Origin of the sequence: Ideonella alba, from assembly GCF_018069875.1 — a bacterium.
GTDB lineage: Bacteria > Pseudomonadota > Gammaproteobacteria > Burkholderiales > Burkholderiaceae_C > Ideonella > Ideonella alba.
Genome location: NZ_JAGQDF010000010.1, coordinates 57672 through 112933 on the forward strand (window position 1 = coordinate 57672; position 55262 = coordinate 112933).

54 protein-coding genes (2 of these 54 cut by a window edge) are annotated in these 55262 nt (G+C 71.0%); 22 read left to right on the forward strand and 32 right to left on the reverse strand.

Features of this window, described 5'->3' with window-relative positions:
• A protein-coding gene (locus KAK07_RS16735) for a hypothetical protein (RefSeq protein ID WP_210862014.1) crosses the window boundary here: on the forward strand, positions 1 to 34 show its end. 1442 nt of this gene lie to the left of the window's left edge; 34 of the gene's 1476 nt are visible here — the last part of the coding sequence; its start codon lies beyond the left edge, outside the window; its stop codon occupies positions 32 to 34.
• Positions 35 to 182: 148 nt separating this feature from the next.
• Positions 183 to 2807: an ATP-binding protein gene (locus KAK07_RS16740; protein WP_210862016.1), complete on the forward strand. Its 2625-nt coding sequence runs from the start codon at positions 183 to 185 to the stop codon at positions 2805 to 2807.
• Between the two features lie 7 nt (positions 2808 to 2814).
• Here the strand turns inward: KAK07_RS16740 and KAK07_RS16745 are convergent, their stop codons facing one another.
• The 3 genes from KAK07_RS16745 to KAK07_RS16755 all read right to left on the reverse strand — a co-directional run bounded on the left by KAK07_RS16745 (position 2815) and on the right by KAK07_RS16755 (position 5877).
• Entirely contained in the window at positions 2815 to 3831 is a 1017-nt protein-coding gene (locus KAK07_RS16745) for a hypothetical protein (protein ID WP_210854398.1), read from the reverse strand.
• An 81-nt stretch (positions 3832 to 3912) separates the two neighbouring features.
• A complete protein-coding gene (locus tag KAK07_RS16750) occupies positions 3913 to 5196 on the reverse strand; it encodes a PQQ-dependent sugar dehydrogenase (RefSeq protein WP_210862018.1) in 1284 nt (427 codons plus the stop codon).
• Between the two features lie 51 nt (positions 5197 to 5247).
• Entirely contained in the window at positions 5248 to 5877 is a 630-nt protein-coding gene (locus KAK07_RS16755; RefSeq protein ID WP_247661134.1) for a LysE family translocator, read from the reverse strand.
• 107 nt (positions 5878 to 5984) lie between these two features.
• Between KAK07_RS16755 and KAK07_RS16760 the strand changes: the two genes are divergently transcribed.
• The 3 genes from KAK07_RS16760 to KAK07_RS16770 are packed head-to-tail and all read left to right on the forward strand — an operon-like array spanning position 5985 to position 7160.
• The gene (locus KAK07_RS16760; protein WP_210854396.1) at positions 5985 to 6443 is read left to right on the forward strand and encodes an Lrp/AsnC family transcriptional regulator; all 459 of its coding nucleotides are present in this window, start codon (positions 5985 to 5987) and stop codon (positions 6441 to 6443) included.
• 10 nt (positions 6444 to 6453) lie between these two features.
• Positions 6454 to 6699, forward strand: coding sequence for a DUF3297 family protein (locus tag KAK07_RS16765; RefSeq protein ID WP_210854395.1), 246 nt, complete (start codon positions 6454 to 6456; stop codon positions 6697 to 6699).
• Positions 6700 to 6701: 2 nt separating this feature from the next.
• Positions 6702 to 7160, forward strand: a complete 459-nt coding sequence (locus KAK07_RS16770) for a hypothetical protein (RefSeq protein ID WP_210854394.1) — start codon at positions 6702 to 6704, stop codon at positions 7158 to 7160.
• Here KAK07_RS16770 and KAK07_RS16775 read toward each other — a convergent pair.
• The 4 genes from KAK07_RS16775 to KAK07_RS16790 all read right to left on the reverse strand — a co-directional run bounded on the left by KAK07_RS16775 (position 7126) and on the right by KAK07_RS16790 (position 12735).
• A complete protein-coding gene (locus KAK07_RS16775; protein WP_247661133.1) occupies positions 7126 to 7635 on the reverse strand; it encodes a nucleoside 2-deoxyribosyltransferase in 510 nt (169 codons plus the stop codon). The two genes, KAK07_RS16770 and KAK07_RS16775, sit on opposite strands and share 35 nt — an antisense overlap.
• Before the next feature lie 19 nt (positions 7636 to 7654).
• Complete coding sequence (locus tag KAK07_RS16780; RefSeq protein WP_210854392.1) at positions 7655 to 9682, reverse strand: NADPH-dependent 2,4-dienoyl-CoA reductase; 2028 nt, start codon at positions 9680 to 9682, stop codon at positions 7655 to 7657.
• Positions 9683 to 9839: 157 nt separating this feature from the next.
• Positions 9840 to 11480, reverse strand: coding sequence for a SulP family inorganic anion transporter (locus tag KAK07_RS16785; protein WP_210854391.1), 1641 nt, complete (start codon positions 11478 to 11480; stop codon positions 9840 to 9842).
• A gap of 4 nt (positions 11481 to 11484) precedes the next feature.
• A complete protein-coding gene (locus KAK07_RS16790; RefSeq protein ID WP_210854390.1) occupies positions 11485 to 12735 on the reverse strand; it encodes a nitronate monooxygenase in 1251 nt (416 codons plus the stop codon).
• Between the two features lie 109 nt (positions 12736 to 12844).
• Between KAK07_RS16790 and KAK07_RS16795 the strand changes: the two genes are divergently transcribed.
• The gene (locus tag KAK07_RS16795) at positions 12845 to 13060 is read left to right on the forward strand and encodes a SlyX family protein (protein ID WP_210854389.1); all 216 of its coding nucleotides are present in this window, start codon (positions 12845 to 12847) and stop codon (positions 13058 to 13060) included.
• A gap of 68 nt (positions 13061 to 13128) precedes the next feature.
• On the opposite strand, the gene KAK07_RS25425 is transcribed toward KAK07_RS16795, so the two are convergent.
• The 5 genes from KAK07_RS25425 to KAK07_RS16820 all read right to left on the reverse strand — a co-directional run bounded on the left by KAK07_RS25425 (position 13129) and on the right by KAK07_RS16820 (position 20513).
• Complete coding sequence (locus tag KAK07_RS25425; RefSeq protein ID WP_210854388.1) at positions 13129 to 14850, reverse strand: ATP-binding protein; 1722 nt, start codon at positions 14848 to 14850, stop codon at positions 13129 to 13131.
• 137 nt (positions 14851 to 14987) lie between these two features.
• A complete protein-coding gene (locus KAK07_RS16805) occupies positions 14988 to 16967 on the reverse strand; it encodes a peptidase U32 family protein (protein ID WP_210854387.1) in 1980 nt (659 codons plus the stop codon).
• 44 nt (positions 16968 to 17011) lie between these two features.
• Positions 17012 to 17632, reverse strand: a complete 621-nt coding sequence (gene thrH, locus KAK07_RS16810) for a bifunctional phosphoserine phosphatase/homoserine phosphotransferase ThrH (protein WP_210854386.1) — start codon at positions 17630 to 17632, stop codon at positions 17012 to 17014.
• 86 nt (positions 17633 to 17718) lie between these two features.
• Positions 17719 to 19932, reverse strand: coding sequence for a molybdopterin-dependent oxidoreductase (locus tag KAK07_RS16815; protein ID WP_210854385.1), 2214 nt, complete (start codon positions 19930 to 19932; stop codon positions 17719 to 17721).
• A gap of 92 nt (positions 19933 to 20024) precedes the next feature.
• Positions 20025 to 20513 carry a thioesterase family protein gene (locus tag KAK07_RS16820; RefSeq protein ID WP_210854384.1) on the reverse strand — a complete coding sequence of 163 codons (489 nt, stop codon included), beginning with the start codon at positions 20511 to 20513 and terminating at the stop codon, positions 20025 to 20027.
• A gap of 38 nt (positions 20514 to 20551) precedes the next feature.
• On the opposite strand from KAK07_RS16820, the gene KAK07_RS16825 reads away from it, so the two are divergent.
• The gene (locus tag KAK07_RS16825; protein ID WP_210854383.1) at positions 20552 to 21301 is read left to right on the forward strand and encodes an acetyltransferase domain-containing protein; all 750 of its coding nucleotides are present in this window, start codon (positions 20552 to 20554) and stop codon (positions 21299 to 21301) included.
• Between the two features lie 6 nt (positions 21302 to 21307).
• Here the strand turns inward: KAK07_RS16825 and KAK07_RS16830 are convergent, their stop codons facing one another.
• Genes KAK07_RS16830 through KAK07_RS16840 form a run of 3 tightly spaced genes read right to left on the reverse strand, consistent with a single transcriptional unit; the run spans position 21308 to position 23614 of the window.
• Positions 21308 to 22042 carry a site-2 protease family protein gene (locus tag KAK07_RS16830; RefSeq protein WP_210854382.1) on the reverse strand — a complete coding sequence of 245 codons (735 nt, stop codon included), beginning with the start codon at positions 22040 to 22042 and terminating at the stop codon, positions 21308 to 21310.
• An 8-nt stretch (positions 22043 to 22050) separates the two neighbouring features.
• Positions 22051 to 22962, reverse strand: coding sequence for a DUF2167 domain-containing protein (locus KAK07_RS16835; RefSeq protein ID WP_247661132.1), 912 nt, complete (start codon positions 22960 to 22962; stop codon positions 22051 to 22053).
• Positions 22963 to 23020: 58 nt separating this feature from the next.
• Positions 23021 to 23614 (reverse strand): hypothetical protein, encoded by a 594-nt coding sequence (locus KAK07_RS16840; protein WP_210854380.1) that lies wholly within the window; start codon positions 23612 to 23614, stop codon positions 23021 to 23023.
• A gap of 83 nt (positions 23615 to 23697) precedes the next feature.
• Here KAK07_RS16840 and rlmB point away from each other — a divergent pair, with 83 nt between their 5' ends.
• Positions 23698 to 24447 (forward strand): 23S rRNA (guanosine(2251)-2'-O)-methyltransferase RlmB, encoded by a 750-nt coding sequence (rlmB, locus tag KAK07_RS16845; RefSeq protein ID WP_210854379.1) that lies wholly within the window; start codon positions 23698 to 23700, stop codon positions 24445 to 24447.
• A 10-nt stretch (positions 24448 to 24457) separates the two neighbouring features.
• Here the strand turns inward: rlmB and KAK07_RS16850 are convergent, their stop codons facing one another.
• The 4 genes from KAK07_RS16850 to nosR are packed head-to-tail and all read right to left on the reverse strand — an operon-like array spanning position 24458 to position 31361.
• Entirely contained in the window at positions 24458 to 25297 is an 840-nt protein-coding gene (locus tag KAK07_RS16850) for an HDOD domain-containing protein (RefSeq protein WP_210854378.1), read from the reverse strand.
• 25 nt (positions 25298 to 25322) lie between these two features.
• Positions 25323 to 27860 carry an EAL domain-containing protein gene (locus KAK07_RS16855; RefSeq protein WP_210854377.1) on the reverse strand — a complete coding sequence of 846 codons (2538 nt, stop codon included), beginning with the start codon at positions 27858 to 27860 and terminating at the stop codon, positions 25323 to 25325.
• A gap of 4 nt (positions 27861 to 27864) precedes the next feature.
• Positions 27865 to 29997 carry a PAS domain-containing sensor histidine kinase gene (locus KAK07_RS16860; RefSeq protein ID WP_210854376.1) on the reverse strand — a complete coding sequence of 711 codons (2133 nt, stop codon included), beginning with the start codon at positions 29995 to 29997 and terminating at the stop codon, positions 27865 to 27867.
• Positions 29997 to 31361, reverse strand: a complete 1365-nt coding sequence (nosR, locus tag KAK07_RS16865; RefSeq protein WP_210854375.1) for a response regulator c-di-GMP phosphodiesterase, NosR family — start codon at positions 31359 to 31361, stop codon at positions 29997 to 29999. The genes KAK07_RS16860 and nosR overlap by 1 nt, the downstream gene beginning before the upstream one ends.
• Positions 31362 to 31477: 116 nt before the next feature.
• Between nosR and upp the strand changes: the two genes are divergently transcribed.
• Together upp and KAK07_RS16875 are read left to right on the forward strand one after the other, a co-directional pair.
• On the forward strand, positions 31478 to 32119 hold the full coding sequence (gene upp, locus KAK07_RS16870; protein WP_210854374.1) for a uracil phosphoribosyltransferase: 642 nt from the start codon (positions 31478 to 31480) through the stop codon (positions 32117 to 32119).
• Entirely contained in the window at positions 32116 to 32451 is a 336-nt protein-coding gene (locus KAK07_RS16875; protein ID WP_210854373.1) for a hypothetical protein, read from the forward strand. Before upp ends, KAK07_RS16875 begins: the two co-directional genes overlap by 4 nt.
• A 6-nt stretch (positions 32452 to 32457) precedes the next feature.
• On the opposite strand, the gene KAK07_RS16880 is transcribed toward KAK07_RS16875, so the two are convergent.
• From KAK07_RS16880 to KAK07_RS16925, 10 genes are all read right to left on the reverse strand, one after another.
• Positions 32458 to 32982: a chromate transporter gene (locus KAK07_RS16880; protein ID WP_310738589.1), complete on the reverse strand. Its 525-nt coding sequence runs from the start codon at positions 32980 to 32982 to the stop codon at positions 32458 to 32460.
• Positions 32979 to 33554 (reverse strand): chromate transporter, encoded by a 576-nt coding sequence (locus tag KAK07_RS16885; RefSeq protein WP_210854371.1) that lies wholly within the window; start codon positions 33552 to 33554, stop codon positions 32979 to 32981. The genes KAK07_RS16880 and KAK07_RS16885 overlap by 4 nt, the downstream gene beginning before the upstream one ends.
• The gene (locus KAK07_RS16890; protein ID WP_210854370.1) at positions 33547 to 34734 is read right to left on the reverse strand and encodes an MFS transporter; all 1188 of its coding nucleotides are present in this window, start codon (positions 34732 to 34734) and stop codon (positions 33547 to 33549) included. The genes KAK07_RS16885 and KAK07_RS16890 overlap by 8 nt, the downstream gene beginning before the upstream one ends.
• A complete protein-coding gene (locus KAK07_RS16895; RefSeq protein ID WP_210854369.1) occupies positions 34731 to 35738 on the reverse strand; it encodes a D-2-hydroxyacid dehydrogenase family protein in 1008 nt (335 codons plus the stop codon). Before KAK07_RS16895 ends, KAK07_RS16890 begins: the two co-directional genes overlap by 4 nt.
• A 36-nt stretch (positions 35739 to 35774) precedes the next feature.
• On the reverse strand, positions 35775 to 36197 hold the full coding sequence (locus tag KAK07_RS16900) for a hypothetical protein (RefSeq protein ID WP_210854368.1): 423 nt from the start codon (positions 36195 to 36197) through the stop codon (positions 35775 to 35777).
• On the reverse strand, positions 36175 to 36654 hold the full coding sequence (locus tag KAK07_RS16905) for a hypothetical protein (protein WP_210854367.1): 480 nt from the start codon (positions 36652 to 36654) through the stop codon (positions 36175 to 36177). The genes KAK07_RS16900 and KAK07_RS16905 overlap by 23 nt, the downstream gene beginning before the upstream one ends.
• A 109-nt stretch (positions 36655 to 36763) precedes the next feature.
• Positions 36764 to 37390, reverse strand: coding sequence for an endonuclease III (gene nth, locus KAK07_RS16910; RefSeq protein WP_210862123.1), 627 nt, complete (start codon positions 37388 to 37390; stop codon positions 36764 to 36766).
• A complete protein-coding gene (locus tag KAK07_RS16915; RefSeq protein ID WP_210862020.1) occupies positions 37390 to 38280 on the reverse strand; it encodes a DMT family transporter in 891 nt (296 codons plus the stop codon). The genes nth and KAK07_RS16915 overlap by 1 nt, the downstream gene beginning before the upstream one ends.
• Entirely contained in the window at positions 38277 to 38957 is a 681-nt protein-coding gene (gene rsxB / locus KAK07_RS16920; RefSeq protein ID WP_210862124.1) for an electron transport complex subunit RsxB, read from the reverse strand. The genes KAK07_RS16915 and rsxB overlap by 4 nt, the downstream gene beginning before the upstream one ends.
• A 133-nt stretch (positions 38958 to 39090) precedes the next feature.
• Complete coding sequence (locus KAK07_RS16925; RefSeq protein ID WP_210862022.1) at positions 39091 to 40569, reverse strand: polyhydroxyalkanoate depolymerase; 1479 nt, start codon at positions 40567 to 40569, stop codon at positions 39091 to 39093.
• Between the two features lie 363 nt (positions 40570 to 40932).
• Here KAK07_RS16925 and KAK07_RS16930 point away from each other — a divergent pair, with 363 nt between their 5' ends.
• Positions 40933 to 42438: a methyl-accepting chemotaxis protein gene (locus tag KAK07_RS16930; RefSeq protein WP_310738587.1), complete on the forward strand. Its 1506-nt coding sequence runs from the start codon at positions 40933 to 40935 to the stop codon at positions 42436 to 42438.
• Between the two features lie 64 nt (positions 42439 to 42502).
• Here KAK07_RS16930 and KAK07_RS16935 read toward each other — a convergent pair whose 3' ends face one another.
• Entirely contained in the window at positions 42503 to 43699 is a 1197-nt protein-coding gene (locus KAK07_RS16935; RefSeq protein WP_210862024.1) for an amino acid aminotransferase, read from the reverse strand.
• Between the two features lie 144 nt (positions 43700 to 43843).
• On the opposite strand from KAK07_RS16935, the gene uvrB reads away from it, so the two are divergent.
• The 9 genes from uvrB (at position 43844) to fdx (ending at position 52062) form a co-directional block, all read left to right on the forward strand.
• A complete protein-coding gene (gene uvrB / locus KAK07_RS16940) occupies positions 43844 to 45952 on the forward strand; it encodes an excinuclease ABC subunit UvrB (protein ID WP_210854363.1) in 2109 nt (702 codons plus the stop codon).
• Positions 45949 to 46425, forward strand: a complete 477-nt coding sequence (locus tag KAK07_RS16945) for a low molecular weight protein-tyrosine-phosphatase (RefSeq protein ID WP_247661130.1) — start codon at positions 45949 to 45951, stop codon at positions 46423 to 46425. The genes uvrB and KAK07_RS16945 overlap by 4 nt, the downstream gene beginning before the upstream one ends.
• 125 nt (positions 46426 to 46550) lie before the next feature.
• Complete coding sequence (gene iscR / locus KAK07_RS16950) at positions 46551 to 47084, forward strand: Fe-S cluster assembly transcriptional regulator IscR (RefSeq protein WP_210854362.1); 534 nt, start codon at positions 46551 to 46553, stop codon at positions 47082 to 47084.
• Positions 47085 to 47138: 54 nt separating this feature from the next.
• A complete protein-coding gene (locus KAK07_RS16955) occupies positions 47139 to 48362 on the forward strand; it encodes an IscS subfamily cysteine desulfurase (RefSeq protein ID WP_210854361.1) in 1224 nt (407 codons plus the stop codon).
• Positions 48363 to 48390: 28 nt separating this feature from the next.
• Positions 48391 to 48786: a Fe-S cluster assembly scaffold IscU gene (iscU, locus tag KAK07_RS16960; RefSeq protein WP_210854360.1), complete on the forward strand. Its 396-nt coding sequence runs from the start codon at positions 48391 to 48393 to the stop codon at positions 48784 to 48786.
• A gap of 4 nt (positions 48787 to 48790) precedes the next feature.
• Entirely contained in the window at positions 48791 to 49114 is a 324-nt protein-coding gene (gene iscA / locus KAK07_RS16965; protein WP_210854359.1) for an iron-sulfur cluster assembly protein IscA, read from the forward strand.
• Between the two features lie 200 nt (positions 49115 to 49314).
• Positions 49315 to 49833 carry a Fe-S protein assembly co-chaperone HscB gene (gene hscB / locus KAK07_RS16970; RefSeq protein WP_210862026.1) on the forward strand — a complete coding sequence of 173 codons (519 nt, stop codon included), beginning with the start codon at positions 49315 to 49317 and terminating at the stop codon, positions 49831 to 49833.
• 13 nt (positions 49834 to 49846) lie between these two features.
• A complete protein-coding gene (hscA, locus tag KAK07_RS16975) occupies positions 49847 to 51703 on the forward strand; it encodes a Fe-S protein assembly chaperone HscA (RefSeq protein ID WP_210862028.1) in 1857 nt (618 codons plus the stop codon).
• 20 nt (positions 51704 to 51723) lie between these two features.
• Entirely contained in the window at positions 51724 to 52062 is a 339-nt protein-coding gene (gene fdx, locus KAK07_RS16980; protein WP_210854356.1) for an ISC system 2Fe-2S type ferredoxin, read from the forward strand.
• A gap of 49 nt (positions 52063 to 52111) precedes the next feature.
• Here the strand turns inward: fdx and KAK07_RS16985 are convergent, their stop codons facing one another.
• Complete coding sequence (locus tag KAK07_RS16985; RefSeq protein ID WP_210854355.1) at positions 52112 to 52402, reverse strand: hypothetical protein; 291 nt, start codon at positions 52400 to 52402, stop codon at positions 52112 to 52114.
• Positions 52403 to 52537: 135 nt separating this feature from the next.
• Here KAK07_RS16985 and tsaD point away from each other — a divergent pair, with 135 nt between their 5' ends.
• On the forward strand, positions 52538 to 53614 hold the full coding sequence (gene tsaD / locus KAK07_RS16990) for a tRNA (adenosine(37)-N6)-threonylcarbamoyltransferase complex transferase subunit TsaD (protein ID WP_210854354.1): 1077 nt from the start codon (positions 52538 to 52540) through the stop codon (positions 53612 to 53614).
• A gap of 3 nt (positions 53615 to 53617) precedes the next feature.
• Here tsaD and KAK07_RS16995 read toward each other — a convergent pair whose 3' ends face one another.
• The gene (locus tag KAK07_RS16995) at positions 53618 to 54058 is read right to left on the reverse strand and encodes an Hsp20/alpha crystallin family protein (RefSeq protein ID WP_210854353.1); all 441 of its coding nucleotides are present in this window, start codon (positions 54056 to 54058) and stop codon (positions 53618 to 53620) included.
• Positions 54059 to 54188: 130 nt separating this feature from the next.
• Here KAK07_RS16995 and KAK07_RS17000 point away from each other — a divergent pair, with 130 nt between their 5' ends.
• Positions 54189 to 55262 carry the 5' portion of a branched-chain amino acid ABC transporter substrate-binding protein gene (locus tag KAK07_RS17000; RefSeq protein WP_210854352.1) on the forward strand. Its footprint extends 216 nt past the window's final position, so only the first 1074 of its 1290 coding nucleotides appear in the window; the start codon lies at positions 54189 to 54191; the stop codon falls past the right edge of the window.

The window sequence follows — 55262 nt, forward strand, 5'->3', positions numbered from 1 at the left end:
GGGGCGGGCCTCGCTGTTCGGCGCGCTGATCTGAAGCGCCGCCGAGCACCGGGCCGCGGCGGACCCAGCCTGCCGTGGACTCGGTGTTTTCCCGCACCTGTGTCGCACAGGCGGGTCCGGCGACGTCTGTACCAGCATCACGGCCACCCACGGTGGGTGGCTGCGCAGACCCCGCCCGGCCCATGAACCCACCTGTCCCCGTCAGCCCGCACCTGTCGACCGCCACGCGCGTGGTCTCGGGCGAGGAGCTGGTGATCGACCGCCGTGCGCGCCGCGTGTATCGGCAGGGGCAGCCGCTGACGGTGGGGGTGCGCGCCTTCGAGCTGCTCAGCGCGCTGATCGACGCCGACGGGCGGGTCCTCAGCGCCGAGGAGCTGCGCCGTCAGGTGTGGGAGGACAAGTCGGTGGGCGACAACAACCTGCGCGTGCAGCTGACGCTGCTGCGCCGGGTGCTGGGCGCCGACGCCATCGTCCATCACCGCGGCCGCGGCTACCAGCTGGTGCTCAGCACCCGGGCGCAGGAGGACGCGGCCGAACTCGCCGCCGAGGCCCTGTCGGTTGCCCCGAAGGACGACCTGCCGGAGTCGCCCTGGCCGCTGGTGGGGCGTGACCGCTGTCTGGCCGAGGTCTCGGCGCGCCTGCTGCAGCACCAGCGCGTCACGCTGCTGGGCCCGCCGGGGGTCGGCAAGAGCGGCCTGGCGCTGGCTGCGGCGCGGGCCGCCGCGGGCGATGCCGGCCGGCCGGTGTGGTGGATCCACCTGGCCCCGCTGCGTGATGGTCTGCAACTGGCCAGCGCGATCCGGTCGGTGCTGCAGCTCGACATCAGCGGTCCGCTGTCGCTGGAGCGGGTGGGCTCGGCCCTGGGTGACCGCGAGGGCCTGCTGGTGCTGGACGCCTGCGAACACCTGCTGTCGCTGGTCACCGCCTTCTGCGATCGTCTGCTGCGGGTGGCGCCCCACGTGCGCGTGCTGGCCACCACCCGCAAGAGCCTGCGCAGCGCCGGCGAGCAGGTGCTGGTCGTGCCGCCGCTGGAGCTGCCGGCCGAGGCGCCTGACACGCCGCTGGGCGCGGTGCGCGCCAGCAGCGCCTGCCAGCTGTTCGAGATGCGCGTGCGCTCGGCCGACCCGCGCTTCCGGCTGACCCCGGTGAACGCGCCGGTCGTGGCCGAGATCTGCCGCCGGCTCGACGGCAACCCCCTGGCCCTGGTGCTGGCCGCCAGCCGCGTGCCCTCGGTGGGTCTGCTGGACCTGCGCGATTCGCTGGACCAGCGCCTGACCTGGGTGCGACCGGCGGTCGATGACGACGAGCGCCACCAGAGCCTGCATGCCGCGCTGGCGTCCAGCCACGCCTTGCTCCGGGCCGCCGAGCAGCGCCTGCTGTGGGTGGTCAGCGTCTTCGATGGCCCCTTCGGTCTGGACGACGCGCGGGCCGTGGCCCATGCCGACCCGGCGCTGGACCGGGTGTCGCTGGTGGACGCGATGGCCACGCTGGTCGAGCACGGACTGGTCGAGGTGGACGGCGACAGCCTGCTGGGCGCCGATGCGGCGCGGGCGCGCTACACGCTGCACGAGTCGGTGCGCCTGTTTGCGCGCGACCTGTTGCAGGGCTCGGGTCGGCTCGACGATGTGCTGCGCGCCCATGGCCACCACCTGCTGACCCAGTTGAAGGACCGCCAGGCGACCGACCGTCCGGCCCTGGCGCAGCCCGACGCGGTGCGGCGTCAGCACGCCAGCGTGCAGCGGGTGATCGCCTGGGCCAGCGCGGCCGATCCGCTGCTGGCGCTGCGCCTGTGCGCGCTGTGCGCCACGCCCTGGCGCCGCATGGGCCTGCATGCGCTGGCGCGACAGTTGGCGCGGCCCCTGCTGGCCCTGCCGGTGGAGCCCGCCCAGGTCTCGGCCCGCATTGAGCTGCTGCTGGCGCTGTGTGCGGTGGATGCCGAATTGGAGGACGCCGCGGCCGTGCTGGCCGACGCCACCGAGGCCCTGGCGCTGCTGGACGGGCGTCCGGACACCTGGCAGCGCGCGCAGGCGCTGGGCTGGCGCGCCCAGGCCTGGGTGCTCGATGGCCGGCTGGGTCTGGCCTGCGAGGGGCTGGCCGAGGCCGTGCCGCTGTGGCGCGAAACCGGCGACGAGCGCGGTCTGAGCCAGGCCCTGCAGCAGCAGGGCGGCGCGCTGCTGATGGCCGGCCGCAGCGAGGAGGCGCGTGCCGCGCTGCAGGAGGCCCAGATGCTGTGCCGCGCCGCCCGCGAACGCAGCCTCGGTGAGGACGACTGGGGTCTGATGCAGATCCACGAGCAGCTGGGCGAGCTGGAACTGGGCGCGGGCCAGGTGTCGCTGGCGGCCGAGCACCTGGAGCGGGCGGCGCTGCTGGCCCGGCGCGCACCCAACCACTTCCGCCTGGCGCGCACCCTGGCCCTGCTGGGCCATGTGTACCTGCGCCTGGGCGAGCGCGAGCAGTCGGCGGTGTGCGTGGCCGAAGGCATCGACATCGCGCTGCGCCAGGGCTTCGCGCGGCTGCTGGCCGACAACGCCAGCGTGCTCTCCGGTGTGCTGATGGCCGCCAACCAGCCGGTGCGGGCCCTGGCGGCCAGCCGCTATGCCGAGCGCCAGCGCGAGCGCCTGGGCATGCTGTGCCCGCCGGTGATGCAGGACCTGATGGATGTGGTGGCCCTGCAGGTGGTGACGGCGATCCCGGCGCGCCAGCGGCGCGCTGCCGAAGCGCAGGCCGAACTGGTCACGCTGGAAGAGCTGCGCGACTGGGCCGGCGACGTGGCGGGCCTGCCGCCCGGCGGCCCGCTGGCGCACTGAGTCGGCTTCAGTCCGGCGTGGGTGCGGTGGGCGGGGCGGGGGTCGGCGCCGGCTTCATCGAGGCCCGCAGCGTCATGAAGCGGCCCAGCAGGTCGAACCAGAACGGCGCGCCCAGCATCACCGCGAAGGCGCTGACCAGCCAGCCCAGGGCCAGCATCATCAGCGCCAGCGGATCGGCGTTCTGCAGGCCGCCCTGCGGCGCCAGCTGGGGCAGGCTGCCGCCGGGCTGCCAGCCGATCGGCAGGCCGATCGCGCCCAGCCGGTGCTGCAGCGCATCGAGCCGCTGGGCCGGCGCCTGACCGGCCAGACCGGCCTGGGCGTCCTGCACCAGGCTGGCCTGCTGCACCGCCGCCTCGCGCAGCGCGCGGTCGGCCAGCAGGCGGTTCATCACGTGCAACGCATCGATGTTCAGCACCACCGCGGCCAGCAGACCCACCGTGAACAGCACGGCCTGGGTGCGGCGCTTGTACCAGCCGCTGGCCCGCTGCATGGTGCCGTCGAACCACTGGGCCAGGTGCTGCCGCGTCGCCGCCAGGTCGTCATTGCCGCGGTCCAGCGCCCACAGCAGCACGCGCCGCAGGTGCGGCGAGTCGTACTGCGCCACGCGTTCACGCAGCGCCTGGGGTGTCAGCGGGGCGTTGGCGGCGGCGCTGCCGTCGCCGCGCGCCACCAGGTCGATCAGCGCATCGGCAAAGCGCTCCGAGGGAATGTAGGAGGGCAGCTGGCGCCGCGCATGCAGCCGCATGTGCCTGGACCCCAGGCCCGGTGTGAAGGGGCTGCGCCAGAGCTTCTTCGGGTCGTAGCGGCCCTGGAACAGCGAGTAGATCAGCGGGTGCTCGTACAGGCGCTGGGCGACCGTGCCGTCGTCGTCGTTGAGCAGCACGCGCAGGCCGCGCTCCAGGTCCATCGCGCGCCACTTCATGATGCCCTCGATCCATTCCTGGATCGCGGTGCAGATCAGCGACATCGTGAGGAACAGGAAGGCCATGCCGATGGCGACTTCCAGGGTTTCCGAATTGAACATGGGCCTCTCGGGCGGTGGGGCCACCAGTCTCGTCGGACCCCGGGCCGGCGGGCACCCGGCAAGATAGGGATGCCGCAGCGATCAGGGCGCGCTGTAGCGGATGCGGTAGAGCGCGCCGGCGTGGTCGTCCGAGACCAGCAAGGAGCCATCCGGCAGCTCGGCCACATCCACCGGGCGGCCCCAGTAGCGGCCCTGGTCCAGCCAGCCCTCGGCGAACACGGTGGGCGCGCCGGCCTGGCCGTCGGGCTGCAGCGGCACGAAGTTCAGCAGCGCGCCGGTGGCCTGGCTGCGGTTCCAGGAGCCGTGCGAGGCGACGAAGATGCCGCCGCGGAAGCTGGCCGGGAACTGCCTGCCGCGGTAGAAGTGCATGCCCAGCTGCGCCTGGTGCGCGGGGAACTCGGCCTGCGGCGGGGTCCAGGCGGCGGGCGGCGGCAGGTCCTTCAGGTCCGGGGCCACGGCGGTGCCGGCCACCGGGGTGTTGCGGCCGTGGATGAAGGGGTAGCCAAAGTGCTCCCCGCCCGGGCGGGTGATGCGGTTGAGCTCGCCGGGCGGGATGTCGTCGCCCATGTGGTCGGTCTGGTTGTCGGTGAACCAGACGGTGCCGGTGCCGGGCTGCAGGTCCATGCCCACGCTGGCGCGCACGCCGCGTGCCAGCACCTCGCGGGCGCTGCCGTCGGCCACGCGCAGGCGCACCAGGCCGCCGATGCCCAGGCGCTCATAGAGCGCCACCTTCTCGCGCGGCTGCACGTTGTAGGGCTGGCCCAGGGTGATGTAGAGCCAGCCGTCGTCGGACACGCGGCAGGTGCGGTCGCCATGGTTGGGCCGGGCCTCTTCCGGCGGCACCAGCGTTCCCTGGGGCACCACGGTGACCAGCTCCAGCGAGGCATCGGTGCCCGCGCGCGACGCTCCCACCAGGCGCAGCACCCGGTTGCGCTCGGCCACCACCAGGTCACCAGCGGGCGTCAGGCACACCCCGTTGGGCGACACAAAGCCCTGGCCGGGCGCCAGGGCCCGCACCTCGTCGGCCTGGCGGTCACCGTCGCGGTCGGTCACGGCCCAGACCGTGTCGCGGCGGGTGCCGACGAAGACCCGGTCGCCCGCCGGCGACACCGCCAGGTGGCGCGCCCCGGGCACCAGCGCGTAGAGCTCGATCTGGAAACCCGCGGGCAGGCGCACGCGCCGCAGCTGTTCACGCAACTGCTGCGCCTTGGCATCCTGCTGCGGGACGGGCGGCTGCGCGGCATCGAAGGCGGGCACCCGCTGCGCAGCGGCCGGGGCGCCGGCCAGGGCCAGCACCAGCGTGACCAGACCGGACAAGACGGATGCGGCGGACAGGAGCGGCGGGGTGGGGCGGGCAATGGGCATGTGGCGATTCTCGGCGTCGTGCGGCGACCCGGCTGCTGGCGGGGGCTCTGCTCAGGCGCCCAGCTGCGCCCACTGCCACAGCGCAAAGGCGGCCAGCAGCAGCGCCGAGGCGGCATTGATGCGGCGTCGCCAGGCGTCGTCCAGCGCATGGCGCAGGCGGCTCACGCCCCAGCTCAGGCCCAGCCACCACAGCGCGGAGCCCAGCCACACACCCAGCACCATCAGCGTGGGCGACAGCGGCGGGCCGCCGGCGCCCGCCAGTGCGCCGAAGACGGCGATGAAGGACAGGATGGTCGCCGGGTTCGACAGGGTCAGCGCGAAGGTGCCGCCGAAATGGCGCAACAGGTCGCCGCCCGAGGGCAGCGGGGCCGCGCCAGTGGCCAGCGGTGCGCGCCAGGTCTGCCAGGCCAGCCACAGCAGCAGCGCACCGCCGCCCAGCGCCAGCGGCACCCGCGCGCCCACCAGCCAGGTGATCGCCGCCTGCACGCCCCAGGCGCCCAGCGCGCCATAGGCGGCGTCGGCGCAGGCGGCGCCCAGACCGGTGGCCAGTCCAGCGGCCATGCCGCCGTCCAGCGTGCGGCGGATCGTCAGCAGGCCGATCGGGCCGACCGGGGCGGCAATGCCCAGTCCGACCAGCACGGCCTGCAGGAAACGGGAATCAGTCAGTGCATCCGTCATCATGATCAGGATGCTAAGTGGGTCAATCGGTCATGACCAGTCGATTTGTCTGGTCTAGCGGCGGCATTGGCGTATGATTTTCTGGTCCGAAGCACTTGGTACCGAAAACCATGACCTTCGATGTCGATGCCCGTTCCTGGGCCCTGCTGCAGGCGCTGCAGCGCGATGGCCGGGCACCGCTGAAGGTCCTGGCTGAAGCCTGCGGCCTGAGCGTGGCCGCCACCGCTGAGCGGCTGCGACGTTTGCAGGACGCCGGCGTGGTGCGGGGCGTGCACGCCGAACTCGACCCGGTGCGGGCCGGCTACGGTGTGCAGGCCGTGGTGGCCATCCAGGCGCCGCAGCCCGGCAAACAGCCGCTGCTGGCCTGTCTTCAGGAGATGCCCGAAGTGCTGGAGTGTCACCACGTGACTGGGGCCGATTCCTACCTGGTGCAGGTGGTGGCGGTGGACCTGGCCCACCTGGAAACGCTGGTGTCCGCGATCAGCCGTTGGGGCGAGACGCGCACCTCGCTGGTCTTCTCGACGCCGATCCGCCGCCGGCCGCTGCAGCCGCCGCGCCGACCTGCCTAGAATCCCCACCATGACCGAAACCACCAAGCCTGCGCTGCCCGACCGCCTGAGCGTCGACCCCAAGAGCCCGCACCATGTGGCGGCGGTGTTCGAACACGAGATCGGCATCCGCTTCAACGGCAAGGACCGCTTCGACGTCGAGGAATACTGCCTCAGCGAAGGCTGGATCAAGGTGCCCGCCGGCAAGACGCTGGACCGCAAGGGCCGGCCGCTGTGCATCAAGCTCAAGGGGGCGGTGGAGGCCTTCTACCGCTGAAGGTGCAGCACGACTTCAGCACGCCGGCGGCGCTCTGGAGCGATTTCACGCTGCATGCCAGCGTGCTGGCCGTGGCGGCGGTGGGGGTGTCGCTGGCGGTGTGGGCCCTGGGTCGCCGAAGCCTGCCGCGCTGGGGGGTTGGCGAGTCGGCGCTGGTGGGCGCGCTGCTGCTGCTGATCGGCCTGTGGGTGATCCAGGCACAAACCCTGGACCGGTTCTGGCGCATCGAGGCCTCGGCGGGCCAGCTGCGGCTGTTCCCGCGTGAGGGGGAGCCGGTGATCTGGCGTGCGGCCGACATCGATGATGTCCGCTATGGCTTCCGGGGCAAGCTGGCCTACGGGCCGTGCCGGCTGGTCGTTGAGACGCGTGATGGCCAGCGCCTGCTCACCGCCAGCCAGCGCCTGACCCTGCAGGACTGCCAGGCGCTCAGGGCGCAGGTGCTGCGCGCTCTGGCACCTTGAGCGCCCTGGCATCCAGCGCGCGCAGCGCGGCGGCGGCGTCGCCCCGCACCAGCCTGGCCGCGCCGGCCAGCATCAGATTGCGCGGCAGCCCGAAATCCTCGACCAGCAGGCCTTGCGCATCATGGCTGCCGCCCAGCTGCGCCCGCAGCGGTCGGTCGTCGTCCAGGTAGCCCAGCACCGGCGTGCCCAGGGCCGCGGCAAAGCCCACCTCGAACGCGGTGCCCGAGTCGGGTTCATGGCCGCGGAAGTCGTTCAGGTTGGCCAGCACCAGGTCGGCGCGACGGATCAGCGCGCAGTTGGCCTCGTAGATCCAGCGCGCTGCGGCGGGCCCCTGCAGCCCCTCGGGCAGGGTGTTGTCCAGCGGGTACAGCCCGGTGTGGCCATGCGCTGCGCACAGCGCCTTCAGCCGCTCGCCCTGGGCCAGCGCATCCGGGCGAAAGACATCGAAGCCGGCCAGGTAGATCGTCAGCGCCATGGGCGCCAGTATCGCCCGCCTACAGCCGGGCCCCGAGGCGCACGCCCTGGTCGATGGCGCGTTTCGCATCGAGCTCGCCGGCCTCCTGGGCGCCGCCGATCACATGCACGGTCAGCCCGAGGGCTTGCAGCGGCGCCTGCAGCGCACGCAGCGGCTCCTGGCCGGCGCACAGCACCACGGTGTCGACCTCCAGCCAGCGCGGGTTCTCGCGCTGCTCGCCTTCGCTGATCTTCAGGCCGGCGTCGCTGATCTGCTCGTAGTTCACGCCGCCCAGCATGCGCACGCCGGCGCGCTTGAGCACGCTGCGGTGGATCCAGCCGGTGGTCTTGCCCAGGCCGGCACCGGGCTTGCTGGCCTTGCGCTGCAGCAGCCAGACCTGGCGGGCCGGCGGATGCGGCTCGGCCTCGGGGGCCAGGCCGCCGCGGGCCAGCGCCGGGTCGGTCACGCCCCACTCGGCCAGCCAGGCGGGCAGGTCCAGCGCGGTGCTGCGGCCCTGGTGGGTCAGGAACTCGGCCACGTCGAAGCCGATGCCGCCGGCACCCACCACCGCCACCCGCGGCCCGACCGGGGCGCCACGCAGCACGTCGATGTAGCTCAGCGCCTTGGGATGGGGCAGGCCCGGGATGGACGGCGTGCGCGGCAGCACGCCGGTGGCCAGCACCACCTCGCTGACGCCCAGCGCCTGCAGCGACTCTGCGGTGGCCCGCGTGTTCAGGTGCAGCCGCACGCCGGTGCGGTTCACGCGTTCGCCCCAGTAACGCAGCGTCTCGTGGAACTCCTCCTTGCCGGGCACCTGCTTGGCCAGGTTCAGCTGACCGCCGATCTCGGCGGCGGCGTCGACCAGGTGCACGGTGTGGCCGCGCTCGGCCAGCGTGGTGGCGGCGGCCAGCCCGGCCGGTCCGGCGCCGACCACGGCGACGGTCTTGCGGGCGCTGGTGGGGGTGATCAGGATCTCGGTCTCGCGGCAGGCCCGCGGATTGACCAGGCAGCTCGAGAGCTTGTTGTCGAACACATGGTCCAGGCAGGCCTGGTTGCAGGCGATGCAGGTGTTGATCTCGCGCGCGCGGCCCTCGCGCGCCTTCTTCACGAAGTGGGCGTCGGCCAGCAGCGGCCGCGCCATCGAGACCATGTCGGCATAGCCTTCGGCCAGCAGGGTGTCGGCCAGCTCGGGCGTGTTGATGCGGTTGCTGGTGATCAGCGGGATGCCCACCTCGGCCTTCATCTTCTTCGTCAGCCAGGCGAAGGCGGCGCGCGGCACGCTGGTGGCGATGGTGGGCACACGGGCCTCGTGCCAGCCGATGCCGGTGTTGATGATGGTGGCGCCGGCCGCCTCGATGGCCTTGGCCAGCTGCACCACCTCGTCCCAGCTGGAGCCGCCGGGCACCAGGTCGATCATCGACAGGCGGTAGATCAGGATGAAATCGGGGCCCACCGCCTCGCGGGTGCGGCGCACGATCTCCACCGGCAGGCGCATGCGGTTCTCGTACGAACCGCCCCAGCGGTCGTCGCGGTGGTTGGTGGCCGCCGCGATGAACTGGTTGATGAAGTAGCCCTCGCTGCCCATGATCTCGACGCCGTCGTAGCCGGCCTCGCGGGCCAGCGTGGCGCAGCGCACGAAGGCGCGGATCTGGCGCTCGATGCCGCCCTCGGACAGCTCGCGCGGGCGGAAGGGCGAGATCGGGCTCTTGATCGCCGAGGGCGCCACCGCCAGCGGCTGGTAGGCATAGCGGCCGGTGTGCAGGATCTGCAGCGCGATCCTGCCGCCGCGCTGGTGCACCGCCTCGGTGACCACCCGGTGGCGCCTGACCGCTCCGCGCGTGGCCAGCGTGCCGGCGAAGGGCTTGGCCCAGCCCTCGATGTTGGGCGCGAAGCCACCGGTGACGATCAGGCCGACCTCGCCCTCGGCGCGCTCGGCGAAGTAGGCGGCCAGCTTGGTGAGGTCGCGGCCTTCTTCCAGACCGGTGTGCATCGAGCCCATCAGCACGCGGTTCTTCAGCGTGGTGAAGCCCAGGTCCAGGGGTTGCAACAGGTGGGGGTAATGGCTCATGGTCGGGGCACGGGTGGACGGCTCGGCCGATTGTGGTGGCGCCGGGCCACCGGGCGACTGGAGGTTTCGCCCTAATCGATGTCGCGCAGGTGACGCGCGGTACGGGGGTCAGGGCCTGTCCACACCACCGCCACCCTTCCGGTCGTGTGAACAGGCCCTAGCGCGGGTCGGCGTCAGGCTGCAGGGCCTGGTGCATGCTCAGGAACACCCGGCCATGGGCGCGCGCGGCCCAGTCGGCGGTCTTCAGGCGGTCCATCAGGGGGCCCTTGACCTCGGCCAGATCCAGCCGCACGCCGCGGGCATGCAGCGCTTCGTCGAGCGCCAGCAGCGCCGTCAGGCCGCTGAAGTCGATCGCGTTGACCGGCGACATCTGCAGCACCACGCGGCGGGTGTCCTCGTCCAGCTGGTCCTGCACCAGGCTGCCCAGGTCGCGGGCGTTGGTGAACAGCAGGCTCTCGTCGATGCGCAGCGCCACCACGCCGGGCTGTTCCTCGGTGGCGTGGCGCTCGATGTTGCGGTAGTGCTCGGTGCCGGGCACGCGGCCGATGCGGGCCACGTGCGGGTCGGCGGTGCGCTGCAGCAGCAAGGCGGCCGACAGCGCCACGCCCACGCTCAGCGCCACCTCCATGCTGGCCAGCACGGTCAGCGCGGCCACGCCCAGCATCACCCAGAACTCCTCGCGGGCATAGCGCCAGGCCAGGCGGAACGGCTGGAGATCAAGCATCGACGAGGCCGCCAGCACGATCGTGGCCGCCAGCACCGCCCGCGGCAGCAGGGCCAGCGGGGCGGCCAGCAGCAGCGCACTGAGCGCCATCAGGCCGGCGACGATCACCCCCACCCGCAGGCTGCGGGCATTCGCCTCGAAGGCCACGGCGCTGCGCGACAGGCCACCGCCCACCGGCATGCCGCCACTCAGCGCCGCCAGCAGGTTGGCACCGCCCAGGCCGCACAGTTCGCGCCGCGGCACCAGGTGCTGGCGCCGCCGCGCGGCCAGCGAGCCGGCCACCGCCAGGTGCTCGACCGACACCAGCAGCGCCAGCAGCGCGGCGCTGGGCAGCATCAGCCGCCACAGCGCCGGGTCCAGTGCCGGCCAGGTGGGTCGGATGGCCAGCGCCGGCAACGCGCCCACCACCGCCACGCCGTGGCCGCTGGCATCGGCCAGCGCGGCCCCGGCGATCGCCAGGGCCATCACCGCCAGCGGCGCGGCGCGCCCCGCCTGGCCGCCGGCGCGACGGCCCAGCCACAGCAAGGTGATGGCGGCGACGGTGATGCCCAGCGTGAGCAGGTGGCCCGGACGCGCGGCGCCCAGCCAGCCGGCCGCGACATCCACCAGCCGCGTGCCCCCGGACGAGCTGCCCGCCAGCACCGGCAGCTGCGTGATGACGATGGTCAGCGCGGCGCCGGTCATGAAGCCGTGCAGCACCGGCACGCTCAGCAGCGCCACCAGCGCATCGAAGCGCAGGGCGGCACCCAGCAGCAGCACCGCGCCGGTCTCCAGCGCCAGCACGCCGGCCAGCGCGGCGGCGGAGGTGCCCTCGGGCGCCACGGCCAGCGCATGCTGCAGGGCCTGGGCCGTCATCAGCGACAGCACCGCGCCAGGACCCATCACGCTGACCGGGCTGGTGCCCACCGCGGCGTAGGCCAGCGCGGGCACGATGCTGGCCGCCAGGCCCAGCTCGGCCGGCAGACCGGCCAGCAGCGCATAGGCCAGGCTCTGCGGGATCAGCAGCAGCGTGATGATGCCGGCGGCGACGGCGTCGTCGCGCCAGGAGGGGGGCAGGGCCTGGGGGGCGGGCAAGTGTTCAGGCCGGCTCGGGCAGCGCGATGCTGTCGTCGGTGCTGAACTGGTAGTCGCGGAAGACGTGGGCGGCGCTGAGCAGCTGGTAGCTGCCGTCGGGCGCACGGTGGGTGGTGTCCTTCAGGCGCCAGGTGAGCTGGCCGCAGGTCCAGATCTCGAAGTTGCGCATGTGGGTGCACAGGCAGGTCTTGTCGGTCACCGAGATGCGCTTGGCATCGGGGTGGGCTTCGATCTCGCGGTTCCAGGCCTCGATGTAGGCGCACTTGCCGCTGGCATCGAGCAGGTAGCCGTAGGCCTCGCAGTTCGGGCGGATGCCGTCGCCAATGCCGGGGCTGGACTTGATCATGCGCATCGGGTAGCCGGTGGGCGAGATCTGGTTGACCTCGATGTCGTCCTCGCCGGCCTTGAAGTACTCCTGCTTGACCTCGTCGGGCAGGCCGCATTCCCGGGTCACGGTGAAGCGCGTGGCCACCTGCACGCCGGCGCCACCCATCTCCAGGAAGCGCACGGCGTCGGAGCCGGTGAAGATGCCGCCAGCGGGCAGCACCGGGATGTCCAGGTGCTCGTCCTTCAGGTACTTCAGCACCTCGCCGACGATGGTGGCCAGGTCATGTTCGGCCCAGTCCATGCCGAAGCCCAGGTGGCCGCCGGCCAGCGGACCTTCGACCACGATGTAGTCGGGCAGGCGGTTCAGGCGGGCGTTCTTCTTGAGGAACAGCTGCAGCGCGCGCACCGACGAGACGATGATGCCCAGCTTGGCATCGCGAAAGCGCGGATGGTCCTCGATCAGCGCGAAGGAGCCCAGGTGCAGGCCGGCCGCCAGCGTGATGCCGTCGATGCCGGCGTCCAGCGCGGTGCTCATGCGCACCTTCAGGGTTTCCTTCGGGGCGTTCATCGTCAGCTTTTCCATGCAGTTGATGAACACCATGCCGGGCCCGGTCTTGCGGGCCATCGTCGATTCCACGTGCAGCCGCGTGGCCTCGGCCAGGTGGTCGAGGTTGAACTTGACGTCGGACTTGTCGCGGTTCTCGGCGTTGTACTTGTACTGGGCCATCTTGGCCTTGACGTACTTGGTCTGGTAGCGCCGGTCCGACACGGTCTTGATCATCGCGTCGGAGATGTGGCCCACGCCGCCCAGGCGGGCCGCTTCGAGGGCCAGATCGGAGGTGGAGATGTCGACACCCATGCCGCCGATCATGATCGGCACCAGTTCGTGGCGGCCCAGGCGCAGGCGGAAATCGTCCAGTCTCTTCATGCGGTTCTCGTGTTCGGGGGAGCGTCCCCGGCGGCGTACGGCGGGAAAGCGCGTATGTTAAGTGCTGGGCCATCCTTGACGGCGTCGTGGGATCTGATAATCCCCGGCCATGAGCGATTCCCCTGACGCGGATCAGCGCCTGACGGCGCTGGAGATCAAGATCAGCTACCTGGAGGATCTGGCCGACACCCTGAACAGCCTGGTGGCGCGCCAGCAGCAGCAGATCGAATGGCTGGCCCGCGAGCTGCTGCAGCTGCGCCGCCAGGGCGCCGAGCCCGGCACGCCCGGCGGCGGCCTGCTTGACGAGCGCCCGCCGCACTACTGAGCGGCTCGCCGGCGAGCCCACCCACGGGACGATCCGGCGGTCGCCGGGCCGTCGTTCGGATGACCAGGTCAGTGGGCCGGTGCCGGCCCGACCGACAGCCAGGGGGTGACGCGGCTGAGCAGTTCGTCCATGCCGAAGGGCTTGGCGAGGTGGTCGTCCATGCCGGCATGCTGCGAGAGCCGTTCGTGTTCGGCCACCGCATTGGCGCTGATGCCGATGATCGGCACCCGCGGCGTGCCCAGGCGCTGCTCCCGCTCGCGCCAGCGGCGGGTGGCCTCGTAGCCATCGAGCGCGGGCATCTGGCCGTCCATCAGCACCAGGCCGATGCCGCCCTTGTGCAGCAGGTCCAGCGCCTGCAGACCGTCTTCGGCCTCCAGCACCGACAGGCCGCTGCGCGACAGCATCTCGACCGCGACCAGGCGGTTCTGCGCGTCGTCGTCGACCACCAGCACGGTGCCCTGCAGCGGCCGCTTGGCGTCCATGTCGGCAGGTTGATGCGGGCTGGGGCTGGCCTGGGTGGCGACCAGCGGCAGGCACACGGTGAAGCGGCTGCCGCGCCCCAGCACGCTGTCGACCAGGATGTCGCCGCCCATCTGGCGGGCCAGGCGCTGGGCGATCGTCAGCCCCAGGCCGGCCCCGGTGGCGGCGCGCTGCGGGCCATGGTCGACCTGGAAGAAGGGCTCGAAGACCATGGCCGCGTCCGAGGTGGACAGACCCTGGCCGCTGTCGGCCACCTCGATCAGCAGCCCCCGATCGGCCGACCAGTCCAGCGCCAGCAGCACCTGGCCGCGGTCGGTGAAACGCACGGCGTTCGAGAGCAGCGCATCGACCAGTTGGTTCAGCCGCGCACGGTCGGCCAGCACCGCTGCCGGCAGCGCGGCCGACAGCGTCAGGTCCAGCCGCAGGCCCTTGGCCTCGGCGGCCGGGCGGTGCCCTTGCAGCATCGACGGCGCCCAGTCGCCCAGGCTCAGCGGCGCCGGTGCCATCCGTGCCGGCGCGGTGTCCAGGGCGCTGTATTCCAGCACCTCCGAGAGCGAATGCATCAAGCCGGCGCTGGAGTGCCGGGCGGCCTCGAGGATGCGGGACTGGCGGGCGGTCAGCGGTTCGCGGGCCAGCAGGTCCAGCGCGCCGATCGTGCCGCTCATCGGCCGCCGGATCTCATGGGTCATGGTCTCGAGAAAGCGCGCGCGCGCGGCGGCATCGCGTTCGAGCTGGCGGTTGGCTGCGCCCAGCTGCTCGTTGACGGCCGCGGTTTCCAGGCTCTGGCGCAGCGCCATCAGCGTGGTTTGGCGGAAGTGCGACGCGCCGCGCATCAGCGCCACGAAGAAGGCGCTGGTGCCCAAGGCGATCTCGGGCCACTGTTCCGGCTGCGACCACAGCGTCACAGCGATCAGCGAGCCGGCCGTTGGCAGCACGATCCATTCGAAGGAGCGGCCGATCAGCGACATGTAGAACGAGGCCACGCACAGCGCGCCCAGCAGGATCGTCACATGCAGCATGGCCTGTGGCGGCGACAGGTGCGGCATCAGCCAGACCGTGGCGACCGACCACATCAGGCCGCTGAGCGCCGCATTCGCCTGCACCTGCCGCTCGGCCCGGTGCAGCGAGGCGGCCTCCTCGGGTGGCTGGCGGTCCAGATGGCGCATGAACCACAGACGCCACAGGCCGCTGCCCAGCGCCATGCCGGCCACGGGCAGCAGCGGCCAGATCGGGTCGAGTGACCAGGCCGGGGCCAGCAGCACGGCCACGGCCAGCCACAGCATCGGCACGCTGGCGCGTGCACCGGACACGGAAAAACGCAGGGCTCCTCGGCGCAGTGCGAGGTCGATCTCAGACGGGGTCAACGGGGCAGGCAGGCAAAGTCATCAGCTGCGCTCATTGTCCGAGCGCATGGGTGGCGTTTGCCATCCCCAGAACGCCGCGCCACTCAGGGGCGCTGGCGGTAGAAACGCACAGGTGTGCCGTCGTCCTGCCGCATCTGCCTGGCCTTGTTCACGACCGAGCGCTGCATCCGGCCCACCACATGCATCTCGCAGGGCTTGCAGTCGAAGCGCAGGCTCAGGATCTCGTCGCCGTGCTGGATGGTCAGCGGCTCGGCGCGCACCGTGCCCTGCACGCCGGTCACGCCCTTGGCCTGCTTGGGGCACAGGCTCAGCGAGAAACGCACGCAGTGCTTGGTGATCATCAGGCTGGCGTCGCCCAGTTCCTGGTGGCTCTCGTACGCGGCGCCCACCACCTGCACGCCATGGCGCACATAGAAGTCATGGGCCTTGTGGTTGTAGACATTGGCCAGGTAGCTCAGCGTGTCCTCGGGGTAAGGCACCGGCGGCTGCTGTTCGGCGCGGCGCTGCGGGCGCCGGGCCCGACGGGCCTGCTCGCGCACGGCCTCGAGCGCGGCCACTGCGTCCCGGCGCAGTGCATTGAGCGCCGCGGCAGGCAGGAACCAGGGCTGGCTCAGTGTCAGGCGCACCGAGCGGGCCTCGAAGATCGTGGCGCCCAGTTTGCCCAGGCCCTCGCGCAGCGCGGCCTCGGCCCGCTGCGTCTGTTCTGCGGGCTGGTGCGTGTGCGCCAACGTGGCGCGCGCCGCATGGCCATCGGCATCGACCACGTCCAGTGCGAAACCCTCGGGGGTGTCGGACAGGCGCAGGTCCAGCGCGATCCGGCGCTCGGCGCTCTTCTTGCGCAGCACGCGGTCCCAGGCCATGTCGCGGTTGCGGCTGAGCACGGTGTCGCGGCGCAGGTCCTTCAGCGTGGCGATCGGCTCCTTGGGCACCAGCTTCCAGCGCCCGGCGGCGGCATCGATCGCCTCGACGGTGTTGACCTGCACCCCGGCGAGTTCACCCTGCAGGTCGAACCAGGTGATCGAGTCGCCGTTGTTCGGCTCGCCGACACCGGCGTCAAGCTGCACCTCCAGGTGGTCCTTCGCCACCTTCAGCACATGGCCCAGGGGCATGCCGGCGTGCTTGGGGGTGTCGAAGGCACCGATGTCGATCTGGCGGCCGTTGACGAAGTAATCGGTAGCGCCGCGGTTGAAGTTGCGCTGCGGGTCAGGGTTGAAGCTGAAGGTGGTGCGGCCCGACGACGCGGCGCGCAGCGACGGCCGCAGGGCCAGCTCGTCGTCGAGCAGGCGGCGGTAATGGGCGGTGATGTTCTTCACGTAGCCCATGTCCTTGTAGCGGCCCTCGATCTTGAAGCTGCGCACGCCGGCGTCGATCAGCGCGCCCAGGTTGGCCGACTGGTTGTTGTCCTTCATCGACAGCACATGCTTCTCGTGCGCGACGATGCGCCCGGCGGTGTCGGTGACGGTCCAGGGCAGGCGGCAGGCCTGCGAGCAGTCGCCGCGGTTGGCGCTGCGGCCGGTCTGCGCATGGCTGACATAGCACTGGCCGCTGTAGGCCACGCACAGCGCGCCGTGGACGAAGAACTCGATCACGGTGTCGGGCAGGGCCTGGGCGATCTCCTGGATCTGCGGCAATGTCAGCTCACGCGCCAGCACCAGCTGCGAGAAGCCGCTGGCCGCCAGGAAGCGGGCCTTGTCCAGCGTGCGGATGTCGCACTGGGTGGAGGCATGGATCTCGATGGGCGGCAGGTCCAGCTCCATCAGGCCCATGTCCTGCACGATCAGCGCATCGACGCCGGCCTCGTAGACCTCGCGCACCATGCGGGCGGCAGGCGCCAGTTCGTCGTCGCGCAGGATGGTGTTGAGGGTGACGAAGATCTTCGCGCCGAAGCGATGCGCGTGGCGCACCAGGCGCTCGATCTCGGTCACCGGATTGCCGGCCGCCGCCCGCGCGCCGAAGCCGGGGCCGCCGATGTAGACCGCGTCCGCGCCATGGTTGACCGCCTCGATGCCGATCTCGGCATCGCGGGCGGGGGCCAGCAGTTCCAGCGTGTCAGGGCGGCTCATGGCGCGCATGGTACCGGCGTGGCCGGTGCCGCGCCGCTGTGGGGTCAGGCCGCCGCGAGCAGGCGCCGGGAGGCCGCGCGGAAGTTGGCCAGCAGTTGCGCGTAGTCGTGGTTCACCGGGAACTGCGGGAACTGCTCGACGATGGACGCCGGCGGATGGATGAAGAAGCCGGCGTGGGCGGCGCCCAGCATGCCGGTGTCGTTGTAGCTGTCGCCGGCGGCCATGACCTGGAAGTTCAGGCCCTTGAGCGCGTTCACCGCATGGCGTTTCTGGTCGGGCTGGCGCAGACGGTAGTCACGCACGAAGCCCTGCTCGTCGATCACCAGCTTGTGGCAGAACAGCGTGGGGCGGCCGAGCTGGCGCATCAGCGGGTCGGCGAACTCATAGAAAGTGTCCGACAGGATGATGACCTGGAACTCCTCGCGCAGCGTGTCGAGGAATGCCTTGGCGCCCTCCAATGGCTGCATGCCGCCAATGACCTCCTGGATGTCCTGCAGCTTCAGGCCATGCTGGGCCAGCAGGTCGATGCGAAAGCGCATCAACTTGTCATAGTCGGGCTCTTCGCGGGTGGTGCGCGAAAACTCGGGGATGCCGGTGCGCTGGGAAAACGCGATCCAGATCTCGGGCACCAGGACGCCTTCGAGGTCCAGGCAGACGACTTGCATGACATGACTCCGCAGTGAGGGGCAGTGGGCACCGGGCCCGCCGCGAAACGGCGCGCATGATACCCGTCGCCCCTGGCGTGGGGCTGTCAGGCGGGCGCCAGGGTCACCGGCACGCCGGCCAGCACGGCGTTGCCCGACAGCGGGTCGCGCAGGCGCTCGTCGAGCAGGTCATTGAGGCTGGCGCCCGGGCGTTCGGCCGCGACGCGCAACTGGGCGCCAGGCCGGTCGTGGCCCCAGCCGTGCGGCAGGCAGACCACGCCCCGGGGCAGATCGGTGCTGCAGGCCACCCGCACCCCCACCGCGCCGCCCGGGCCGGCCAGGCGCGCCGACGCGCCATCGGCCACGCCATGTGCCGCGGCATCGTCCGGATGGACCCACAGCGTGCTGCGGTCGGGGCCCTTGGCCAGCACCGGCAGGTTGTGCATCCAGCTGTTGTTGCTGCGCAGGTCGCGCCGGCCGATCACGACCAGCGGCGGGGCTGGGTCGGCCAGCCGCTCGGCGGCCTGCGCCAGGTCGGCCACGCAGGCGGCGGGTGCCAGGTCGATCAGGCCGTCGGGCGTGCGCAGCACCTCGGGCAGGCGCGGCTGCAACTCGCCCAGGTCGATGCCGGCGGGCGCGGCGGCCACCCGGTCCAGGCTCAGGCCCCCCGGGCGCTGGCCGAAGGCGTCGCCGTAGGGGCCGGCGCGCAGCGCCAGATCGAGCAGGCGCTCGGGGCCGCGGCGCGGCGACAGCGCGGCCATCAGTGCCTCCGCGTGCTGCGGGGCGCGGCGGCGCAGGTCCTCGGCGAGCAGCGCGTCATCCAGCGCGTCCAGGTCGGCGTCGCGGCCCTGGCCGCTGACCAGCGCCGCCAGGCGCAGCAGCAGGCGCCACTCCGGCGGGTGGGCGGCGTCGTCGGCGGGCAGCACGGCGGGGCTGTAGCGGGCGTGGTTGCGGTCGGACAGCTGCGGGAAGGCGACGTCGTAGTGGCCGTCCTCCAGCGGTGAGCGGCCGGGCAGGATGACGTCGGCGTGGCGGCTGGTCTCGTTGAGGTAGATGTCCAGGCTGACCATGAATTCCAGGCCGTCCAGGGCGTCGGCCAGGCGCGGGCCGCCCGGTGCCGACAGCACCGGGTTGGTTCCGGCGGTGATCAGGGCGCGCACCTGGCCAGGGCCGGGCGTGGCGATCTCTTCGGCCAGACAGGTCATCGGCAGCTCGCCGAAGACTTCAGGGGCGCCGCTGACCCGGCTGACGTGGCGGCCGGTGACGATGCCGCGGCCCTGGCCCGGACGGCCCTCGGTGTTGGCGGCGAAGGCGGCGGCACGGGGCCACATCGCGCCGCCAGGCTCGTCCAGGTGACCCGTGACGAGGTTGAGCGCATCGATCAGCCAGGCGCAGGTGGTGCCCCAGCGCTGGGTGTGCACGCCCAGGCGGCCATAGACGCAGGCGGCCTCGCTGCGCGCGATGTCGCGCGCCAGGGTGCGGATCGCCTCGGACGCCAGTCCGCAGCGCGCCGCCACGGTCTCCGGCGTGAAGGGCGCGACCGCCGCCTGCAGGCTGTCCAGTCCGCGGCTGAGTGCGCCGGCCCGGCCCGGTCGCGCCAGCCCCTCGGCAAACACCACGTTCAGCAGCGCGGCCAGCAGGAAGACGTCGGCGCCTGGACGGATGGCCAGGTGGGTGTCGGCGATCGCAGCGGTCTCGGTGCGGCGGGGGTCGATCACCACCAGCCGCCCGCCGCGCTCGCGCAGCGCGCGGGCCTTGCCGCGGAAATCGGGCACCGTCCACATGCTGCCATTGCTGGCCATCGGGTTGCCGCCCAGGATCACCAGCAGCCGGGTGCGGGCGATGTCGGGCACCGGCACGCTGAGCCAGTGGCCGTACATCCAGCCGCACTGCAGCTGGCGCGGCATCTGGTCGAGCGTGGACGCCGAGAACACATTGCGCGAGCCCAGCGCGCGCGCCAGTCGCGCGAAGTACAACAGCAGGCCCATCTTGTGCGCCGCCGGGTTGCCCACCGCCAGCGCCACCGCGTCACGGCCCTGCTCGGCGATGATCGGCAGCAGCCGGCGCTCGATCTCGGCGAAGGCCTCGTCCCAGGTGGCGGGCTCCAGGGTGGCGCCGCGACGGATCAGTGGCGTGCGCAGGCGGTCGGGGTCCTCGTGCAGGTCCTTCAGGGCCACCGCCTTGGGGCAGATGAAGCCGCGGCTGAAGACGTCGTCGTCGGCGCCGCGGATGCGCTGCACCCGGCCGTCGGCGACCTCGATCTCGAGGCCGCAGCAGGCCTCGCACAAGGGGCAGATGCGGCGGTGGACGGTGGCGCTCATGCGGGCTCCTGGGCAGCGAGGGCCGCATCCTCGCGCGGCGCGTCGGCGCGCGGTGTCGCCCGGGTGACGCGCCGGGGCCGGGCTTTCCCGGATCAGCTGACGATGTAGGCGGCGGCGCCGGTGGCGATCAGCGTGCCGTCCTGGTTGACCAGCCGCATCTGGGTGCTGGCCACCCGGCCGCCCAGACGCACCACCTCGGCCGAGGCGATGAAATGCTCGCCGATGCCGGGGCGCAGGTAATCCACCCGCAGGTCGATCGTGCCCAGGCGGCTGAAGCGGTGCATCACCACCTCGGCGGCCTCGTCACAGTATTTCTCGGTGATCCCCACCATCACGGCCACGCCGCCCATGGCGTCGAGCACCGCCGAAATGACGCCGCCATGCAGGCGACCGTACAGGTAGTGACCGATCAGGTCGGGCCGCATCTGGATGCGCGCCGAGGGCGCCGGGGGGGCCAGCGAGACCATGGTCATGCCCAGTGTCTGGTTGAAGGTGACCTTGTGCTCGAACAGGTCCCGCAGCGCGGTCTCCAGCAGGGCCTGTTCATCGGGCGATCGGCGGGTGGCGGCAACATGGGTCATGGGCGGATTGTGGCCCGAAGCTGCGCTATCGTCGGCGCATGCCCGGCGAACGCTTCGACCGCCTCGATGCCCTCAGGGGCCTGGCCATCGTCTGGATGGTGGGGTTCCACTTCGCCTACGACCTGAACCATTTCCGACTGCTGCAGCCGCCGCAGCAGTTCCTGGCGGATCCGTTCTGGACGCTGCAGCGCACTTCGATCGTCAGCCTGTTCCTGCTGTGCGCCGGGCTGGGCCAGGCGGTGGCGGTGCAGGCGGGGCAGTCGGCCGGCCGCTTCTGGCGCCGCTGGGCGCAGGTGGCGGCCTGCGCGCTGCTGGTGTCGGCCGGTTCGGCGCTGGTCTTTCCGCAGCGATGGATCAGCTTTGGCGTGCTGCACGGCATCGCGGTGATGCTGGTGCTGGTGCGCCTGGGGGTGGCGCCGCGACTGGGGGGCGACCTGGCAACCGCCCGCGCGCAGGCGTGGCTGTGGGGCCTGGGCGCGCTGGCACTGGTGGCGCCGAGGCTGTGGCAGCACCCGCTGTTCGACCAGCGCTGGGGCTGGGGTGTGGGCCTGGGCACGCACCTGCCGGCGACCGAGGACTATGTGCCCGTGCTGCCCTGGCTGGGCGTGCTGCTGTGGGGCCTGGCGATCGGCGGCTGGCTGCTGACCCACCGCCGCCATTGGCTGACCGGCGCCTTGCCCTCCGTGCTGCGGCCGCTGGCCTGGCTGGGTGCGCGGCCGCTGCGCATCTACATGCTGCACCAGCCGCTGCTGTTCGGCCTGCTGATGGCCTGGCAGGCGTTGCGCTGAGGCGGTTCAGCGCGGCACGCCGCGCTGCAGCGACTGCAGCATCTCGTGCAGGTCGTGGGTCATCACGGCCAGGAAGCCCAGCAGCGCCAGGTAGTACAGGCCGTACTCGATCTTCGTGCCCAGCGGCACGGCGTAGTAGGTGGCGGCTTCGGGGAGATCGCGCCGCCAGCGCAGCGCGCGCCAGACCTGCGGCGCCGCCAGCACCGCCATGATCAGCAGCATCGGGCTGGGCCGCCACCAGAACAGCGCCAGCAGCACCGGGACGCCCAGCAGCCAGATGCGCGGCGACAGCACCGCGGTGATGCGGCCGCCATCGAAGGGCGACAGCGGGATCAGGTTGAACAGGTTCAGGAAGAAGCCGGCATAGGCCACCGCCAGCAGCCAGGGCAGGTCGCCCTCGCCGCGGGCCAGCAGGTAGCACAGCACCGCGCCCACCGTGCCCAGCAGTGGCCCGCCCAAACCGACGAAGGCCTCCGTTTCGGCGTTGTGCGGGCGGTCCTTCAGTTCGACCCAGGCGCCGACGAAGGGGATGAAGGTGGGCCAGCCGACGTCCAGGCCCCGGTGCCGCGCCGCCAGCAGGTGGCCCAGTTCGTGCACGAACAGCAGGACGACGAAGCCGGCGGCATAGCGCCAGCCGTACACCATGGCGTAGACCGCCAGCGACAGCAGCATCGAGCCGCCACTGACCAGCAGCTTGCCCAGCTTGGCGCCGGACAGCAGGAGCAGCAGCAGCTTGATCATGGTCGCACTCAGGCGGCGGGCGGCTCGGCGTCGCGCGCAGGTTTGCGCTTGAAGACGCGTGTCGCCAGGGCACCCAGACCGGCCAGCGCCAGGAAGCCCAGCTTGGCGAACTTGGCCAGGAAGGCCCCCACCACGGCCAGCAGGCCCAGCTTCTTGGCACCTGCCCCCAACACCAGGGCCGCCAGACCGTACTCGGCGACCTTGTCGGTGCTGGCGTCGAAGTCGGCGTAGCGCTTGCCCTCGTCGAAGGCCAGTGCTGCCAGCAGCGCCTGGCCGTCGGCCTGGTACTTCGGCAGGTCCTTCAGCCCGGTCACCAGGTTCATGCTGAAGTAACCCTCGCGGCCCAGCAGGTAGGTGTTGTAGTTGACGCCCAGGTCGTCCTCGCCGGTCTGACCCTTCTCGCGCGACTTCATCGCCCACACCAGGCGGTGCGTGCCGGCGTCATAGGCCGGCGGCTGGGCCCAGCCGAGGATCTCCAGTGCCGGCGCGCCCAGCTTCAGGCGCTCCTCGTTGCTGGCCTCGGTGCCTTCGGTGAAGCTCTGCAGCAACTCGTCGGCCTTCCAGTCGCGGGCGTCGTCGTCGCGGATGTAGCCGGCCGACTCGAAGCGCACGGTCATGAACCAGTCGCCGCCATCGGCCGGGAACACCAGGCCTTGCAGGCGCGGGTCCTCGCCCGGGTTGCCCATGGCCTGCAGCAGGCGCGTGGCGTGCGGCTGGGGAATGAACAGGCGGCCGGCGGGCAGCGCCAGGTGGGCCTGGCCGGACAGCGCCACGCTGGCCGGGCCGGCCTGGGCGGCGGCCCGTGCGGCCTCCCAGGTCTGTCGGGCGCGCGTCTGGGCGTCGTCGGCGGGCTGGGCGAAGGCCGCCCAGGACAGCATCAGCAGCAGGCTGGCGGCCAGCAGATGGCGCAGGGTGCGCATGGTGATCATTCCTCCCCGTGGTGACTGGGGGGATTGTCCCCGGACAGCGGCCCGCCGCTCATCCCTCCAGTGCGGGACGGGCGAACAGGGCCTGCGCGGTGCGGCCCACCTGGCGGGTGTCCCAGGCCGCCCAGGCGGCCATGCCGGCGGCGCCGGCCAGCGGCAGCCAGCGTGCCAGGCTGCGCCCGGCCACCCGCCTGGCAATGGATGCGCCCACCTTGGCGGCTGCCATGCGCAGCAGCTGCGCCTGGGCCACCTGCACCAGGCCGCGCTCGCCGGTCTGCACCAGCAGCTGGCGCACGACGCGGGCGCCGGTGTGGTCGAACAGGCAGTACAGCAGCTGTTCGGGCGAGGGGGGCGGCTGGCCATGCACCGCGGCGATGTCGGCCACCAGCGCGCTCTGCAGCCGCCACACGGTGGCCAGCTCGGGCAGCACCGTCAGCCAGCCGATCGGCCCCAGCGGCAGGGCCAGTGCGCCCGCGGCCAGACCCGCCTTGCCGGCGGCGCTGCGGATCAGGGCGTCGCTGGCGGCCGCCGGGTCGGCGCGGCGGCGCAGCCGCGAGCGGGGTGGCTGACCGATCACGCCCAGCACGGCGCCCCCCAGGGCGTCGGCGGGCTCGGCATCGGGGGCAGGGCGTGTGGTTCGACTCATGCCGCGATGATGGGGGCAGCGGGCCGGGTTTCCAGGGCGGCCCACCCTGTTAACCTGTCGGCTTTGCCGCTTCGGCCACCGACATGTCCAGCAAGACCCTCTACGGCTTCCATGCCGTGACGGTGCGCCTGAAGACCGCACCCGAATCGATCGACGAGATCCACCTCGACGCCACCCGCCGTGACGCGCGCATGCGCAGCTTCGCCGAGCGCGCCCGCGAGGCCGGGGTGCGGGTGCTGGAGAGCAACGACGAGCAGCTCAGCCGCCTGGCCGCCTCGCCGCGCCACCAGGGCGTGGTGGCGCGGGTGCAGCCGCTCAAGCCGCGCCATTCGCTGGACGAGGTGATGGAGGACGTCGAGGCCGCCGGCATCGCGCCACTGCTGCTGGCCCTGGACGGCGTGACCGACCCGCACAACCTGGGCGCCTGCCTGCGCGTGGCCGACGGCGCCGGCGCCCACGCGGTGATCGCGCCCAAGGACCATGCGGTGGGCCTGAACGCCACGGTGGCCAAGGTGGCCTCGGGGGCCGCCGAGACCGTGCCTTACCTGATGGTCACCAACTTGGCGCGCAGCCTGACCGAGATGAAGGAGCGCGGCCTGCGCATCATCGGCACCAGCGACGATGCCGAGCGCACGATCTACGACCTGGACCTGAGCGGCCCGGTGGCCCTGGTGCTGGGCGCCGAGGGCAAGGGCCTGCGGCAGATCACCCGCAAGACCTGCGACGAGCTGGTCAGCATTCCGATGGCCGGCGCGGTCGAGAGCCTGAACGTCTCGGTGGCGGCCGGGGTCTGCCTGTACGAGGTGCTGCGCCAGCGTCGCGCGCGCCCCTGAGCGCGGCCGCTCAGGCCTGGCCGATCGCCGCCAGGCTGGTCGACAGGCGCAGCAGCATCTCGCTGCGCTCCTCGGGCACGAAGCGCAGCGCCTGCCAGGTGGCTTCCGGCACCATGGCCAGCGCCTGCTCGGCGCTCCAGCCGCGCTCCAGGGGCCCGAGCAACTGGTGGATTTGCGACAGCAGTGCGGCCAGACCCGGCGCCTGGGTGCCCTCGGGCCAGCCGCGGTGGTGATCGGCGATGGCCTCGACGATGGCCGGCGGGAAGTTCCAGCGCCGCGCCACGGCCGAGCCCACCTCGACATGGTCGGTGCCCAGCAGCTGCCGTTCCACCGCGCGGGCGGACTCGCCCTCGGCCACCCGGCGTTCGACGTCGGCCACGATCTCGGGCACCAGCACCACCAGCATCAGCTCGCCGATGTCGTGCAGCAGGCCGGCCAGGAAAGCCTCGCTGGGGTCCAGGTCCAGCCGGGCGCTGAGGGTCGAGGCCGTCATCGCCACGTTCATCGCATGGCGCCAGAAGCCGTTGAGGTCGAAGCCCGGGCACTGTTCGGGACGGATGGCCTGCTGCAGCGTGACCGCCGTCAGCAGGTTGTTCACGGTGCGCAGACCCAGCAGGGTGACCGCGCCGCTGACCGAGCCGATGCGGCCGGGCCGGCCATAGAACGGCGAGTTGGCCAGGCGCAGGCAGCGTGCGGCCAGCGACGGGTCGCGCTCGATCAGCGCGATGCAGCGCTCCATCGTCAGCCCGCCCTGGCGCAGCGCCTGCAGCACCTCGGCCAGCGCCGCGGGCAGCGGTGGCAGGTCCGCCAGGCGGCGGCTCAGGTCGGGCAGCTCCAGCGTGGCGCTCACGGGGCCCTCCGGCGATCGGCGTGCTTCATGCGGCTTCCGTGCAGCAGGGCAGCAGGACCAGCAGGTCGCCGCGGTTGAACTCGGCGCCATCGATGTGGCGCAGCCAGCCGCGCCACTGCTGGTCGCCCAGGGTGATCACGCCCTGGGGCTGGCCACCGCGCAGCTGCGCCAGCACCGAGGCCAGCTCGGGCGCCGGGGGCAGGCCCAGCGATCCCAGCGCCTGCGGGAACAGTTCGCTGGCACGCTCGTTCAGGTAGGCCAGCGTGCCCTCGGGGTCGATGCCCAGCACGGCTGCGGGCATCAGCTCCAGCAGGTCGCGCACGCCGCCGGCGCCGGCTTCCACCAGCTCGGCCTGCTCGCGCTGCTGGGCCAGCAGCGAGGACATGCGCCGGTTCAGGCTGGCCTGCTCGATGCTGGCACGCGCCAGGGCCTGGGTGAGCCGGCGGTTCTCGTCGGCCAGCTCCTTCTGGCGGAAGGCCTGGGCGACATGCTCGCGCAGCCGGTCGTCGTCCCAGGGCTTGGTCAGGAACTTGAAGACCGCGCCCTCGTTGACGGCGTCGATGATGGTCTGCAGGTCGGTGAAGCCCGAAAGCGTCATGCGGATCGTGTCGGGCCACAGCTCCTTGGCGCGGCGCAGGAAATCCACGCCGACCATGCCGGGCATGCGCTGGTCCGAGACGATGACGTCCACCTCGGTGGTGGCCAGCAGCGCCAGCGCCTGCTCGCCGCTGGTGGCGGTCAGCAGCTTGTAGCCGTCGCGCCGGAACAGGCGGCGCAGCGAGGACAGGATGTTCTCCTCGTCATCGACCAGCAGCAGCGTGCGCGAGCGGGTGCGGGTGCCGGCCAGCTCGGCCGGCAACTGGCGGCGCGTGCGCAGCATCGTGGCCAGCGTGTCGGCGTCCACCGGGGGACTGAAAAAGTAGCCCTGGATGGCGTCGCAGCCGGCGCTGGCCAGCAGGCGCAGCTGTCCTTCGGTCTCGACCCCCTCGGCCAGCACGCGCACTTTCAGGCCGTGGGCCAGGTTGATGATCGAGCGCACCACCGAGGCCGCTTCGGCGGATGTGGTGACATCCTGGACGAAGCTGCGGTCGATCTTCAGCACGTCGATCGGCAGCTGCCGCAGGCGGCTGAGGCTGGAGAAGCCGGTGCCGAAATCGTCCAGCGAGATCTCCAGCCCGCTGGCCTGCAGCGCGCCCAGCGTGTCGGCCACGCGGTCACCGTCGTGCAACAGCGCGCTCTCGGTCAGCTCCAGACCCAGGTCGGCGGCCCGGGCGCCACTGAGGTCCATCGCGCTGCGGATGCTCTGGGCGACGTCGCCCACCTGGAACTGCACCGGCGACAGGTTGATCGCGATGCGTGTGGCCGGCACGCCAGCCTGGCGCCAGGCCACGGCCTGGCGGCAAGCCTCGCGCAGCACCCAGTCGCCGATCGCGGCCACCAGGCCGGAGCGCTCGGCCACCGGCAGGAACTCGCTGGGCGCGACGCTGCTGCCGTCGGCCCGGAACCAGCGCAGCAGTGCCTCGACGCCACAGATCTCGCCGCCTTGCAGGCTGACCTGGGGCTGGTAGTGCAGCCGGAACTCGCCGTGCTCCAGGGCGTGGCGCAGCTCGTTCTCCAGCGCCAGCGCACGCAGGTTGCGCTCGTCGGCGTCCTCGGTGTGGAAGGAAATGGGCGTGGTGGTGCCGGCATCGGCGCGCGCGGTCTGCGCGGCTTCCAGCACGCGTGGGCCGGCCGGGCCGTCATCGGGGTAGGCGGCCACACCGATGCGGCAGCGCGGGTGCACATCCACCCGGCCCAGCCGCACCGGCTGTTCAAGCGCATCGATCACGGCGCGGGCGCGGGCCTCGATGGTCTCGCGCGGCAGGCCCGTCGGATGACGGATCACCAGCGCGAACTCGCTGCTGCCCATCTGGGCGACGAACTCGTCGCGCGAGCGCAGCGCCCGCAGACGGGCGGCCAGCGCGCCGGCCAGGGCGTCGGCGGCGCCGAAGCCCATCGAGCTGGCCAGCTCGGCGATGCGCGGCACGTCGATCGACAGCACGCTGAAGCCGCGCTGGTCCCAGCTGCTGGCACTGACCGCGATGTCCAGCTTCTGCAGCAGCCAGGCGCGGTTGGGCAGACCGGTGGTCTCGTTGGCGTTGGACAGCGCGTGCAGGCGCTCCTCGGCCTCGCGCTGCGCGGTCACGTCGTGCAGCACCGCGAAGCCCGAGGGGCCGTCCGGCTCGCTGGCGGCACGGCGCAGCAGGCCGCGGTGCAGCACCTGCAGGCGCCGGCCGTCGGCCGTCAGCACGGTGTGCCGCAGGTCGAAGACCGTCCCGGGCTGGGCGTTGCGCCACAGGTGGGCCAGCAGCTTGCGCTCGGCCTCGGGCACCCAGGTCAGCGTGTCCAGAGGCTGGTCGGGTGCCTGGGCTGGCAGACCCAGCAGGGTCAGCAGGCCGGCCGAGGGCCGCACGCGCCAGTCGGGGCCGCTGACGACGAAGCTCCCCGCCTGGCACAGTGACTCGCACTGGCGCAGCATGTCCGCCAGGGGTTCGTCCAACAGGATGTCGGTGGCGGTGGTCATGGCCTCAGCTCCAGGCGGGGGGCTGGCTGCCGGGCGGCACCGACTCGGGACCGGCGATCGGCACCCACACCCTGAACGCGCTGCCCACGCCCGGTGTCGAGCGCACCTGGATCGCGCCGGCATGGCGCTGGACGATCGAGAAGGCCAGCGACAGGCCCAGACCCGTGCCCTTGCCGACCTCCTTGGTCGTGTAGAAGGGCTCGAAGATGCGTCGGCGCACCTCGTCCGACATGCCGCAGCCGGTGTCGTCCACCTGGATCCAGGCCCAGGCGTCCTGGGTGCCGCTGGACAGCGTGATCGTGCCGTGGCCGCTGATGGCGTGCGAGGCGTTGACGATCAGGTTCATGAAGACCTGGTTGAGCTGGCCTGCCAGGCAGCGCACCGCCGGCAACGAGCCCAGGGACTTGACCACGTCGGCCTTGTACTTGACCTCGTTGCGCACCACGTTCAGCGTGGATTCCAGGCCGGCGTTGAGGTCGGCCTCCTGCCATTCGGACTGGTCGACGCGGGAGAAATCCTTCAGGTCCTGGACGATCTTCTTGACCCGGCTCAGGCCATCGGCGCTCTCGTCGAGCAGCTGCGGCAGGTCCTCGCGCAGGTAGTCGATCTCGATCTCGTCACGCATCTGGCGCACCGGGTCGAGCAGCGGCTCGTTGGGCAGCTGGTCGATCGCGGCCTTGCCGGTGTCCACCAGCCGCAGGATGTCGTTGACGTACTGGCGCAGCGTGTTCAGGTTGGAGCTGACGAAGCCGATCGGGTTGTTGATCTCGTGGGCCACGCCCGCGGCGAGCTGGCCGATCGAGGCCATCTTCTCGGACTGCAGCAGCTGGTTCTGCGCTTCCTCGAGCTTGCGGTTGGTGTCGCGCACGCGCTCGAACTGCTCGCGCAGCTCGTCCTGGGCGGCGCGCACCTCGGTGCGGTCCTGCACCATCCACCAGGAGCCCCACTCGGGGTCCTTGGGGTCGGGCATGAAGGCGTTCATCTGCACCCAGATGCGCTCGCCGTCAACACGGCGCAGCCACTGCTCCTGGTGCGTGGGCCGGCCGGCCAGCAGCTCCGGCCCGGCCACAGCCAGGAAGGACTTGAACTCGGCCGGGCTGCCGAACAGCGACGGTGTGTCGCGGCCCACCGCGCTGCCCTCGGCCATGCCGAACATCTGCTCCATCGCCCGGTTGCAGCGCTCGATGCGGTGCGCACGCACGTAGCTGACACCGATCGGCGCGTTGTCGACGAAGGCCTCCAGCGCCTGCATGCTGGCTTCCAGCTCCTGCGAGCGTGCCTCCACCAGCAGCTCGAGCTGGTTGCGGTGGCACATCAGCTCTTCCTCGGCCTGCTTGCGGGTGGTGATGTCCTGCATCGACCCGACGGCGCCAATGATCTCGCCCTGGGCGTTGCGCAGCGGCGCCGCGGTGAAGAAGATCCAGCGCCCGGTCTCGCCCAGATCGCCGAAGAAGGCCTCGACCTCGCAGAAGCCCGGCACCAGCTTGGACGGCTGGGCGGCCTCGCCGTAACGCGCCATCAGCTCGGGGCCACTCAGGCCGTCCACCACCAGGTCGGCCATCAGGGGGCGCTCGGTGGGGTAGAAGGCCCGCCAAGTGTCGGTGCGGCCGATCATCTCATGGGCCGGCTTGCCGGTCAGGCTGGCGCAGGCGGCGTTCCAGTGGGTGACCCGGTGGTTCATGTCCAGCACGAAGGTGGCCAGCGGGGCGTGGTCGACGATCTGACGCAGCATGTCGCTGAGGCCGAACAGGCTGCTCTGCACATGGTGGATGTCGGAGTGGTCGATGCAGGTCAGCAGCACCGTCGGCTGGCCGCCCAGCACGACCAGGCGCTGGGTGATCTCGACCTGGCGCTCGCTGGCGTCGCGCGTCAGCAGGGTGCTGGCCAGCGCGGGGGTTTCCTGTCCGGCCAGGCTGGCCCGGGCGGCGGCCTGCAGTGCGGCGCGGTCGGTCTCGACCAGCAGCTGGGCGGCCGGCAGTGCGCGCAGTGCGTCCTCGTCCAGGCCACTCAGGCGCTGCAGCGCGGTGTTGGCAGCCAGCAAGGCGTCGCCGCGGTGCAGCGCGGCGGGCACCGGCAGGGCATCGATCAGGCTGCGCGCGAGCAACTCGTCGGCAAAGGGCAGGTGCAGGTCGCTCATCAGGAGGTGGCCACGGCGGGCAGGGCCGGGCGGACGAAGTGCGGGGTGCTGGACTCGGCACGGATGAACAGGCTCAGGCGCAGGCCCTCGCGCTGGGCGAACTCGTTGACCTGGCGGATCACCCGTGGCTCGAACACATAGCCGGCGGCCAGCAGGATGGCGCCCTTGGACGACAGCAGGTCACGCGCCAGCACCATGCCAGGCTGCAACTCGCGCACGTCGACCTTGCGGTCGGTGTTGATCTCGCGGGCCTGCTCGGCCAGGGCCTGTTCCAGCGCTTCCACCACCCGGGGGTCGTAGCGGGTGCCGGCGCTGCCGCGCAGGGACTGCATCGCGGCATCCGGGCCGTAGGCGTTTTCGGTCAGGCTGCCCGTGACCATGCCGTCGTAGTCGCTGGCCGCGGCGATGATGCGGGCGCCCAGGACGATCTCGTCGCCCACCACGCCGTCCGGAAAGCCCTTGCCGTCGTAGCGTTCGTGGTGCTGGCGCACCATGCGCGCCACGCCGTGCATCTTGGCCAGCGGCATCAGGGCGGCCTCGCCGTCCAGCGGGTGCTTGCGGTAGCGGGCCAGCTCTTCGGGGTTGTAGACCGACACCGGGCGGCGCAGCATGCCGTCGGGGAAGCCCATCTTGCCCAGGTCGTGCAGCAGCGCGGCGAGGTAGACGTCCTCACGGTCACGTTCGGACAGCCCCAGCTTGATGGCCACGCGGCGCGACAGGTCGGCCACCCGTCGGCCATGGCCGGCCATGCCGCCCTCGCGGGCCTCCATCAGGCCGGAGAAGAGGTTGACGGCCAGCTTGAAGTTCTCGTTGAGCTCCTCGTAGGCCTTCTCGAGCATGTCGTTGATCTGCTCGATCTCGGCGGTGCGGGCTTTGACCCGGGCCTCGAGGCTGGCGTTGAGCTGGCGCAGTTCCTCGTTGCGGCGGGCGTTCTCGGCCGACAGCTGGCGGTTGCGCCGCTCCAGGCCCTGGCGTTCCAGCGCCTGGCGCACGATCAGCAGGATGTCCTGGTCGTCCCAGGGCTTCTGGATGTATCGGTGCAGCTCGCCGCGGTTGATCGCCTGCACGGTGGACGAGATGTCGGCGTAGCCGGTCAGCAGGATGCGCACCGCTTCGGGGGCGGGCTCGCGCGAGGCCTCCAGGAACTGCGCGCCGTCCATGCCGGGCATGCGCATGTCCGAGATGATCAGGTCCACCGGCGCCTCGCGCAGCAGCGCCAGCGCCTCGGCCCCCGAGGTGGCCTGCTGCAGGCGGTAGCCATGCGGGCGCAGCAGCCGGCGCAGTGCGCTCAGCACCGAGGGCTCGTCGTCGACCAGCAGGATGCTGGCGGCGGGCAGGGTGGTGTCGTCGGTCGAGGTCGGCATGATCGCGATCTGGTGCGGCTCAACGCGGTCATCGACCGATCCGGCGACCACTTTAGGGCCACAATCCGGCGCAGGCGGCCGGCCCGGCCGCCGCTGCCCCCCGGATCCACGCCGCCATGCCCGTCATTGCCGTTCCCCACCCGCTGGTCCGCCACAAGGTCGGACTGCTGCGCGAAGCAGACATCTCGACCAAGAAGTTCCGCGAGCTCACCGGCGAGCTGGCCCGCCTGCTGGCCTATGAGGCCACGGCCGACTTTCCGCTGGGCAAGGTGACGATCGACTGCTGGAGCGGACCGGTCGAGGTGGACCAGATCGCCGGCCGCAAGGTCACGGTGGTGCCCATCCTGCGCGCCGGCCTGGGCATGCTCGACGGCGTGCTGGACATGATCCCCAACGCCAAGGTCAGCGTGGTCGGCCTGGCGCGCGACCACGAAACGCTGCAGCCGGTGAACTACTTCGAGAAGTTCGTCGGCCACCTGGACGAGCGCACCGCGCTGATCATCGACCCGATGCTGGCCACCGCCGGCTCGATGATCGCCACGATTGACCTGCTCAAGCGCCGCGGCTGCAAGGACATCCGCGCGCTGGTGCTGGTGGCGGCGCCGGAGGGCATCGCGGCGCTGGAGAAGGCCCATCCCGAGGTGCGCTGCTGGACCGCCTCGATCGACAGCCACCTCAACGAGCACGGCTACATCATCCCCGGCCTGGGCGATGCCGGCGACAAGATCTTTGGTACCAAGGACGAGGACACCCGATGAGCAAGGCCCTTGCGCTGGCCCTGGTGGCGCTGCTGGCTGTGGCCGGCTGCACCCAGGAAAAGCAGAACCAGATCAAGCGCGAGATCCAGAACTGGACCGGCACCGACGGCGTGCTGGAGATCTACGCCGGCAACCAGGTGGTCAAGCGCTTCCTGAAGATCGACAAGCTCAGCACCGCACTGGGCACCGACGACAACCTGCCGCGCCACTACCGCTTCGGCTACGGTGTGCTCGACGAGAACCTCAACGGCAAGGTCGACGAGGGCGAGAAGCGGGTGTATTTCGAGCTGGGCGATTATGTCCAGTACGTCTTCTTCGACAACCCGCACTGAGCCCGCTCAGACCCAGCCCAGCGCGCCCGCCAGCGCGCCGGCCGCGATCGGCCACAGCGGGTTGAGCTTGGTGCGCCAGGCCAGCAGCACCGTGCCCAGCACCAGCAGCCAGGCTGCCGGTTGCTGCAAGGTGGGGCGCGCCAGCAGCCAGCCGGTGGCCAGCACCAGGCCCAGCGTCACCGGCGCCAGGCCGGCCACGAAGGCGCGCACGCCGCGGGTGTCGCGGCGGCGCGAGCCCCAGCGCGAGACCACCAGCGTCAGCACCGTGCTGGGCAGCAGCATGCCGCTCATCGCCGCCAGCGCGCCGGCCAGCCCGGCCACGTTGTAGCCCACCACGGCGACGAACAGCAGGTTGGGGCCCGGCGCGGCCTGGGCCAGGGCCACCGAGCCGGTGAAGTCGGCATCGCTGAGCCAGCCGTGTTCGATCACCACATGGCGGTGCAACTCGGGCACGGTGGCCACCGCGCCGCCGATGGCCAGCAGCGACAGCGTCAGGCAGTGCAGGAACAGCCAGGGCAGGGTGTCGATCACCGGTCGTCCTCCTGTCCCAGGCGCCACCAGGCCAGGCCCAGACCCAGCAGGCCCACCAGCGGCAGCACCGCCACCAGCGGCCAGCGCAGCACGCCCACCAGCAGCAGCGTCAGGGCCGCCAGCGGTACCCACAGCGCGCGGCCCAGCGGGTTGCGCGCCAGCGTGGGCAGCAGCTTCAGGCCCATGGCGAAGATCAGGCCGGCCGACACCGCCCCCATGCCGCGCACTGCGCCCACCACCGCCGGCTGGTCGGCCAAGCCCTGGTACAGCGCCGCCAGCGCCAGGACCAGGGCCGTGGGCACCACCAGCATGCCGGCCACCGCCGCCAGCGCGCCGCGCAGGCCGAACCAGCGGTCGCCCACCATCAGTGACAAGTTCACCACGTTCGGCCCGGGCAGCACCTGGCCGACGGACAGCAACTCGGCGAACTCGGCGGCCGTGAGCCAGCCCAGGCGGTCGACCAGTTCGCGCTGGGCGATCGGCAGCACCCCGCCGAAACCCATCAGCGATAGCCGGGTGAAGGCCAGGAAGACATCCCGCAGACCCCGCGGGCGGGCACGGGCTTCAGACATGGGTCGGGTCCCGGGCGATGCGTCGGGACACCCAGTGGCTCAGCGCCATCGCGGCCAGCATCCAGGCCAGCGCGATCCAGTGCAGGCGCACATAAGGGGGCTGACCGGCCGCCAGGCTGGCCGCCACCACCGCGCCGCCGCCGCCAGCGCCCAGCGCCTGGCCCAGGTAGATGGCCGAGGTGTTCAGCGCCATCAGCGCCGGTGCCAGCGCCGGAGCCGCCTGGCTCAGCCGGGCCTGCTGGGCCGAATTGCTGGCGAAGCCGGTCAGCGCCCAGGGCAGCAGCACCAGCGGCATCAGCCACAGCTGGCCGGCCAGCGGCCACAGGGCCATGCTCAGGGCCATGCCCGCCAGCGACCAGGCCACCGCACGGCCGGCGCCGACGCGGTCGACATGGCGGCTCAGCAGCACATTGCCCAGCAAGCCGAAACCGCCGAACCAGAAGAAGAGGGCACTGATCTGCGCCGCGTCCGCCTGCAGCACCTGGCGGTAGAAGGGCGCGAAGTAGGCGAACAGCGTGAACTGGCCGGAGCCCGACAGCGCGGTGACCGCCACCATGGCCATCAGCACCGGGTGGGTCAGCAGCTCGCGCCACTGGTCCAGGCCCAGGCTGGGCGGGCGCACGCCTTCGGGCACCGCGCGCCAGACCGCCCAGGCCGACAGTGCCGACAGCAGGGTCACCAGCCCGAAGGCCCAGCGCCAGCCGAAGGTCTCGCCGATGAAGCTGTGCAGCGGCATGCCCAGCACCGAGGCCACCGACCAGCCCAGGAAGACGAAGGTGATGGCCCGGCCGCGTCGCTCGGGCGGCGCCATCCAGGCGATCGCCGCGGCGGCCTGCGGCGTGAACACCGCGGCGGCCAGCACCGACAGCGCCCGCACCGGCAGCAGCGCCGCGTAGTCGGGCATCAGCGCGCTGGCGGCGTGGCCCAGCGCGTACCAGGCCAGGGCCAGCGCCAGCAGGCGCCGGCGGTCCCAGCCCGCGCACAGCGCGGCCAGGATCGGCGCGCCCAGCGACATGGCCAGCGCCGCCACCGTGATCAGCTGCCCGGCGGCGGCCACGCTGACCTGCAGCGAGCGCGTCAGGTCGTTCAGCGAGCCGGCCACCACCATCACGCCGCAGCCGATGGCGAAATTGCCGGCCAGCAGCGACCAGCTGGCCCGGCGCAGTGCGGCGTCGCTCACCGCAGGACCTTCAGCGCCTCGGGGTTGACGATGTTGGTCGGCGTGCCTTGGACGAAGTTGACGACGTTGTCGAACGCCGCCCCGAAGTACTGCTCGTAGCTGTCCTGCTCGACATAGCCGATGTGCGGCGTGCAGATCGCGTTCTCCAGGCGCAGCAGCGGGTGGCCTTGCAGGATCGGTTCGGTCTCGAAGACATCGACAGCGGCCATGCCGGGCCGCCCACGGTTGAGCGCCGCCACCAGTGCGCTGTCCTCGACCAGCTCGGCGCGCGAGGTGTTGACGAACAGGCTGGTCGGCTTCATCCGCGCCAGGTCGGCCGAGGTGACCAGGTGGCGCGTGGTGTCGGCCAGGCGCAGGTGCACGGTGAGCACGTCGGACTGCTCGAACAGCGCCTCGCGGGCTTCGAACACGCCGTAGCCATCGTCGCGGGCGCGCTGGCGGCTGTCGCCGCTGGCCCAGACCCGCACCTCCATGCCGAAGGCGCGGCCGTAGCCGGCGACCAGCGCGCCGATCTTGCCGTAGCCCCAGATGCCCAGCACCTTGTCCTTGAGCAGCATGCCCAGGCCGAAATTGGGCGGCATCGACTGCGACTTCAGCCCGGCCTGCTGCCAGGCGCCATGCTTGAGGTTGCCGATGTACTGGGGCAGGCGGCGCATGGCCGCCATGATCAGGGCCCAGGTGAGCTCGGCCGGCGCGTGCGGCGAACCCACGCCTTCGGCCACCGCGATGCCCAGCCGCGTGCAGGCGGCGACGTCGATGTGCGGCCCGACACGGCCGGTCTGGGCGATCAGGCGCAGGCGCGGCAGCTTCTCCAGCAGCTGGCGGTTGAAGGTGGTGCGCTCGCGGATGGCGACCAGGACCTCGGCGTCGCGCAGCCTCACCGACAGCTGGCCCAGGCCCTTGACGGTGTTGGTGAACACCTTGGCCTGCAGATCGTTCAGCTTGGTCGCGCAGCGCAGCTTGCGCACCGCATCCTGGTAGTCGTCAAGGATGATGATGTTCACGTCCCCGATTGTGCACCGGGGACGCGGGCCGACCGCTCAGCGCAGGGGCATCTGGCGCGTGTTGCGTGCGGCGTCCAGGCTGGGCATGGGCACACCCGCCGGGGGCACACCGGGCATCAGGTGCGAGCTGCCGAAGGCCTGGGGGAAGACGCCATCGATCGCGCGGTAGAGCTCGGCGCGCAGGGCCAGTGCGTCGGCGCTGTTGCCGGACTGGGCGGCCAGCACCGGGCCGCGCAGCAGCCACAGGTCCATCGGGTCGGTGGCCAGGCGGACCTTTTCCTGCAGCCATTGGCCCTTGCGGTCCTGCAAGGGCTCGACGGCCCGCATGAACATGGTCTTCAGGTCGACAAAGGCGCGGCGGGCAGCCAGCCGGGCCAGGCGGTCACCGGGCAGGCCGGCCAGCGCCGTGGCGACGATGGCGGCATCCGAGCCCGTGTCAGGCAGCGTGGTCGTGTCCATGGGGAAGCGCGCTCCGTTGGGCCACAGCCCGGGTGTCGACAGGAAAGTGGCGGTTCACCGCGACCAGGCGGCGTTCGGCCTCGCGCTGGTCCAGGTGGCGGGCGATCAGGCCGTAGAGCTCGGCGCGCAGATGCCACAGCTCGCGCAGCGAGCGGGCATGGGCGGCGCGCTGGCGCAGGTCCTGGGCGTCGCGGGTGAGCAGGCCGTTGAGGGCGGTGCAGAAGTCCTGCCGGGCCAGCGTGAGCTTGGGTCCGGGGTGGGGTTCCGCGGTCTGGGCGTCCTCGCGCAGCCACTGCCACAGCGATTGCCAGACCGAATCGGCCTGCCCCCAGCGCGCCGGTGGCCGGACATCCATCCGGGCCAGGGTGCTGGAAGGCGCGGTGGCCGGGCGCCAGCCCATCAGGCGGGCCAGCCAACGGCCTGCGGGCGCGGAAGGGGTGGGGGTACGGCGGAACATGGGCTCATCGTGACAGCCCGGTGCCGCCGCGATGGCCGGAAAAGCCAGCCCGGTGGCGGTCAGTTCATGCCGTCGTCACACGGCGGCGGGCGTGGCCCGGCCGTGCGCATCACAGGCCGCGGCGCTCGCACACCGCATGCACCTGGCAGCGGCTGCACTGCGGCGACCGCGCGGTGCAGACATAGCGCCCGTGCAGGATCAGCCAGTGGTGGGCGTCGACCCGGTAGGCGGGCGGCACGCGTTCGAGCAGGGCCTGCTCCACCGCCAGCACGTCCTTGCCGGGCGCCAGCCCGGTGCGGTTGGAGACCCGGAAGATGTGGGTGTCCACCGCCATCGTCGGCTCGCCGAACGCGACATTGAGCACCACGTTGGCGGTCTTGCGGCCGACGCCGGGCAGCGCCTCCAGGGCCTCGCGACTGCGCGGCACCCGGCCGCCGTGCTGCTCGACCAGGATGCGGCACGTGGCGACCAGGTTTTTCGCCTTGGTGCGGAACAGGCCGATGGTCTGGATGTGCCGCTCGACCTGCTCGACCCCCAGCGCCAGCATCTTTCCGGGCGTGGGCGCGCGGGCGAAGAGGGCGCGCGTGGCCTTGTTGACGCTGACGTCGGTGGCCTGCGCCGACAGCAGCACCGCGGCCAGCAACTCGAACACGTTGGTGAAGGCGAGTTCGGTCTCGGGATGCGGGTTGGCCCGCTGCAGCGTGGCGAAGAAGGTCTCGACCTGGGCGGGCGTCATCATCGGCGGCGGGCGGCAAGCAGGGGGTGGAGCTGGACCAGCAGGATGCTGCCCAGGATGGTGGCACAACCGGCCAGGCCGGCCGGGCCCAGGCGGTCGCCCATCAGCCAGGCGCCGAACAGGGCGGCGAACAGGGTCTCGGACGACAGCAGGATGGCCGCATCGGCCGGCGGCGCATGGCGCTGGCCCACCACCTGCAGCGTGAAGGCCACGCCCACCGACAGCACGCCGGTGTAGGCGATCGCGCCGGCGGCCACCCGCAGGCCGTCCCAGCTGACCGGCTCCAGGGCCAGTCCGGCGGCGGTGGCCACCAGACCGCAGACCAGGAACTGCGCGCAGGCCAGCAGGTAGGCGCCGCGCATGCGGTTGGCGACGCGGCCCACCCACAGCACATGGAAGGCCCAGGGCAGGCTGCTGGCGATCACCCAGGCGTCGCCGCGGCCGATGTCCAGCGTGGCGCCGCCGGCCAGCAGCCAGGTGCCGGTCAGGCAGCCCAGCGCGGCGGGCCAGACGATCCAGTCGGGACGTTCACGGTGCACCAGCCAGGCGATGATCGGCACCAGCGGTACGTACAGGGCCGTCAGGAAGCCGGCGTTGGTGACCGTGGTGGCCATCAGGCCGAACTGCTGCATCACCACGCCGGCGGTCAGCAATGCGCCCAGCAGGCCCACATGGCGCCACTCGCGGGCACCGGGGCGGTGGTCCCGGGCGCGCAGCTGGCCCCACTCGCGCCAGGCCAGCGGCGCCACCACCGCAGCGCCCAGCAGGAAACGCAGGCCGGTGAAGGCCAGGGGACCGACACCGTCCATGCCCAGCACCTGCGCGACGAAGGCCGAACCCCAGATCACCGACGCCAGCAGCAGAAGGCCATTGGCCTGCCAGCGCGTCATCCGCCACCGTCCTGGCGGGCCTTGGCACGGGCCATGGCGGCTTCGATCACGGCGCGCTTCCTGGCCAGAACGTCGGGGTCGGTGTGCAGCGACTGGTTCTCCAGGTCGGCCAGCTTGTGCGCCGCCTTGGCGGCCAGCCGGGCGTCGTTCTCCTGCTTGTCGCGCACGACGCGGAACTGGTGGAAGGCGTAGCGCTGGCGCGCCTGCTGGGCCAGCTCGGGGCTCCAGGCGTCCCAGCCGGTGCGGGGCGTGGTGACGGCCTCCATCGAGATGCAGTCCACCGGGCAGGCCGGCACGCACAGCTCACAGCCGGTGCAGTCGGCTTCGACGATGGTGTGCATGCGCTTGGAGGCGCCCAGGATGCAATCGACCGGGCAGGCCTTGATGCACAGCGTGCAGCCGATGCACCAGGCCTCGTCGATCACCGCCACGGCGCGCGGCCGCTCCGGGCCATGCTCGATGTTCAGCGTGATCACCGGCCGTCCGGTCACCTCTGACAGCCGGGCAATCCCCTGGGCACCGCCGGGCGGGCACTGGTTGATCGCCGCCTCGCCGGCGGCGATCGCGTGGCCGTAGGTGGCGCAGTCGCGGTAGCCGCAGCGGGTGCACTGGGTCTGCGGCAGGACGGCATCGATGCGCCGCGCCAGCGCCTGGCCGGCGTCGTCGAGCGGGGGCAACTGGTCGCGGCCGATCGGGGCCGGGGGCAGGCCGGAAACAGGCGGGGCCGCGTCAGGCGCGGCCCCGTGGGGGTCTGGCAGGTTCACGCACCGGATTATCCCGCGAGCCGCGGGCGCCCGGGCTTGACGGCACTCAGCCGCGTGCGGTCTTGCGCGTGGCCTTGGCGGGGACCTTGCGAGGCGCTTTGGTGGCAGGCTGGGCGCTGGCCTGGACAGCCGGCTGGGCCGGCGCCGCCAACTCGGCCGGCTTCACGGTCGCCGGCCTGGAACGCTTGGCGGCAGGCTTGGCGACCTTCGTCGCCGCTGGCGTGGCCGCCGGTGTGGCAGACGGCTTGGCCGGCTTGCGGCCGGGCAGGTCCAGCTTGTTGGCGTCCTCGTTGAAACGCTGTATGAAGCGGCGGACCTCCGGGTAGACCATCTCGCGCCAGCGGCGGCCCGAAAAGATGCCGTAGTGGCCCGCGCCGGCCACGTCATAGTGGAACTGGCGCTCCTTGGGGATGCCGGTGCACAGCTCATGCGCGGCCTTGGTCTGGCCGGCGCCGGAGATGTCGTCCAGCTCGCCTTCCACCGTCAGCAGCGCGGTGGTGCTGATGTCGGCCGGCTGCACCGTGGTGCCCTTGACCACCCAGGTGCCGTTGACCAGGGCGAAGTCCTGGAACACGGTCTTGATGGTTTCCAGGTAGTACTCGGCGGGCATGTCCAGCACGGCGTTGTACTCGTCGTAGAACTGGCGGTGCGAATCGACCGAGTCGTCATCGCCGCGGACCAGGTCCAGGAAGTAGTCGTAGTGCGAGTTCAGGTGGCGGTCGGGGTTCATCGCCACGAAGCCGGTGTGCTGCAGGAAGCCGGGGTAGACACGGCGGCCGGCGCCGGGGAAGTTCGGCGGCACGCGGTAGATGACGTTGTTCTCGAACCAGGAATGGCTCTTGTTCATCGCCAGGTTGTTGACCGCGGTGGGCGACTTGCGGGCGTCGATCGGGCCGCCCATCATGGTCATGGTGCGCGGCGTGGCTTCGCCGTGGGTGGCCAGCAGCGACACCGCGGCCAGCACCGGCACCGTGGGCTGGCAGACCGAGATGACATTCACCTCGGGGCCGATGTGACGGATGAACTCCTGCACATAGGCGACGTAGTCGTTCAGGTGGAACGGGCCCACCTCGGTGGGCACCATGCGGGCGTCGGTCCAGTCGGTGATGAACACCTTGTGGTCCTGCAGCAGGCTGCGCACGGTGTCGCGCAGCAGCGTGGAGTGGTGCCCCGACAGTGGCGCCACCACCAGCACCAGCGGGTGCTGCTTCATGTCGGCCAGGGCGGTGGGGTCGTCGGTGAAGCGCTTGAAGCGGATCAGGCGGCAGAAGGGCTTGTCGATGACCACCTGCTCCTGCACCGCGACGTCGACGTTGTCGACCTTGACCGTCTTGATGCCGAACTCGGGCTTCTCGTACTCCTTGGCCAGACGGTGCATCAGGTCCAGGCCGGCGGCCACGCGCTGGGCCATCGGGGTGTGGGTGAAGGGCGACAGCGGGTGGCTGTACAGCTTGGCCGAGGCGCTGGCGAACTCGGAGAACGGTGCCATCAGGGCACGCTGGGTTTCGTAGAGTTGATACAGCATCGCGGTGGCTCCAGGAATGACTTGAGAGACGTCAAGGGTCGGACGGCATGATGCACCCGCCTCGCTGAGAGGACGCTGACATCCAAGGCTCTATTGTGCACTGCAGCATGGTTCAGTGGCGTACGTGTCTCTCCGCACAGTGACATCCCCGATGCTGCGATGGGACGCGCAGCGGGAATCCACCGAAAAAACCCGCTGAACTGTCCCGTTCTGGTGCAGTGCCGGCCCGCCGGAGGGAACTGCCCCGCTGCGGCGCCGCATTTCCGGGCTTCCGGGCGGCCGGCTTCGGCCACCATCCTGCACGCAACGTGGCCAGCCGCCGATCAGGCTGCAGCGGCGTCGACACACTGCAGGAGACGGTTTGTGAAGATCACCTGGCGCTGGCCCGTGGGGCCGATCACCTCCCGGGGCAAGATGGCCGCCATCATCCGGGGTGCGGTGCCCTTGAACACCTCGGTCAACCCGCTGAGTGCACTGGGCCGCACGCTGGGCCGGTTCCTGGCCCGCATCCGCGAGCTGGTGCTGATCGCCCGCGGTGGCAGCATCCGCACCGCGATCAATGCGGCCCATCTGAAGAAGCACGTGGACCTGAGCGCCCAGCGCGCCGGTCAGCAGCGTGAGGATGCGCAGGCACTGGCGGTCTCGGCGCAGCGGGTCACCGAGCTGTCCGGGCTGGTCGAGTGCGGCGCGCAGGAGATTGCCGACATGTCGGGCCGCAACCTCAGTGCGGCCGTCCAGTCGATGGACGAACTGGAGCGGGTGCGCGCTCGCATGAGCGAGATCGAGGCGACCGTGGCCACCTTCGCCGGCACGGTGCGCGAACTGGCCGAGGGCGCCAAGGCGATCGAGAGCATCGGCGGCGTCATCCAGGGCATCGCGATGCAGACCAACCTGCTGGCGCTGAACGCCGCCATCGAGGCCGCGCGGGCCGGCGAGGCCGGGCGCGGCTTCTCGGTCGTGGCGCAGGAGGTGCGCGGCCTGGCCGCCCGGGTGAATGCCGAAACGCGCGAGATCAGCGAACGCAGCGCCCGGATGATCCAGTTGGTGGAATCGACCACCGTGGGCACACAGCAGATCCGCGAGGGCGTGGAGCATTCGGTGGGTGAGGTCGGCAGCACTGCCGACCGCTTCGGCCATTTCATGCGCGATTTCCGGGCGATGACCAGCACCGTCGAGCAGATCGCCGGCTCGATCCAGGACCTGGCCAGCGTCAACCGCGAGATGAACCAGCGCATCGAGGCCGTCGCCGGCTCGGCCGAGCAGGTGCACCGGCTGATGGACGACGCCGCCCACCGGGTGGATGAGCTGCGCCTGGGCACCGAGGACATGCAGGGCGTGCTGGCCGAATTCCGCACCGGCGGCACCACCTTTGACGAGCTGGTGCAGGCCACCACCCGGCTGCGCCGCGACGTGGCGGAGGTCCTGCGCCGCCACGGTGCCAAGGGTCTGGACGTGTTCGACCGGCGTTACCAGCGGATCGAGCAGTCCAACCCGCCGCGTTTCCACACCAGCTACGACCAGGCGGTGGAGGCCGAGCTGCAGGCGCTGTACGACGCCGTGCTGGGCTCGCTGGGCGGCTGCGTCTATGCGCTGGCGGTGGACGCCCAGGGCTACGCCCCGGCGCACAACAAGGTGTTCTCCCAGCCCCCCACGGGCGATCCGGCGCAGGACCTGCTGCGCAGCCGCCACAAGCGCATCTTCGACGACCCGGTGGGGCAGAAGCTGGCGGCGAACCAGAAGCCCTTCCTGTTCCAGACCTACCTGCGCGACACCGGCGAGGTGATCAACGACATGTCGATGCCGATCTTCCTGGGCGACCGCCACTGGGGTGCGGTGCGGGTGGGCTTCGACAGCAGCCGCCTGTCCTGAACCTCCCGGCGTCCACGAAAAAGGCCCCGCGATGCGGGGCCTTGGTCCGTCAGGGCCAGCGGGTTCAGAGCACCTTGGCGATGGCCTCGGCAACGTAGCCGATGTTCTTCTCGTTGAGCGCCGCCACGCAGATGCGGCCCGAATCGACGCCATAGACGCCGAACTCGCTGCGCAGGCGCTCCATCTGGGGCTTGCTCAGGCCCGAGTAGCTGAACATGCCGCGCTGGCCGGCGATGAAGGACATGTCCTGCTGCACGCCCGCGGCCTTCAGGCGCTCGACCAGGGCCACGCGCATCGCCTTGATGCGGTTGCGCATGCCCGCCAGCTCCTGCTCCCACTGGGCGCGCAGCGCCGGCGTGGTCAGCACGGTGGCCACGACCTGGGCGCCGTGGGTGGGCGGGTTGGAGTAGTTGGTGCGGATGACGATCTTCAGCTGGCTCAGCACCTTGGCCTGCTCGTCCTTGCTGGCGCAGACCACGCTGAGCGCACCGACACGCTCGCCGTAGAGCGAGAAGCTCTTGGAGAACGAGGTGGAGACGAAGAAGTCGATGCCGGCGTCGACGAACTGCTGGATCACCGCGCCGTCTTCGGCGATGCCATCGCCGAAGCCCTGGTAGGCCATGTCCAGGAAGGCCACCAGGCCCTGGGCCTTGACCACCTCGACCACCTGGGCCCACTGGGCCGGGGTGATGTCGTAGCCGGTGGGGTTGTGGCAGCAGGCGTGCAGCACGACGATGGTGCCGGCCGGCGAGCCCTTCAGGCAGGCCAGCATGCCCTCGAAGTTGACCCCGCGCCGGGCGGCGTCGTAGTAGGGGTAGGTGTCGACCGTGAAGCCGGCGTTGGTGAACAGCGCGCGGTGGTTTTCCCAGGACGGGTCGCTGATCAGCACCTTGGCGCCCGGGTTGACCTTCTTGAGGAAGTCGGCGCCGACCTTCAGGCCGCCGGTGCCGCCCAGGGCCTGCACGGTGGCCACACGGCCGGCGGCCAGCAGCGGGCTGGCGTCGCCGAAGACCAGGCCCTGCACCGCCTTGTCGTAGGCGGCGATGCCGTCGATCGGCAGGTAGCCGCGGGCGCGGGCGGCCTCGATCAGCTGCTGCTCGGCGGCCTTGACGCAGGCCAGCAGCGGCAGTTTGCCGTTCTCGTCGGTGTAGACGCCGACGCCGAGGTTGACCTTGGCCGGATTGGCGTCGGCGTTGAATTGTTCGTTCAGACCCAGGATCGGGTCGCGCGGGGCCATTTCGACGGCGGCGAAGAGCGACATGCGTTGCCTCTGAAGGTGCGGGAGCGGGCGGGGGGACAGCGGCCCCGGCATCGAACGGCCGGATGCGCTACGCTGTCAGGTTCGCTCGCGGGCCGGCAGGCCCTTGAGCGGCGTCATTTTATCCGCAGCCCCGGGAATACCCCCATGACCGATGTGCACGAGGTGGATGCGCCGGCCGAAGGCCAGTTCGTCAGCTTCCCCGATTCGCCGTTCCAGCTGTTCCAGCCCTACCCGCCGGCGGGCGACCAGCCCACGGCCATTGACCAGCTGGTGGAAGGGGTGCAGGACGGCCTGGCCTGGCAGACGCTGCTGGGCGTGACCGGCTCAGGCAAGACCTTCACCATGGCCAACGTGATCGCCCGCCTGGGCCGCCCGGCCATCGTGTTTGCGCCCAACAAGACGCTGGCGGCCCAGCTGTACGCCGAGTTCCGCGAGTTCTTCCCGAAGAACGCGGTGGAGTACTTCGTCAGCTACTACGACTACTACCAGCCCGAGGCCTATGTGCCGCAGCGCGACCTGTTCATCGAGAAGGACAGCGCGATCAACGAGCACATCGAGCAGATGCGGCTGTCGGCGACCAAGAGCGTGCTGGAGCGACGCGACACCATCGTCGTGGCCTCGGTCAGCGCCATCTACGGCATCGGCAAGCCCGAGGACTACACCCAGATGCGTTTCATCGCCCGGGTGGGCGACAAGATCGGCCAGCGCGATGCGATTGCCCAGCTGGTGCGCATGCAGTACACGCGCAATGACGTGGATTTCTCGCGTGGCAGCTTCCGGGTGCGCGGCGACACGATCGATGTCTTCCCGGCGGAGCACTCCGAGCTGGCGGTGCGGCTGGAGCTGTTTGACGACGAGATCGAGTCCCTGAGCCTGCTGGACCCGCTGACCGGCCGGGTGCGGCAGAAGATCCCGCGCTTCGTGATCTACCCCTCCAGCCACTACGTGACGCCGCGCGAGCAGGTGCTGGCGGCGATCGACGGCATCAAGGCCGAGCTGCGCGAGCGGGTCGACTTCTTCGTCAAGGAGGGCAAGCTGGTCGAGGCGCAGCGCATCGAGCAGCGCACCCGGTTCGACCTGGAGATGCTGCAGGAGGTGGGCCACTGCAAGGGCATCGAGAACTACACCCGCCACCTCAGCGGCGCCAGGCCGGGCGATCCGCCGCCCACGATGGTCGACTACATGCCCAAGGACGCGCTGATGTTCCTGGACGAGAGCCATGTGCTGATCGGCCAGTTCGGCGGCATGTACAACGGCGACCGGGCCCGCAAGTCCACCCTGGTGGAGTACGGCTTCCGGCTGCCCAGCGCGATGGACAACCGGCCGCTGAAGTTCGACGAGTTCGAGCAGCGCATGCGCCAGTGCATCTTCGTCTCGGCCACCCCGGCCGATTATGAGAAGACCCACGCCGGCCAGGTGGTCGAGCAGCTGGTGCGGCCCACCGGCCTGGTCGATCCGCTGGTGGAGGTGCGCCCGGCCGGCACCCAGGTCGACGACCTGCTGCAGGAGATCCGCCTCACCACCGACAACGGCGAGCGGGTGCTGGTGACCACGCTGACCAAGCGCATGGCCGAGCAGCTGACCGACTACCTGACCGAGAACGGTGTCAAGGTGCGCTACCTGCACTCGGATGTCGACACGGTGGAGCGGGTCGAGATCCTGCGCGACCTGCGCCTGGGCCACTTCGACGTGCTGGTGGGCATCAACCTGCTGCGCGAGGGCCTGGACATCCCCGAGGTCTCGCTGGTGGCCATCCTCGACGCCGACAAGGAAGGCTTCCTGCGCGCCGAGCGCAGCCTGATCCAGACCATCGGCCGGGCGGCGCGCAACGTCAATGGCCGCGCCATCCTGTACGCCGACCGCATCACCGACTCGATGCGCCGGGCGATCGACGAGACCGAGCGCCGCCGCGCCAAGCAGATCGCCTACAACGAGGCCAACGGCATCGTCCCGCGCGGCATCCGCAAGCAGGTGCGCGACCTGATCGACGGCGTGGTGGCCGACAAGTCGGGCGCCGACGACCTGCGCCTGGCCCAGCAGGCGGCCGAGGTCGAGGCCTTGTCCGAGAAGGACCTGGGCAAGCGCATGAAGGCCCTGGAAAAGCAGATGCTGGAGCATGCGCGCAACCTGGAGTTCGAGAAGGCGGCGCGCATCCGCGACCAGCTCGCGCTGCTGCGTGAGCAGGCCTGGGGCGGCGGTGGCGGCCATGACAGCAACGTGGTGCCCCTGGTGGCCCAGGGGGGCAGCCGATGAGCGGCAAGGTGCGTGTGCTGATGGTCTGCACGGGCAACATCTGCCGCTCGCCCACCGCCGAGGGCGTGCTGCGGGCGCTGGCGGCGCAGGCCGGCTGGCGCCAGCGGCTGGAGGTGGACTCGGCCGGCACCACCGCCTACCACGTGGGCGAGCCGCCGGACGAGCGCAGCCAGGCGCATGCGCTGCGCCGCGGCTACGACCTGTCGGCCCAGCGGGCACGACAGGTACAGGACGAGGATTTCCGCCGCTTCGACTGGATCCTGGCCATGGACCGCGGCCACCTGCGCGAGCTGCGCGACCGCGCGCCGGTGCTGGTGCACGACCGGATCCGGCTGCTGCTGGACTTCGCACCCGGTCTGGCGGGCCGGGACGTGCCGGACCCGTATTACGGCGGCGCCACCGGCTTCGAACAGGTGCTGGACCTGGTGGAAGAGGGCTGCCGCGGCTTCCTGGCCGAGGTGGCCCGGCGATGAATGCGGTGGGGCAGGGAACTTTCTGGCGCCAATCTCGACAAAAAGACTCGGGTTCCTCTATAATTGAGCAAATCACTCGGGTTCATCGGGCCCCCCCGCTGAACCCGGGCCGACTGGAGATTGACATGCGACTGACCACCAAGGGCCGCTTTGCGGTGACCGCCATGATCGACCTGGCGCTGCGCTCGACCAACGGGCCCGTGGCCCTGGCGGCCATCAGCCAACGCCAGCAGATTTCGCTGTCCTACCTGGAGCAGCTGTTCGGCAAGCTGCGCCGCCACGAACTGGTGGAAAGCACCCGTGGCCCGGGCGGCGGCTACTCGCTGGGTCGCAAGGCCGACGAGATCAGCGTGGCCGACATCATCGTCGCGGTGGACGAGGCCCTGGACGCCACCGGCTGCGGTGGCAAGGAAAACTGCCAGGGTGACGATTCCGGACGCTGCATGACGCACGAGCTGTGGACCAACCTGAACGCCAAGATGATCGAGTACCTCGATTCGATCAGCCTGAAGAAGCTGGTCGATGAGCAGCTGGCCAAGGGCATCTCGATCGAGGAAGCACCGATCAAGCGTGCGATCAGCAGCACGCCGGTGGTCAAGCCGATCAAGGTGACGGCGCCGAACTCGGTGTTCGCGCTCGGCAACGCCTTCTCCAAGTAAAACCAATTCCCCTTTGAGACGGCTGCGGCCCACCGGGCCGGCCGCCGCTTCGCCATGGACATGACCCCGCACTTCCCGATCTACCTGGACTACGGCGCGACCACGCCGGTCGACCCGCGCGTCGTCGACGCGATGATCCCCTGGCTGCGCGAGCACTTCGGCAATCCCGCCTCGCGCTCGCACGCCTGGGGCTGGGAAGCCGAGGAAGCGGTGGAAAAGGCGCGTGGCCAGGTGGCCGAGCTGATCGGCGCCGACCCGCGCGAGATCGTCTGGACCAGCGGGGCCACCGAGTCCAACAACCTGGCGATCAAGGGGGCGGCGCACTTCTACGGCCCCACCAAGGGCAAGCACCTGATCACCGTGAAGACCGAGCACAAGGCCGTGCTTGACACGGTGCGCGAGCTGGAGCGCCAGGGCTTCGAGGCCACCTACCTGGATGTCCAGGCCGACGGCCTGCTGGACCTGGATGCCTTCAAGGCGGCGATCCGCCCCGACACCGTGCTGGCCTCGGTGATGCTGGTCAACAACGAGATCGGCGTGATCCAGGACATCCCGGCGATCGGCGCCATCTGCCGCGAACACGGTGTGCTGCTGCACGTCGACGCCGCCCAGGCCACCGGCAAGGTGGCGATCGACGTCAAGTCGCTGCCGGTCGACCTGATGAGCCTGGCCTCGCACAAGACCTACGGTCCCAAGGGCATCGGCGCGCTGTATGTGCGCCGCAAGCCGCGCGTGCGCCTGGAAGCCCAGATGCACGGCGGCGGCCACGAGCGCGGCCTGCGCTCGGGCACGCTGCCCACGCACCAGATCGTCGGCATGGGCGAGGCCTTCCGCATCGCCCGTGAGGAAATGGCCGGCGAACACGCCCGCATCCAGGCGCTGCATGACCGCCTGGTCAAGGGCCTGTCCGACATCGAGCAGACCTTCATCAACGGTCACCTGACGCAGCGGGTGCCGCACAACCTGAACATCTCCTTCAACTTCGTCGAGGGCGAGTCGCTGATCATGGGCGTCAAGGGCCTGGCGGTGTCCTCGGGCTCGGCCTGCACCTCGGCCAGCCTGGAGCCCAGCTACGTGCTGCGCGCGCTGGGCCGCTCGGACGAACTGGCGCACAGCAGCCTGCGCATGACCATCGGTCGCTTCACCACCGAGGAAGAGATCGACTATGCGGTGACCGTGCTGAAGGACCGCGTGGCCAGGCTGCGCGAGCTGTCGCCGCTGTGGGACATGTACAAGGACGGCATCGACATCTCCACCATCCAGTGGGCGGCGCACTGAGCGCACCAGTCCAACCAGGAGTACCGACATGGCATACAGCGACAAGGTCATCGACCACTACGAGAATCCCCGCAACGTCGGCGCCTTCGACAAGGGCGACGAGACCGTGGGCACCGGCATGGTGGGCGCGCCCGCCTGCGGCGACGTGATGAAGCTGCAGATCAAGGTCAACGCCGACACCGGCCTGATCGAGGACGCACGCTTCAAGACCTATGGCTGCGGCTCGGCGATCGCCAGCAGTTCGCTGGTCACCGAGTGGGTCAAGGGCAAGACCCTGGACCAGGCCCTGACCATCAAGAACACCCAGATCGCCGAGGAACTGGCGCTGCCGCCGGTGAAGATCCACTGCTCGATCCTGGCCGAGGACGCGATCAAGGCGGCGGTCGACGACTACCGCGCCCGTCACGGCGCCAAGGCGGACTGATCCGATGGCTGTCACCCTGACCGAGGCGGCTGCCCGTCACGTCACCCGCTACCTGGCCCGGCGTGGCAAAGGGGTGGGCGTGCGGCTGGGCGTCAAGACCACCGGCTGCTCGGGCCTGGCCTACAAGCTGGAGTACGCCGACGATGTGGCGCCCGAGGACATCGTCTTCGAGGGCCACGGCGTGAAGGTGCTGATTGACCCGAAAAGCCTGCCGTACCTTGACGGCACCGAGCTCGATTTCGTCCGCGAGGGCCTGAACGAGGGCTTCAAGTTCCACAACCCGCGCGAGAAGGACCGCTGCGGCTGCGGCGAATCGTTCCGCGTCTGACCGACAATAGCTGCCTGGTCCGCCGGGGCGCCGCGCCTGTCGCCGCGCCCTTTTTCGTGCCTGATACCCATGCGTCCCTGTCTGTCCTGCCTGTCTCTGCCGCCCCAGGGCCCGAATCTTGCGCCGCTGTTGCGCAGCCGGGTCGGTGCGCTGTGGCAGGACGCCGGCCTGTTCGAGAACCCCCATTCGCGACGCCGGTCATGAAACTCCAGGACGACGACTTCACCCTCTTCGGCGTGCCCGCCACCTTTGCGCAGACCCGCGCCCAGCTCGACGAGCGCTGGCGCCAGCTGCAGGCCCAGGTGCACCCGGACCGTTTTGCCGCCGAGGGCACGGCCGCCCAGCGCGTGGCCATGCAGTGGGCGGTGCGCGTCAACGAGGCCTACGCCCGCCTGAAGGACCCGCTGGCACGCGCCCAGTACCTGTGCGAGCTGCGTGGCGCGCCCATCGACGCCGAGCGCAACACCGCCATGCCCGCCGCCTTCCTGATGCAGCAGATGCAATGGCGCGAGGCCTTGGACGAGGCGCGTGACCTGGCCGCGGTCGAAGCGCTCGACGACGACGTCGCCCGCCACGAGCGCGCCTTGTTCGATGACCTGGCGCGCCTGCTGGACGAGCAGGGCGACGCCGCCGCGGCGGCGCAGCAGGTGCGTGCACTGATGTTCGTCCAGCGTTTCCGGGCCGACCTGTCGCGGCGGCTCGAAGCCCTGGACCCCTGATTCCTGTTTCCCGATGGCACTGCTTCAGATTTCCGAACCCGGCCAGGCGCCGGACCCGCACCAGCGCCGCATCGCGGTGGGCATCGACCTGGGCACGACCAACTCGCTGGTGGCCTCGCTGCGCCATGGCGTGGCCGAGTGCCTGCCCGACGATCAGGGCCGGCTGATGCTGCCCTCGATCGTGCGCTACCTGGGCGAAGGTCGGCGGCAGTTCGGCTGGGAGGCGGCTGCGCACCAGGCCGAGGACCCTGAGAACACCATCGTCTCGGTCAAGCGCTTCATGGGTCGCAGCCTGGCCGACATCGCCGGGGCGGCCAAGCTGCCCTACCGCTTCGTCGATCAGCCCGGCATGCTCGCGCTGCAGACCCGCGAAGGCGTGAAGTCGCCGGTGGAGGTGTCGGCCGAGATCCTGGCCACGCTGCGCCAGCGGGCCGAGGACACCTTCAACGATGACCTGTACGGCGCGGTGATCACCGTGCCGGCCTATTTCGACGACGCCCAGCGCCAGGCCACCAAGGACGCCGCGCAACTGGCCGGCCTGAACGTGCTGCGCCTGATCAACGAGCCCACCGCCGCGGCCGTGGCCTACGGCCTGGACAACGCGCTGGAGGGTCTGTACGCCGTGTACGACCTGGGCGGCGGCACCTTCGACATTTCACTGCTGCGCCTGACGCGCGGGGTCTTCGAGGTGGTGGCCACCGGCGGCGATGCCGCGCTGGGCGGCGACGACTTTGACCAAGCCATCGCCGACTGGGCCCTGCACCAGGCCGGCCTGGCCGTCGGCACGGCGGGCGACCGGCGGGCGCTGCTGGTGGCGGCGCGCGCCGCCAAGGAAGCATTGACGGCCGCGGACCAGACGGAGCTGGTGGCTGAACTCTCCACCGGCCGCCTGGCCCTGCCGCTGAACCGCACGCAGTTCGACCTGCTGACGCGGCCTTTGGTCGACCGCACGCTGGCGGCGGTGCGCAAGGTACTGCGCGATGCCCGCGTCCAGCGCGACGAGGTGCAGGGCGTGGTGATGGTGGGCGGCTCCACCCGCATGCCGGCGGTGCGCACCGCGGTGGGCGAGTTCTTCGCCCGCGAGCCCCTGACCAACCTGAACCCCGACGAGGTGGTGGCGCTGGGCGCCGCCATCCAGGCCAATGCGCTGGCCGGCAATGCGCAGGACGGCGAACTGCTGCTGCTGGACGTGATCCCGCTGTCGCTGGGCCTGGAGATGATGGGCGGCCTGGTGGAGCGCGTCGTCGAGCGCAACAGCACCATCCCGGTGGCCAAGGCGCAGGACTTCACCACCTTCAAGGACGGCCAGACGGCCCTGGCCGTGCATGTGGTGCAGGGCGAGCGCGAACTGGTGGCCGACTGCCGGTCCCTGGCGCGCTTCGAACTGCGCGGCATTCCGCCGATGGCGGCGGGGGCGGCGCGCATCCGCGTGACCTTCCAGGTGGACGCCGATGGGCTGCTCAGCGTGTCGGCGCGCGAACAGACCAGCGGGGTCGAGGCCGCGGTGCAGGTCAAGCCCAGCTATGGCCTGGCGGATGAGCAGATCGCCCGCATGCTGCAGGACGGCTTTGCCAGTGCCGAGGCCGACATGCAGGCCCGCACCCTGCGCGAGGCCCAGGTCGAGGCCGAGCGCATGACGCTGGCCACCCGCGCCGCGCTGGCCGCCGATGGCGAACTGCTGGACGGCGACGAGCGCGCCGAGATCGAACACCTGCTGCAGCAACTCACCGAGACGGCCCGCGGCACCGACGCTGCCGCCGTGACCGCGGCCACCGAAGCCCTGGCCACCGGCACCGAAGCCTTTGCCGCCGCACGCATGAACCGCGGTATCCAGGCGGCGCTGACCGGTCAGCGCATCGACAACCTCTGACCTCTGACGACGACCGAACCATGCCGACCATCACCGTCCTGCCCCACGCCGAGCTGTGTCCCGAGGGGGATGTGATCGAGGTGACCGCTGGCACCTCGGTCTGCGAGGCGCTGCTGGACAGCGGCATCGCGATCGAGCACGCCTGCGAGATGAGCTGCGCCTGCACCACCTGCCATGTGGTGGTGCGCGAGGGCTATGCCTCGCTGGGTGATCCGGATGAGCTGGAAGAGGACCTGCTGGACAAGGCCTGGGGCCTGACGCCGGTCTCGCGCCTGTCGTGCCAGGCCATCGTCGGCCAGACCGACCTGACGATCGAGATCCCGAAATACACGATCAACCACGCGCGCGAGAACCACTGAGGCCGCGCACCGCCGCCCGTGCCGGCGGCTCAGCGACAGGGGCAGGCGCTCAACCGGCGCGGCGGGTGCGCCACTGCTGCAGCGGCCAGACCCAGCGCGCCCAGCTGCTGTCGTGGCCGCGGCGCACATCGGCGGGGGGGGTGTCGCGCTCGTCCAGCAGGCCGTGGCCACTCAGGTGGCCCAGCAGCAGCTTCAGGTCCTGCGGGGGCAGGCCACTTTCGCGCAGCAGTTCCGTCTCGCCGACATGGCGCTGGGAGAGCTGGTTCAGCACGCGGCGATGCCCCATCCGCCGGAAGCCCGGCGGCAGGTCCGGCCAGGCCTTGAGCTTGTAGGTCTTCATGTTCCCAACGCTGGTGTGTGTCTGTTGTGGTGGACCATGCGGTGCAGCGATACACCGTTGCCGATCAGAATATTGTCGGTCGGCGCCCCCTAGGTTGACGCAGTTCAACTTCCAATTGATGAAAATGAGAAGACCATGTATGGAAGCCACCACAGCGGTTCGCCTCTGACCGCCTCAAGCTGCCAGGTGCTGGGCATCGAGTCCTCTTGCGACGAGACCGGTGTCGCGCTGGTCCGTGCCGAGCCCGGGCAGGTGCCCCGCCTGCGCGCCCATGCGCTGCACAGCCAGGTGGCGATGCACCAGGCCTATGGCGGCGTGGTGCCCGAACTGGCCTCGCGCGACCACATCCGGCGCGTGCTGCCGCTGACCCGCCAGGTGCTGGCCGACGCCGCCGCGACGCTGGCCGAGGTGGATGTGCTGGCCTACACCCGCGGGCCGGGTCTGGCGGGGGCCTTGCTGGTGGGCGCCGGCACGGCCTGTGCGCTGGCGGCAGCGCTGGGCAAGCCCACGCTGGGCGTGCACCACCTGGAAGGGCATCTGCTGTCGCCCTTCCTGTCGGCCGATCCGCCCGAGTTCCCGTTCGTGGCCTTGCTGGTGTCGGGGGGACACACCCAGCTGATGCAGGTGGATGGCGTGGGCCGCTATGCGCTGCTGGGCGAGACGATCGACGACGCAGCCGGTGAGGCTTTCGACAAGTCGGCCAAGCTGCTGGGCCTGGGCTATCCCGGCGGTCCGGCGCTGTCCCGACTGGCGGAGCAGGGCGACCCGGCGGCCTTCGCGCTGCCGCGCCCGCTGCTGCACCAGCCCAACCTGGATTTTTCCTTCGCCGGTCTGAAGACCGCCGTGGCCACCGCGCTGCGCAAGCTGGGGCCGCAACCCACGGCGCAACAGCAAGCCGATCTGGCGGCCAGCACCCAGGCGGCGATCGTCGACGTGCTGGTGCGCAAGTCGGTGAAGGCCGTGCAGGCCAGCGGCCTGCGTCGTCTGGTGGTGGCCGGTGGCGTGGGGGCCAACCGGGCGCTGCGCGAGCAGCTCAACGCCCAGGCGCAGCGCCGTGGCTGGCGGGTGCACTACCCGGAGCTGTCGCTGTGCACCGACAACGGCGCGATGATCGCGCTGGCGGCGGCGATGCGTCTGCAGGCCGGCCTGGACCAGGCCGGCGCCGACTACCGTTTCGAGGTGCGGCCGCGCTGGGCGCTGGCCGGCACCTGAGGCTCAGTGCACCTCGAGCTGTGACGCGGTGGTCGCGCCCCGCTTGGCCAGCGTCAGCGTCAGCACGCCGTTGTCCAGGCGGGCTTCGGAGGCCGACTGGTCGATCTCCACCGGCAGCGTGAAGCTGCGCGCGAAGGACCCGCCTGAGCGCTCACGGTAGAGCAACCGCTCGCCGGGCTTGGCCTCGCCGTCCTGGCGCACCGCGGCCGACAGGCTGATGCGCCGGCCTTCGATCTGCACCTTCACGTCCTCGCGCGCCACGCCGGGCAGGTCGGCCTGGACGACGTAGGCCTGGGCGGTCTCGGTGATGTCCAGCGCCGGCGTACGGCCCGCGCGCTCAGCCGCGGCGGGCGCGGCGAAACGGTCGAAGAAGTGCTCGTCGAACAGGCGTTCGATGGAACGCGAGAAGTCGCTGGAAGGGCGGCCTACGGGGACGAGAAACATGGTGCAGCTCCTACAATCAGGGTTGAGGGTCCGATCGTCACGGGGGTGTGCATCGGCCCATGCCGCTCATCTGGAAGCGGCTTTTTTGTTTTCAAGGGCTGGCATCGCGCCGGCTGACGAGGTGAATGTGATGCATCCAGTCGACGGCGCTCGCCGTGCGTTGGTGGGGTCTGGCGTGGCACTGGCGGCGGCGCCGGTGTGGGCGCTGCGTTCGGCCGAGCCGATCAAGCTGGCCATGATCGAGGGCCTGTCCGGTGCCTTCGGCAATGCCGGCGAGGCGGTCTGGCGCAATCTGCTGTGGGCGGTGGAGCGGGTCAACGCCCGCGGCGGCGTGCGCCTTCCGGGTGGCGCAAGGCCGCTGCAACTGCTGCGCCTGGACAGCAAGGGCAACACCGAGGAGGCCCTGTCCCAGCTGAAGCTCGCCGGTGACCAGGGCATCGGCTTCGTGCTGCAGGGCAACAGCTCGGCGGTGGCGGCGGCACTGATCGATGCGATCAACAAGCGCAACGAGCGCGAGCCGGCGGCGCGTCAGCTGTTCCTGAACTACTCGGCGGTCGAGCCGGCGCTGACCCAGGACAAGTGCAGTTTCTGGCACTTCCGCTTCGACGCCCACGCCGACATGCGCCTGGAGGCGCTGACCGAGGTGATGCGCACCGATTCGCGCCTCAGGAAGGTCTACCTGATCGGCCAGGACTACAGCTTCGGCCAGCACGTGGTGCGGCAGGCCAGGGCGATGCTGGCGCGCAAGCGGCCCGACATCGAGATCGTCGGCGAAGAGTTGCACCCGATGGGCCGGGTCAAGGACTTCCTGCCCTACGCCACCAAGATCCGCGCCAGTGGCGCCCAGGCGGTGCTGACCGGCAACTGGGGCAATGACCTGACGCTGCTGGTCAAGGCGGTGCGCGACCTGGGCCTGGCGCCGCGCTTCTACACCTTCTACGGCAACGCGCTGGGCGTGCCGGCCACCTTGTCCGAGGCGGGCGTGGGCGCCGTGGTGGCGGTGGCCGAGTGGCACCCCAACGTCGGCGATGCCGGCTCGGCGGCCATGGTCAAGGCCTTCCGCCAGCGCTTCCCCGATCCGCGCGAGGACTACCTGCACGCGCGCATGCAGGCGCTGATCGAGATGCTGGCGCAGGCGATCGAGAAGGCCCGCAGCACCGAGGCGGCGGCGGTGGCCCGTGCACTGGAGGGCCTGAAGTTCGAC

Coding starts and splice junctions, on each gene's coding strand:
- iscU (WP_210854360.1), top strand. CDS start 48,391: ATGGCATACAGCGACAAGGTCATCGACCACTACGAGAATCCCCGCAAC.
- KAK07_RS16740 (WP_210862016.1), top strand. CDS start 183: ATGAACCCACCTGTCCCCGTCAGCCCGCACCTGTCGACCGCCACGCGC.
- KAK07_RS16875 (WP_210854373.1), top strand. CDS start 32,116: ATGAGCAAGGCCCTTGCGCTGGCCCTGGTGGCGCTGCTGGCTGTGGCC.
- nosR (WP_210854375.1), bottom strand. CDS start 31,361: ATGCCGACCTCGACCGACGACACCACCCTGCCCGCCGCCAGCATCCTG.
- KAK07_RS16750 (WP_210862018.1), bottom strand. CDS start 5,196: ATGCCCATTGCCCGCCCCACCCCGCCGCTCCTGTCCGCCGCATCCGTC.
- KAK07_RS16905 (WP_210854367.1), bottom strand. CDS start 36,654: ATGTTCCGCCGTACCCCCACCCCTTCCGCGCCCGCAGGCCGTTGGCTG.
- KAK07_RS16860 (WP_210854376.1), bottom strand. CDS start 29,997: ATGAGCGACCTGCACCTGCCCTTTGCCGACGAGTTGCTCGCGCGCAGC.
- KAK07_RS16945 (WP_247661130.1), top strand. CDS start 45,949: ATGAGCGGCAAGGTGCGTGTGCTGATGGTCTGCACGGGCAACATCTGC.
- KAK07_RS16855 (WP_210854377.1), bottom strand. CDS start 27,860: ATGACCACCGCCACCGACATCCTGTTGGACGAACCCCTGGCGGACATG.
- KAK07_RS16815 (WP_210854385.1), bottom strand. CDS start 19,932: ATGAGCGCCACCGTCCACCGCCGCATCTGCCCCTTGTGCGAGGCCTGC.
- KAK07_RS16805 (WP_210854387.1), bottom strand. CDS start 16,967: ATGAGCCGCCCTGACACGCTGGAACTGCTGGCCCCCGCCCGCGATGCC.
- KAK07_RS16760 (WP_210854396.1), top strand. CDS start 5,985: ATGACCTTCGATGTCGATGCCCGTTCCTGGGCCCTGCTGCAGGCGCTG.
- KAK07_RS16955 (WP_210854361.1), top strand. CDS start 47,139: ATGGACATGACCCCGCACTTCCCGATCTACCTGGACTACGGCGCGACC.
- KAK07_RS16745 (WP_210854398.1), bottom strand. CDS start 3,831: ATGTTCAATTCGGAAACCCTGGAAGTCGCCATCGGCATGGCCTTCCTG.
- thrH (WP_210854386.1), bottom strand. CDS start 17,632: ATGCAAGTCGTCTGCCTGGACCTCGAAGGCGTCCTGGTGCCCGAGATC.
- uvrB (WP_210854363.1), top strand. CDS start 43,844: ATGACCGATGTGCACGAGGTGGATGCGCCGGCCGAAGGCCAGTTCGTC.
- KAK07_RS16780 (WP_210854392.1), bottom strand. CDS start 9,682: ATGAGCCATTACCCCCACCTGTTGCAACCCCTGGACCTGGGCTTCACC.
- KAK07_RS16775 (WP_247661133.1), bottom strand. CDS start 7,635: ATGGCGCTGACGATCTACCTGGCCGGCTTCGATGTCTTTCGCCCGGAT.
- KAK07_RS16820 (WP_210854384.1), bottom strand. CDS start 20,513: ATGACCCATGTTGCCGCCACCCGCCGATCGCCCGATGAACAGGCCCTG.
- nth (WP_210862123.1), bottom strand. CDS start 37,390: ATGACGCCCGCCCAGGTCGAGACCTTCTTCGCCACGCTGCAGCGGGCC.
- rlmB (WP_210854379.1), top strand. CDS start 23,698: ATGTCCAGCAAGACCCTCTACGGCTTCCATGCCGTGACGGTGCGCCTG.
- KAK07_RS16925 (WP_210862022.1), bottom strand. CDS start 40,569: ATGCTGTATCAACTCTACGAAACCCAGCGTGCCCTGATGGCACCGTTC.
- KAK07_RS16790 (WP_210854390.1), bottom strand. CDS start 12,735: ATGAAGAGACTGGACGATTTCCGCCTGCGCCTGGGCCGCCACGAACTG.
- KAK07_RS16840 (WP_210854380.1), bottom strand. CDS start 23,614: ATGAGTCGAACCACACGCCCTGCCCCCGATGCCGAGCCCGCCGACGCC.
- hscB (WP_210862026.1), top strand. CDS start 49,315: ATGAAACTCCAGGACGACGACTTCACCCTCTTCGGCGTGCCCGCCACC.
- hscA (WP_210862028.1), top strand. CDS start 49,847: ATGGCACTGCTTCAGATTTCCGAACCCGGCCAGGCGCCGGACCCGCAC.
- fdx (WP_210854356.1), top strand. CDS start 51,724: ATGCCGACCATCACCGTCCTGCCCCACGCCGAGCTGTGTCCCGAGGGG.
- iscR (WP_210854362.1), top strand. CDS start 46,551: ATGCGACTGACCACCAAGGGCCGCTTTGCGGTGACCGCCATGATCGAC.
- KAK07_RS16825 (WP_210854383.1), top strand. CDS start 20,552: ATGCCCGGCGAACGCTTCGACCGCCTCGATGCCCTCAGGGGCCTGGCC.
- tsaD (WP_210854354.1), top strand. CDS start 52,538: ATGTATGGAAGCCACCACAGCGGTTCGCCTCTGACCGCCTCAAGCTGC.
- KAK07_RS16985 (WP_210854355.1), bottom strand. CDS start 52,402: ATGAAGACCTACAAGCTCAAGGCCTGGCCGGACCTGCCGCCGGGCTTC.
- KAK07_RS16885 (WP_210854371.1), bottom strand. CDS start 33,554: ATGTCTGAAGCCCGTGCCCGCCCGCGGGGTCTGCGGGATGTCTTCCTG.
- KAK07_RS16795 (WP_210854389.1), top strand. CDS start 12,845: ATGAGCGATTCCCCTGACGCGGATCAGCGCCTGACGGCGCTGGAGATC.
- KAK07_RS16995 (WP_210854353.1), bottom strand. CDS start 54,058: ATGTTTCTCGTCCCCGTAGGCCGCCCTTCCAGCGACTTCTCGCGTTCC.
- KAK07_RS16935 (WP_210862024.1), bottom strand. CDS start 43,699: ATGTCGCTCTTCGCCGCCGTCGAAATGGCCCCGCGCGACCCGATCCTG.
- KAK07_RS16830 (WP_210854382.1), bottom strand. CDS start 22,042: ATGATCAAGCTGCTGCTGCTCCTGCTGTCCGGCGCCAAGCTGGGCAAG.
- KAK07_RS16915 (WP_210862020.1), bottom strand. CDS start 38,280: ATGACGCGCTGGCAGGCCAATGGCCTTCTGCTGCTGGCGTCGGTGATC.
- iscA (WP_210854359.1), top strand. CDS start 48,791: ATGGCTGTCACCCTGACCGAGGCGGCTGCCCGTCACGTCACCCGCTAC.
- KAK07_RS16765 (WP_210854395.1), top strand. CDS start 6,454: ATGACCGAAACCACCAAGCCTGCGCTGCCCGACCGCCTGAGCGTCGAC.
- upp (WP_210854374.1), top strand. CDS start 31,478: ATGCCCGTCATTGCCGTTCCCCACCCGCTGGTCCGCCACAAGGTCGGA.
- KAK07_RS16835 (WP_247661132.1), bottom strand. CDS start 22,962: ATGCGCACCCTGCGCCATCTGCTGGCCGCCAGCCTGCTGCTGATGCTG.
- KAK07_RS16900 (WP_210854368.1), bottom strand. CDS start 36,197: ATGGACACGACCACGCTGCCTGACACGGGCTCGGATGCCGCCATCGTC.
- KAK07_RS16755 (WP_247661134.1), bottom strand. CDS start 5,877: ATGATGACGGATGCACTGACTGATTCCCGTTTCCTGCAGGCCGTGCTG.